This is a genomic window from Buttiauxella sp. 3AFRM03, assembly GCF_003675305.1.
GTDB lineage: Bacteria > Pseudomonadota > Gammaproteobacteria > Enterobacterales > Enterobacteriaceae > Buttiauxella > Buttiauxella ferragutiae.
Window position 1 is genome coordinate 112,258 of sequence record NZ_CP033076.1, and the last position, 57,306, is coordinate 169,563.

Sequence of the window (57,306 nt, forward strand, 5' to 3'; positions counted from 1 at the left end):
CCGCCACTGGTACACGCGTATTCAGGAATCCGGCATGTACTTTAACCATGCCATTGTTAACCCACCTATCGACCGCCATAAATCGGCTGATGAAGTCAAAGACGTTTACATCAAGCTGGAAAAAGAGACCGATGCCGGGATCATCGTTAGCGGGGCGAAAGTTGTCGCGACCAACTCAGCATTGACACACTACAACATGATTGGCTTCGGCTCGGCGCAGGTGATGGGTGAAAACCCTGATTTCGCTTTGATGTTTGTTGCACCGATGGATGCGGAAGGCGTGAAACTTATCTCACGTGCATCTTACGAATTGGTGGCAGGTGCGACTGGCTCACCGTATGACTATCCGCTCTCCAGCCGTTTCGACGAAAACGACGCAATTCTGGTGATGGATAAGGTGCTTATTCCATGGGAAAACGTACTGATTTACCGTGACTTCGATCGTTGCCGTCGCTGGACAATGGAAGGTGGCTTTGCGCGTATGTACCCGCTGCAAGCCTGTGTGCGTTTGGCGGTGAAGCTCGACTTTATTATCGCGCTGCTGAAAAAATCGCTCGAATGTACTGGCACCCTTGAATTCCGTGGTGTGCAAGCGGATCTCGGTGAAGTTGTGGCCTGGCGCAATATGTTCTGGGCATTGAGTGACTCTATGTGTTCAGAAGCGACGCCGTGGGTGAACGGGGCATATCTGCCAGACCACGCTGCACTGCAAACCTACCGTGTGATGGCGCCGATGGCCTACGCCAAAATTAAAAATATTATCGAACGTAACGTGACCAGCGGCCTGATCTACCTGCCGTCGAGCGCACGTGACCTGAATAACCCGCAGATTGACCAGTATCTGGCGAAATACGTGCGCGGCTCCAACGGTATGGACCATGTGCAGCGCATCAAGATTCTCAAATTGATGTGGGATGCTATCGGCAGCGAATTTGGCGGCCGCCACGAACTGTATGAAATCAACTACTCCGGTAGCCAGGATGAAATTCGCCTGCAGTGCCTGCGCCAGGCGCAGACCTCCGGCAACATGGACAAAATGATGGCGATGGTCGATCGCTGTCTGTCCGAATACGACCAGCACGGCTGGACGGTTCCGCATCTGCACAACAACGCGGATATTAATCTTCTGGATAAGCTGCTGAAGTAATTCACAGCAGGAGGTCACTATGCAATTAGATGAACAACGTCTGCGTTTTCGCGATGCCATGGCCAGCTTGTCGGCTGCCGTTAATGTGGTCACGACTGAAGGTGAGGCGGGTCGCTGCGGCATTACCGCCACCGCCGTGTGTTCGGTCACCGATACTCCGCCAACAGTGATGGTGTGCATCAACGCGAACAGCGCGATGAACCCAGTGTTTCAGGGTAACGGCAAATTGTGCATAAATGTGCTGAACCACGAACAGGAAGTCATGGCTCGCCACTTTGCCGGGATGACCGGTATGGCAATGGATGAGCGCTTCAGTCTGGTCGGCTGGCAGCGTGGCGCTTTGGCGCAGCCAGTGCTTAAAGGGGCGCTGGCGAATCTGGAAGGGGAAATCCGTCAGGTGCAGACCATCGGCAGCCATCTGGTTTACCTGGTTGAAGTGCAGAATATTTCACTGGGCGAAGAAGGGCATGGATTGATCTATTTCAAACGCCGTTTTCATCCGGTGCTGATGGAGGCGCTGGCGTAAAAAACGAGTCGTCATTTAATGCTAGTATCAGCAATGTTGACCCTTCTAATGATGAGTGATAGCGTATCATCATTGTTGATACTATGAGATCGAAAACATGTCGAAGGTAATAGTGAAAAAATGGGGTAACAGCCCATCCGTACGGCTTCCTGTGGCCATTATGCAAGCGGCATCATTGAATGTGGATGATACCGTTGATATTTCGGTTGAAGACGGCCGTATTGTCATTGTACCGGTGAAAACGAAGGAATATTCCCTTGATGCGCTGTTAGCCGGGATTACTCCTGACAACATCCATGAAAAAGTTGATTTTGGCGCTCCGGTCGGTAAGGAGCTGATCTGATGGTTTCACGTTTTGTACCGGATTCTGGCGATGTTATCTGGATTGATTTTGACCCTGTAGCAGGACACGAACAGGGCGGTAATCGCCCTGCCGTGGTGCTGAGCCCATTTGCATATAATAATAAAGTGGGTTTACTACTCTGCGTTCCCTGTACAACCAAAGCAAAAGACTATCCGTTTGAGGTTGAACTCTCTGGCGAACGTGAAAGCGTAGCCCTGGCCGATCAAATCACATGCGTTGATTGGCGAGCCAGAAAGGTGACAAAAAAGGGAAGCGTTAGTGTTGCCGAACTGGCTGATATAAGGGCTAAAGCAAAAACACTCATTGGATAACATAATGAGTGTTTATATGAAGCTACAACGAAATAATCAGCCTGAAATTAAAAGGCCTGAGCCCGTAGAATACCGAACCCAGGCCAATCAGTTAATCGTCTTCGTCGTCATCCAGTTCTACTGGCGTTTGGTATTCATCAGGTTTGATGACCAGCAAATCGCAACGTAAATGGTCAATGACTTGCTCGGCAGTATTACCGAGGAACGCCGCCGATAGCCCGGTGCGCCCCACAGTACCGAGCACTACAATACCGGCCTGCAAATGCTCCGCGAGATCGGGAATCACTTCTTCAGGTAACCCTTTCTCGACATGAGTCATTTTCTCATCAATAGCGAATTTTTGACGTAACGCTTTCATCGCGACTAAATGCTGGCCGCGAATCGCATCGTTATAAACACTTGGGTCAAAATCGGGGAGTTCGATGGCGATATTAATCGGGGTTATCGGGTAGGCGCCTACCAGGTGAACTTCGGTGTGGTTAACATCGTTGGCGAGGCGAATCGTCTCTTTAACCAACTTCTCATTCAGTGCGTTGTGGTACAGCTCTTCACTTGCCAGATTTACCGCCACAACCGCTCGGCCACCTTCAGGCCATGGCTTTTCATTAACCATCCACACCGGGCATGGGCATTTACGCAGCAAATGCCAGTCGGTTGGGGTGAAAATAACCGCTTCCAGTTTGTCGTGCTGGTGCGTCATTTTCAGTACCAGATCGTGTCCACCGCTAATCACTTCCTGAATAATCGCCTCGAAGGGACGATTATGCCAAACCACTTTAATTTCAATGGGTACGCCCGAATCGATGTAGTACTGCGCTTGTTCTTTAATCCAGGCCGCGCGCTGGCTGATTACGCCTTTGCGCATAGCCGTACGCTCATCAGGCGACAGAAGGGTGGTCATCTCGTAGGAAAAATCATAGATAGGCAGAAAGGCTTTGATCCTGCCCCCAATCCGTTGATGCAGATAAACAGCACGCCGCAGGGCGGGTTGATCGTCCTGATTGGGATCTATAGCGACTAGCATGTTTTGATATTTTGCCATACAGGTCTCCTTACAACTGCTTAACCACAGTCTGTTAAGTAAGATTAACCTATATGTGCTAATTGAAACAGGTGATAACCCATTGCAGGATCAATAAATCAACAAAATCCATTGATCCTGGTTAGGGAAGCAGAAATCAGGCAACGTTGCGTGACTGACCAGCGAGTTGTGCGAGAATTTCGCTGTTTTCGATGGTGATGTACTTTCCTTTCACCGCCAGCATGCCACTTTTCTGGAAGCGACCTAACAGGCGACTGATAGTTTCAACGGTCAGACCGAGGTAGTTACCGATATCGCCACGCGTCATGGTCAGACGGAATTCCCGAGGGGAGAAACCGCGCTGGGCAAAGCGACGTGAAAGGTTATAGATAAATGCCGCCAGGCGCTCTTCTGCATTCTTCTTCGAAAGCAGCAGAATCATATCCTGGTCGCCCTTAATTTCGCCGCTCATCAAACGCATCATCTGCTGGCGCAGGTTGGGCATTTTACCGGACAAATCATCAAGGGTTTCGAAGGGGATTTCGCAGACCATAGAGGTTTCGAGCGCTTGTGCGAAACTTGGGTGCATCCCAGTCCCGATAGCGTCAAAACCTACCAAATCGCCGGCTAAATGGAAGCCCGTAATTTGCTCGTCACCTTGTTCAGTGATGGTGTAGCTCTTAATGGTCCCTGAACGAATAGCGTACAGCGACTTCAGCTCATCACCTGCTTTAAACAGGGTTTGTCCCTTCTGAATAGGCTTCTTACGCTCGATGATATTATCCAGCTGATCAAGCTCATGTTCATTGAGAGTGAAGGGGATGCATAATTGGCTGATGCTGCAATCCTGGCAATGGATAGCACAACCGCCAGACTGAATGCGTCGAATAATTCGCTTTTCAGGGATCATAGATATGCTCGGGCCGTTATATTGATATTGGTCAATTTTAACATCTTTTTCTTAAGCACGTAAGTATGATGAAAGACCATTCAGAATATAACGACTAATAAGATGGGAGATTAAGACGTATCCCATTGAAATTAATGGGACTGTTTATGAAAGTGTATTATTCATGAGCGAATAAAGAATAACCTGCTGCGCACAATTAGCTAAAGCAGCAAATATCCTTCATGACGCAATAACCACTCTTTACGACCCACGCCCCCGGCATAACCTGTCATGGTGCCATTTCTGCCAATCACACGATGACACGGCACCACCACACTCACCGGGTTGGAACCATTCGCCGCACCGACTGCCCGGGCTGCACCTGGCCGCCCAAGTTGCTCCGCTAATTGCCCATAATGCATCACCTGGCCGCATGGGATAGTGCGCAGTGTTTGCCACACTTCCCGCTGAAACGCAGTACCTGCCGTGGCGGTAGGCAACGTTTCAATCACCGCTAAATCACCGTCAAAATAATCGTGCAACTTATCGCTCAACCCATCCGGATTAGCGCAAGCCACGCGCTGATAACCGCTGACACCATAATGAAGACCCAGTAATTGCACCATTCTGTCGCTATGTTCTTCCCACTCTACGGCGCGCAAATGGTATTGCTCGTCGCAGATAATCCATAGCGGGCCTAATGGCGTCACGATCTTGTCTTCTAACAGTGTCAGCATGCTGTGCTCCGGTTAACTGAGATGCGGGTAAACCCCTGGCCCAATAGGCAAGCCAACAAGATACCACGCTACCAGTAGCAGCAACCAGACAGCCAAAAAGATCAGTGGATAAGGTAAGACGAGAGAGTAATACGTCCCTAATTTGGCATCCGGTTTATAGCGTTGCAGGAAACCTAAGAATAATGGAATAAACGGCGAAACCGGAGCCAACGGGATAACCGAAGAGTCTGCGACACGGAACAGGATTTGTGCAAACGCCGGGTGAAAGCCCAACATCATGAACATCGGCACGAAAATAGGCGCCAGAATAGACCAGATAGCCGAGCCGCTGGCGATAAACATACATAAAAACGACGACAGCAGCGCCAGGCCAAGAAACGCCGGAATGCCATTCAATCCTGAGCCTTCCAGCACATCGGTCAGTCCGACCGCCATAAACTTGCCCATGTTGCTCCAGTTGAACATCGCAACAAATTGCGCCAACGGGAACACCATCACGATGAAACCGGCCATCTCCTTCATTGGTTCAATCATTAACTGCGGTAAATCCGCCTGCTTGCGTATCTTTTTGGTGGCGATGCCGTAGGCCAGCGAAATGATAAAAAAGAACAGGATAATCAGCGGCACGATCCCGCTTATAAAAGGTGAAGGAATGATGGTGCCTTTCACCGGATCGCGCAGTAGACCATTTTCCGGCACCAGCAGCAGGGCGATAACTGCCACAAACAGCAACGACACAATCCCGGTAACACGCAAACCAAAGCGTTGGACATCGTCGAGTTGCTGAAGTTTTTCTTTGTTTTCGCCTTGCCAGCTTCCCAAACGCGGCTCGACGATTTTGTCGGTAATCAGCCCACCAACAATTGACAGCACAATCACCGATGTCGCCATAAAGTACCAGTTATCAATCACGCTCACGTGCATCAGCGGGTCGATGGTGTGAGCGGCTTCGGTACTGATGCCCGAAAGCAGCACATCTGTGGTCACAATTAACAGATTGGCAGTAAAGCCACAGCCTACACCGGCAATCGCCGCCAATAAACCGGCCACGGGATGGCGACCCACGGCGAGGAAAATCAGCGCGCCCATTGGCGGCATGATGACCAACGCAGCATCGGATGAAATGTGGCTGAAGAACGCGATAAACAGCACCATGTAACTGGCATATCGAGCGCTAACATGCGAGGCCATCTTCACCATCAGGCTCGGTAACAGGCCGACGCGCTCCGCCAGCCCGGCACCTAATACCAGGGCCAGAATGGCCCCTAACGGCGCAAAGCCGCTGAAGTTTTTAATCACATTGGGCAAAAACCAATGCACACCTTCGGCGCTTAACAAATTTTTGACCTGTACCAGGCTGCCATCTGCGGGATTACGCACCCCGACATTGAATGCCGAAAGCACGGCGGTACTCGCCGATAAAATGACAATCAAATAGACGAATAGCAAAAAAGGGTGCGGGACTTTATTGCCAATTTTCTCGACAAGGCCGTACAGCTTGCCAGAGCCGGAGGGCGTGGGTAGGGACGAAAGACTCATAGACGGGCCTCTATCGGTTGCGATGTTGTGTTTTATGTCATTATTTTAAAGGTGACGGTGTCACGCCTTCCGGAATCGGACACTGATACGGGCGTTCAGCGAGTTGTGCGTGCAACTCACTTTGGCAAGCTTCCAGTGTCTGCGGCTGGGTGAACAATTGCAGCGCAGTCGCTGCCATCACTTTGCCGGCGTGTAGCATCCCTTTGTGTGCAATCGACGTGCGTCCCTGGCTCACCAGTTGCCAGGTGTGCAGCGGGGTGCCGACGGTAAAGCACGGGCTAAAACATTGCGCGACCGGCACCTTCCAGCTGACATCACCCACATCGGTGGAGCCTGGGAGGATTTTGTCATTTGCGGCATACGGCGCAATTTCGTCAATCAGCAACGTATCGCGATGGCGACCAGCAAACGCTTTTCCCTCTTCATTCGAGGTGTTAGCAATATTATTTAAGCTGTTTTGCAGGTCATTTTCGCTCAATGTGGCGCGGATTTGTCTGGCAAACGCGATTTCTTCTGCGCTCCATTCAGGTACGCCAAGAGCTTGCAGGGCCTGATACATCACGTTTTCTAACTGGCGGTTAGGCAGGTAATTCGAACAGGCTTTATCAAAACGCACATTCACTGTGGTTTCGGTCATCAGCGCGGCACCTTCAGCAATTTTATTGATGCGCTCAAAAATATGCTGCGCCTGTGCCATTTCCGGTGCACGAATCAAATACAGCACTTCGGCTTGCGCCTGCACCACGTTGGGCGAAATCCCACCGGCATTGGTGATGGCGTAATGCACGCGGGCTTTTTCAATGATGTGCTCGTTGAGGAAGTTGCTGCCGGTGGTCATCAGCGTGACGGCATCTAACGCACTGCGGCCAAGATGTGGCGAGTTTGCGGCATGGGCAGCAATACCCTGGAAGCGATATGCCACCTGAATATTCGCCAGCGAACTGGTGCTAAACATGCCCGCGTAAGCTTCAGGATGCCAGGTGACCGCAGCGTCGACATCATCAAACAGCCCCTCGCGCACCATAAAGGTTTTTCCGGAACCGCCTTCTTCGCCAGGGCAGCCATAAAAACGCACCGTTCCGCTACCGTCGTATTGTTCAAGCCACTGTTTTACAGCTACCGCTGCGGCAAACGCCGCGGTTCCCAGCAAATTGTGGCCGCAACCATGGCCGTTAGCACCTTCAGCCAATGGATTTGGCGCGGTTTCCCCTGAACACTGGCTTAAACCGGCGAGGGCATCGTATTCGCCGAGCAGCGCGATAACCGGTTTTCCGGAACCGAAACTGGCAACGAATGCGGTTTCGATATTGCCCGCGTTGCGCTCGACGCGAAAACCTTCTGCTTCCAGGGCGCAGGCCAGGCGTTCAGCAGACCAGTGCTCTTCAAAACGGGTTTCCGGATGATCCCAGATATCATCGGCAATCGCAGTAAACTCGCCGCGTTTGGCTTCAATTACGTCATCAACAAACTGGTAAATTGCGCTCATCACACACCTCGCTGCCAGGGGAAATTAAGTGCCAGGCGCGCCATGGTAGCCACGGCAATTTCCATCACTTTCTCGTCAAAATCGAACTTCTCGTTATGGTGTCCGGCGCTCAATTCGGTGCCGAATACCATATATGACGCTTTCCCGCCTTGTTCCTGCACCCGCGCCATCATTAATGTGGCATCCTCAGAACCCGCCGCACCTTTCACGGTATCGACAACTTCGCTGACGCCATTCACTTCAAGCACTTGTTGGTGGATAAACTCAACCCATTCTGGCGACGGCACACTGTTGGTCGCAGCACCCATCAAACGCACCTCGGCTTTGATGCCGTACATCGTCGCGATACCCTGAATAATCTCTTGCGAGCGTTCAAACACGTAGTCGTTAATCACGTTGGTTTCGCCACGCGTTTCCACTTTCAGCAACGCTTGCGCAGGCACCACATTGCGCCCACTGCCAGCCTGTAAAACACCGACGTTGACGCGCGAAGCTCCCGCGCTATGCGGAGCAATGCTGTGCAATGCCAACGCAGTTTGCGCGGCGGCGAGCAGGGCGTTGCGGCCTTCTTCGGGTTTACCGCCCGCATGTGCGGCGACGCCAGTAAACTCAACATCAAATTTGGTGGTCGCCATAAAGTTGTCGCTGCCACACACCACGGTGCCGAGCGGGATGCCGGTGCCGATATGAATCGCGGTAAAATAGTCGATATTATCAAGTGCACCTGCAGCAACCATCGCACGAGCGCCGCGCGTGCCTTCTTCCGCAGGCTGGAAAATAAGTTTGATAGTGCCGTTAAGCTGGTCGGCAAACTGCTGCAATACGGTGGCGAGCCCCAGCCCGATGGCTGTGTGCCCATCGTGACCACAGGCGTGCATCATTCCGGCGTTGCAAGAGGCAAAACCCTCGGCAAATGGGCGATGAACCGGTTGCAACATTTCGCCTAAATCCAGCGCGTCCATATCCACGCGGAAAGCCAACACCGGCCCTGGACGGCCGGTTTCCAGCGTCGCTACAATGCCGGTGAATCCGCCAGAAAAATGCGGTAACCATTGTTTAAGTGCGCCTTGTTCCAGCGCACGTTGTTCTTCACGCACCAGCACTTCTGCTGACGGTAGACCCATACGTGCCGCGTCATCTACCACGTCACGCCCCAGCGCTAACTGATAACCTAATTGATGCAGCACTTCGGCGACATGCGTGGCGGTGCGAAACTCAAGCCAGCCGGACTCGGCAAAGTGGTGAAAGTCACGCCGCCAGTGTTGCATGCGTGGTGCTAACTCATGAACTGCCCATTCTAATTGCGACATACCCCATCCTGTTCTGTGATCAAGTTCACGTGGTGATAGTTTTTACTTATCACTCAGCGATTTCTGTAAGTTTTCGCCGTCGTAGGATTACCCTGGCACAAGAGTTTGAATTACAGTAGATGCCAAAATCTTTCGGTTGATAGTCAATGGTTATCAGGGGGCGCTGTGACCTTCCAGGTAAAGCTTCATCAGATTCGTGCGTTTGTCGCTGTGACGCAAAATGGCAGCATTCGTGGTGCCAGCCGGGCGTTAAATATGTCGCAGCCCGCGCTGACAAAATCGATTAAAGAATTAGAGGAAGGGTTATCGGCGCGGCTGTTTATCCGGCGCAGTCAGGGGGTGGCATTGACCGAATGCGGTGAGAGTTTTTATCAGCATGCGCAGCTGATTCTCGAAGAGTTACGCGCCGCGCAAGAAGATATTTTGCAACGCCAGGGGCAACTGGCAGGGCAGATCAATATTGGTATGGGCGCGAGTATTTCGCGCACACTGATGCCGCCAGTTATCACCTCGTTTCACCAAAAACACCCGCAGGTCAAAGTACGCATCATGGAAGGGCAACTGGTTTCGATGATCAACGCGTTGCGCCAGGGCGAACTGGATTTCACCATCAATACCTATTACCAGGGGCCGTACGATCACGAATTCACCTTTGAACGGCTGCTTGAAAAACCCTTTGCGGTGTTTGCCCGTGAAGGCCATCCGGCGATCAACGCCACCTCATTAAAAGAGTTACTGCATTACAACTGGACGATGCCCACCCCACGTGGCAGTTATTACAAACAACTGGAAGAAATGTTCCAAAAACGCTCAGAAATCCCCACCGTCAGCGTGGTTTGCGAAACGTTTTCTGCCTGTATCAGCCTGGTGGCGCAAAGTGATTTTTTGAGTATCTTGCCCGCAGAGCTGGGCCAGGATCCGTTGCTGGCGCACCAGTTAAAGCAGATACATGTCACCGAAACGCTGCCACAGGCAACTTACTATTTGATTCAGCGGCGCGATGCAACACCGGCACCGCTAACGGTGGCGCTAATCAACCAGTTTCGTCGCCAGTGCCGTTAAACGGGCGTTGAGCCACGGCACATCGGCGGTTATAGTGACTCCAGAATTAAGCCTGGACCAGGAGGAATTGCCCATGAGCCTTGACGAAAAATCGCTGTTTCTTGACGCCATGGAGGATGTCAAACCACTGAAAGATTGCCAAAGCAGCCAGTGGTTGAAACCGGTGAAAGAGAAGGTGGTGCAAAAGCTCGATACCGTGCAGCTTGATAACTTCCTCACTACCGATTTTCTGGAAATTATTCCGCTCGCCATACAGCTTGAATTTAAGCGCGAAGGGTTGCAAATTGGTGTGCTGGATAAACTGCGACAGGGTAAATATAAACAGGAAGCCAGCCTCAACCTGATTCGTCAGCCGGTCGAACAATGCCGTCAGTTGCTTTTTGCTTACATTCAGCAAGCCAAAAAAGACGGGCTGCGTAATTTGCTGATCGTTCATGGCAAAGGACGCGAAGATAAATCCCACGCCAATATCGTGCGCAGTTATGTTGCCCGCTGGCTGGCAGAATTTGAAGAAGTGCAGGCTTTTTGTAGCGCGATGCCCCATCACGGCGGCAGCGGTGCATGCTATGTGGCGCTAAAAAAATCTGAGCAGGCAAAAGTCGAAAACTGGGAACGCCACGCAAAACGCAGCCGCTAAACATTCTTTGGTGGATGACGCTGCGCTTGTCCACCTTACAAAACCTTCTGAAACCGCGATTTACCCGCCACATCTATTTCAACAATAACGACAACTCCTGCGCTGCTTCCTGCAACTTAGGCAACACACGGTTGAGCAACTCTTGCGATGAAACCTGCCCGGCGTGAACGCCGACGTTAAGCGCCGCTACCACCGCGCCATCTGGGTTAACCAACGGAACGGCAATCGAACGCAGCCCCATTTCCAGCTCCTGATCGTTAAGTGCGTATCCTTGCTGGCGCACGCGTTTTAACTCTTCGCGCAGTTTGCTCACCGAATCCACCGTTTGCGGGGTGTAGCGAATCATGGTGATACGCCCAAGAAAATCATTCAGCTGTTCTTCTGGCAAATAACTCAACAACACGCGTCCCATTGACGTAGACCATGCGGGCAGGCGGCTACCAATATCTAAATCAATGGTCATGATGCGCGAGCTGGAAGCGCGGGCGATATACAGAATATCGTCACCATCCAGCGTGGCAATCGAGCAGGACTCATTGAGCATTTCACTTAGATGTTTCAGCACCGGCTGGGTGGATTTCGCCAGCGGCGTGGAGGCCAGATAAGCGTGGCCGAGCGCTAAAATCCGTGGCCGCAATTGGTAATATTTGCCATCTTCAGCATAGACAAAACCCAACTTGCCCAGGGTGTACAAACAACGGCGCACCGCCGCACGAGGGATCCCTGTTTTTTGGCTGATTTGTGAAATAGACATCTGCCGACGCTGCGGAGTAAACGCCTGAATCACTTCCAGCCCACGCGCTAGTGACGCCATAAAATTAGGATCGCCCTTAAACGGATCGCCATCACCCGCTGCCAGTTCTTCACGTTGAATTTCCATTCTGTTCTCCTGAATGTTCGTTATTGATCACGCTGTTGATCACATTCTGCAAACAAACATACATGATGTTCGATAATCGCACCATATTTCGATTATCGCCCTTGACCAGCTTCGTTAACGGGGTCACATTTTGTTCGAACAACGCAATCTTGTGCGAAATGCGCACCCCCAGGAGAAACGTGATGATCAACAAAAGTGTGGCTTCGCTTGAAGAGGCCGTCGCCGGAATTTTCGACGGGGCAACCATCATGATTGGTGGCTTCGGCACCGCAGGCCAGCCAACGTATCTTATCGATGCGCTGATTGCTCAGGGCGCAAAAAACCTGACCATTATCAACAACAACGCCGGTAACGGTGAAGTCGGGCTGGCGGCACTCCTGAAGGCCGGACGGGTGCGTAAAATGGTCTGTTCTTTCCCGCGCCAGGTGGATTCACAGATTTTTGATGACCTGTATCGCCGTGGTGAAGTTGAGCTGGAACTGGTGCCACAAGGTAACCTGGCGGCGCGTATTCAGGCCGCAGGTTCAGGTTTGGGTGCGGTATTCACGCCAACCGGTTTTGGAACGCCGCTCGCAGAAGGTAAAGAAACGCGGGAAATCGATGGCCGCCACTACGTGCTGGAATACCCATTAAAAGCCGACTTCGCGCTAATCAAAGCTTATGAAGGCGACCGTTGGGGCAACCTGGTTTATCGCAAAGCGGCACGTAATTTTGGGCCAATTATGGCCACCGCCGCGACTGTCACCATTGCTGAAGTCAGCCGCGTGGTGCCATTGGGTGAACTCGACCCGGAACATATCGTGACGCCTGGGATTTTTGTCCAGCGCCTGGTCGCCGTCGAAACCTCACTGGCACAGAGCGCATAAGGAGCTAAAACGTGAAAAAACTCACCCGCGATGAAATGGCAAAACGTGTTGCCCGCGACATTCCCGAAGGCGCTTACGTTAACCTTGGCATTGGCTTGCCCACGCGCATTGCCAACTACCTCCCGACAGATAAAGAAATCTTCCTGCACAGTGAAAATGGCTTGTTGGGCATGGGGCCAAAGCCGGCTGAAGGGGAAGAAGATCCCGAATTGATCAACGCGGGGAAAGAGTACGTCACCCTGTTAACCGGCGGCTGCTTTTTCCACCACGGCGACTCCTTCGCCATGATGCGCGGCGGGCATCTCGATATCTGCGTGTTGGGGGCTTATCAGGTGTCTGCCAGCGGTGATTTGGCGAACTGGAGCACCGGTGCTGTGGATTCCATCCCGGCTGTCGGCGGGGCGATGGACTTAGCTATCGGCGCGCGCCAGGTATTTGTGATGATGGATCACCTCACGCGTGACGGCGAATGCAAACTGGTAGAAAACTGCTCTTATCCACTCACCGGAGTTGGCTGTGTGAGCCGCATTTACACTGACCTTGCAGTGATTGATATCACTGAAAAAGGGCCAGTGGTGCGTGAAATCTTTAACGGCCTGTCATTTGAAGAATTACAACGTATTACACCGGTCACACTTGGCTTCGAACAACTGGCAGAAAGCGCGTAAGGAACTATGATGAATCAAGCATTTATCTGTGATGGAGTGCGTACTCCGTTTGGTCGATTTGGTGGCACACTGTCAGGCGTACGTAGCGATGATTTAGCCGCGCTGCCGCTGAAAGCACTGATGGAGCGCCACCCGAATGTTGACTGGTCGGCGGTCGATGACGTGATTTATGGTTGTGCCAATCAGGCGGGTGAAGATAACCGTAACGTGGCGCGCATGGCGTTACTGCTGGCGGGAATGCCGGAAACGGTTCCCGGCACCACCATCAACCGTTTGTGTGGCTCAAGCCTTGATGCGCTAGGTGTGGCGGCGCGAGCGATTAAAAGTGGTGAAACACAGTTGATGATTGCCGGTGGCGTCGAAAGCATGTCCCGTGCGCCATTTGTGATGGGCAAAGCGGAAAGTGCATTTAGCCGCAGCATGAAGATGGAAGACACCACCATTGGCTGGCGTTTTATCAACCCGCTGATGAAAGCGCAATACGGCGTTGATGCAATGCCAGAAACGGCAGAAAACGTCGCGACTGATTTCAATATCAACCGTGAAGATCAAGACGCTTTTGCGTTACGCAGCCAGCTTCGCACCGCACGCGCGCAGGAAATGGGCATCTTTGACGATGAGCTAATTCCCGTTTCCATCGCGCAACGTAAAGGCGACGCGCTGTTATTTAACCGTGACGAACATCCGCGTTCTACCTCGATTGAGTCGCTGGCAAAACTTAAAGGCGTGGTGCGTGCAGACGGCACCGTCACCGCCGGAAATGCCTCGGGGGTTAACGATGGAGCTTGTGCTTTGTTGCTCGCCAGCGAACTGGCGTTAAACACCCACGGTTTACAGCCGCTAGCACGTGTCGTGGGCGTGGCAACCGCCGGAGTCGCACCGCGTATCATGGGCTTTGGCCCGGCACCTGCGGTGCGCAAAGTGCTGGCACAAACCGGGTTAACTCTCGCGCAGATGGATGTGATTGAATTAAATGAAGCCTTTGCGGCGCAAGCACTGGCGGTAATGCGCGACCTTGGCCTGCCGGATGACGCAGAACATGTTAATCCGAACGGAGGAGCCATCGCGTTGGGGCATCCGTTGGGTGCTTCTGGTGGCCGCCTGGCGATGACCGCCGCCTGGCAACTGAAGCGTAGCGGCGGGCGTTACGCACTGTGCACCATGTGTATTGGCGTTGGTCAGGGAATTGCACTAATTATTGAACGCGTTTAAGGAGCAGGCATGACACTGTTTAACCCGATGTTGCGTGCATCACCGTTGAGCGAAATCTTCAGCGACCACAGCACGTTACAAGGAATGCTGGATTTTGAAGCGGCGCTGGCGCGGGCGACAGCGCTTTGTGGCGCGATCCCCGAATCGGCAGTGCAGCCGATTGCCGCACAGTGTCAGGTCGATAAACTGGACGTGCAGGCGTTAGCTCAGGCGGCTGCGGGCGCTGGAAACCTGGCGATTCCGCTGGTGAAACAGCTCACCGCCTGCGTCAAACAGCATGACGAACAGGCCGCGCGTTATGTTCACTGGGGCGCAACCAGCCAGGACGTGATTGATAGCGGCCTGGTTTTGCAACTGCGTGCGGTGCTCGTTGCCAGTGAAGCATTGCTTGGGCAATTAATCAGCGCGTTAATCGAACAAATCCAGCGTCATCAACATAGCGTGATGCCAGGCAGAACCTGGATGCAACACGCATTGCCGATAACGTTTGGTTTGAAACTTACGGGCACGCTCGATGCGTTACTGCGCTGGCAGCAACGTTTGCATGAAATGAAACCGCGCGTGTTAGTGCTGCAATTTGGCGGTGCCGCAGGCACGCTGGCTTCGCTAAAAGAGCAGGGCATCAACGTTTCACTGGCTCTGGCAAACGTGCTGGCGCTGAACCAGGCCGATACACCGTGGCACAGCCAGCGCGACAGATTACTGGAAGTGGGGGCGTGGTTCGCCGGTGTCAGCACCACACTCGGCAAATTTGCCAATGATTTTTCATTACTGATGCAAACCGAAGTGGCTGAAGTGGGCGAACCGATTGCCGAAGGGCGCGGTGGTTCTTCCACCATGCCCCATAAACGCAATCCAGTGAGTTGTGCGGCGATCCTGACCGCAACCACCCGTATTCCTGGGCTAATGGCAACACTTTACGCCAGCCAAAATCAACAACATGAAAGAGCGCTCGGCGGCTGGCAGGCCGAATGGGAAACCCTTCCCGAACTGATTACGCTGAGCGGTGGCGTGATGCAAACCGCGCTGGATTTAATCGTCGGGATGCAGGTCAACGCAGAAAAAATGCGTGCCAATCTGGATATCACCCACGGCCTGATTATGGCGGAATCGGTCACGCTGGCGTTGGCGACATCACTTGGCAAACAGGCGGCGCATCATCTGGTGGAACAACTTTGCCATCGCGCACTGGATGAAAACCAGCCGCTTGCGGCTTTGCTCGCACAACACCCACAAGTCGCGTCATATCTATCTTTGACACAAATCGAACATCTGCTCGACCCGCAACAAGCCCTTGGTAGCAACAACACGTTTATCAACCAGGTTTTGGCGCGGGCGGCACAACAAAACAGGGAGCTAGTATGAGCCATTATTATCAACTCGAAGGGCCGAGCGGCGCGCCGGTGGTGGTGTTATCAAACTCACTGGGCACCACATTTGATATGTGGCAACCACAAATGGCGGCGCTGCTGGAAAACTTCCGTGTGCTGCGTTATGACACGCACGGCCATGGGCGCACACGCAAAAACGAGAAAACCACGCTGCCACAATTAGCGGAAGACGTGCTGAGTGTGATGGATGATGCCGGAGTCCAGCAGGCGCATTTTTGTGGGATTTCAATGGGCGGATTAACGGGGTTGTGGCTGGCACGTTTTGCCCCCGAGCGTTTTCTTTCGGTGACGGTAGCCAATAGCGCGGCAAAAATCGGCGAACAAAACGGCTGGCTGGAACGAGCGCGTACTGTGCGCCACGAAGGGATGTCGGCGATTGCCAAAAGTGCACCATCGCGCTGGTTTACTGACGATTTTGTCAAACACCACCCTGCGCAAGTTGATGCGCTGTGCGCAACACTTGGGCAAATTAACCCTGAAGGTTATGCCTCTTGTTGCGAAGCGTTAGCCGCAGCCGATCTACGTGGTGAAATTGACGCTATTACAGTGCCGATGCAGTTTATTGCGGGTGCCAACGACCCCGTTTGCAGCGTGGCAGACAGCGAATTTATGCACCAGCAGGTTCACGGTTCTCATCTTGTGACGCTTAAAGCATCGCACCTTTCCAGCATTGAAGACGCCCACGGCTTTAACGTCGCACTACTCAACTTTATTCAACAGGACGACTGACATCATGAAGGATGAAGATCATTACCAACAAGGAATGAAAGTGCGCCGCGAAGTGCTGGGTGATAAGCACGTCGACCGTACATTGACGCAGCTCACGCCGCTTAATGAAGAGTTCCAGAACTTTATTACCCGTTATGCCTGGGGGGATATCTGGACGCGTCCGGGGCTTGAGCGTCATACCCGCAGTATGATAACCATCGCGATGTTGATTGCGTTAAACCGTGAAGCTGAGCTGAAAATGCACCTGCGCGCGGCGTTTAACAATGGTGTGACGCGTGATGAACTCAAAGAGTTGATTATGCATTCGGCGCTGTACTGCGGATTGCCCGCCGCCAATGCCACCATGCATCTGGCTCAGCAGGTGTTTGATGAGCTGGACACCGCCGATTAATTCATGTCGGATGACGCTAACGCTTATCCGACCTACGAAAACAGTGTTGTAGGGTGGATAAGCCATAGGCGTCATCCACCATTTTTCACCCCGGAATCGATTTGCGAATCGACGCCAACAAAATTTGCGCACCCGGCGACAACGGCGTATCGACACGCGTCAAGATACCAATCGGTTCGCCCGCACCCTGAGTGGTGACCGGCAACGACGTCAGCGTTCCCTGGCGTAAATCCTCTTTCACCGCGCACGACGGCACAAACCACACGTAGTTGTAATCCACCGTCAACTGGCGAGAAAGCGAAGCGGAAAGCGTTTCTACACAACTCGTAGACATCTTACAGCCCTGGCTGGCAAGCAAGGCTTCGGCATTTTGTCGCGGAATAGTGCCTTTCGGGGAAACCACCACCGGCCACTCCATCACTTTACTCAGCGTGATGTTCTCTTGCAGCAGCGGGTGACCCGGCCGCACCACCAGTTTTAATGACTCGAGGAACAACAGCTCATAATTCAGTCCGGTCATCAATTCCGGGTCGGACATTCTGCCGATACCTAAATCCAGCTCACCCGATTTCAGCCCCGATAACAGCATGGTGTTATTCATGGTCGCTACTTGCAGCGTGACATCAGTTTGTTGCTTATGAAACTGGCCGATAACTTTTGGCAAAATCCCCAGCGCCGCCGTGGGCAGCGCACCCACGCGGATAACAGACGTGCTTTTGCCATCTTTCTGAGTGAGTGATTGCCCTGCGTGATTCAACGCATCCAGCACCTTAACGGCATGTGTCAGGAACTGCTCGCCCATCAGCGTCATTTGCGCGCCCAGACGTCCGCGATCAAACAAACGCGTGCCGGTTAGCTGCTCAAGTTCATTAAGCGTCTTTGATAAAGCAGGCTGGCTTAGATTAAGAGTCTCAGCTGCGCGCCCCAGCGTTCCCTGTTGAGCGACAGCTACGAAAGTATGAAGATGGCGCAAGCGAATGCGCTGACTGAACAAACCGTTTTTTTCCATAACCTGATGTTAAAAACAGACCCGACGCGCTGACAAGATAAGTTGTTTAATTTTGATAACTTGCTAGCAAAAATTCATTAACAATTGATTTGTTTTGATAACAAAGGGTGAGGGTAATAAGGGTTAGGGTGGATAAGCGCTCGCATCATCCACCCGTTTTAATCTGAACTTACAAGTCAAAAAACACCGTCTCCCGCTCCCCCTGTAAATACACATCAAACGTATACACCACCTCGTCGCCACGCTGCTCGCGCTTGCCAATCAACGTCTTACGGCGCACTTCCCACTCAATCAAATTCAGCACCGGATCGGTCTCATTCGCCGCTTGCTCGTCGGAAAAATACATCCGCGTATTCAGGCCGATATTTATCCCGCGCGCTACAATCCACAGATTCAGATGGGGAGCCATCATACGCCCATCACGGCCAGTCACCGCACCGGGTTTGATGGTGTCAAAACGCCACACGCCGGAATCGAAATCTGAACAGGTGCGGCCCCAGCCACGAAAATCGTCATCCAGTTTTTTATCCGTTTGCTGGTCGGCGGGGTGGTTGTAACGCCCGGCAGCATTGGCTTGCCACACTTCCAGCAACACATCGCGCACCGGCGTGCCGGAACCATCAAACACCCGGCCTTCAACGATAATCCGCTCGCCCTGGGTATGCGAGTTCGTCAGCACATGGCTAAAATTTTTCTCAAAAATGTTAAATCCCGCCGCTTGCGGAGCCAGGCCGATATGGACATATGGGCCCGCGGTTTGCGAGGCGGTTTCCGCTAAATAATCTTTCATCACACGGCTCCTTGGGTGCGGTTTTCAAACAACGTAGCGCGGTGGCCGCGTAACACTAAATCAAAACGATAGGCCAGGCTGTCGAGCGGGACGGCCGCATGGGTATCCAGCTCGGCAATCAAGGTGCGGATAGCATCATCGTTATTAATCGTTTTCACAATCGGGCACTGTTTGATCAGCGGATCACCTTCAAAATACATCTGGGTAATGAGACGTTGGGCAAAGGATTCGCCGGAGAGCGAAAAGTGGATATGTGAAGGACGCCAGTCGCTGGCCTGGTTACGCCATGGATACGGGCCGGGCTTGATGGTGCGGAAAAAATAATAGCCATTTTCATCAGTCAAAACGCGCCCACAGCCGCCAAAATTAGGGTCGATTGGTGCAAGATACTTGTCTTTTTTATGGCGATAACGGCCGCCAGCATTGGCTTGCCACACTTCCACCAGCGTGTTTTTCATCGGGCGGCCAAAACCATCACGCACATAACCGTGCACGATAATACGTTCACCAATTGGCAAACCGTCTTTGGCGTAATTCATGATCAAATCGTTATCCAGCGGGTCGAGATCTTTCGCGCCAAATATCGGGCCAGTGATTTCAGATAGCGAGTTTTGCAGTGAAATCAACGCATTTCGCGGCGAGCGCAGCACGCTGGTTTTATACCCCGGCGCGAAAGCCGGAGGATGGGAATCGTAATTGCGATGGACAAGTTCTTTCGACATTGGGAACTCCAGGCAGAGGGTGATGTTTTATTTATTAAGTACCGTCCCATGCAGTCTCGGTTAATGGCTTGTTAAATTAAAGTGAATTTAAGTGCCGCCAATCATAACCTTTAGCTATGAAAGTCGTTGTTAGCATTACTTCTGATATTGGCCTGTAGAGTCGATCACAAAACGAAAATTCTTCGCCCAAAACCGCTGCGCAACATTCTACGCTTTCAGCAATATTCACTGGAGATACGACATCATGGCGAACAACATCACGGCTGATGATATTCGGGAAAAATTTTCGCACGCTATGTCGGCGATGTACCAGCAAGAGGTGCCGCAGTACGGAACCTTGTTAGAGTTAGTCGCCGACGTGAATCTGGCGGTGCTGGAAAATAATCCGGATCTGCAACAGCAGCTTGAAAATGCCGACGAACTGGCACGCCTGAATGTTGAGCGCCACGGCGCGATTCGGGTGGGAAAAGCAGAGGAACTGGCAACCTTACGCCGCGTGTTCGCGGTGATGGGCATGTATCCGGTCGGCTATTACGATCTCTCTCAGGCGGGCGTTCCGGTGCATTCCACGGCATTTCGTCCGGTTGACGATGCGGCGCTGGCGCGTAATCCGTTCCGCATTTTCACCTCGTTATTGCGTCTTGAATTAATCGAAGACCCAGAACTGCGAAAGACCGCTGCGGCGATCCTCGCAGAACGCGATATTTTCACCCCGCGTTGTCGGGCATTGCTCGATATTTACGACCAGCAGGGGGCGTTTAGCGAAGCCCAGGCCAATGAGTTCGTCGAACAGGCGCTGGAAACCTTCCGCTGGCACAGCCATGCCACGGTGGATGCGCAAACCTACCAGGCATTTCATCAACAGCACCGCCTGATTGCCGACGTGGTCTGTTTCCGGGGTTGCCATATTAACCACCTGACGCCACGCACTCTGGATATTGACCGTGTGCAGGCGTTGATGCCGGAATATGGCATTGCGCCGAAAGCGATTATTGAAGGGCCACCGCGCCGCATGTTCCCAATATTGTTGCGCCAGACCAGTTTTAAAGCGCTTGAAGAACCGATTATTTTTGCTGGCGTCCATCATGGGACGCATACCGCGCGCTTTGGGGAAATTGAGCAGCGAGGTGTTGCGTTAACCCCGAAAGGGCGCGCGTTGTATGACGAGCTACTTAATGAAGCGGGCAACGGGCAGGATAACTTTAGCCACCAGCAACATTTGCAGGAAATTTTCACCCGACTGCCAGACAGCGAGACGCTGATGCGCTGCCAGGATTTGGCTTATTTCCGCTATCGTTTAACGCCAGTAGGGGAAACGCACCGCCAGTCGATTAAACCCGGTGATGATCCGCAGCCATTAATTGAACGTGGCTGGCTGGTGGCACAACCGATTATTTATGAAGATTTTCTGCCGGTCAGTGCGGCTGGGATTTTCCAGTCGAATTTGGGTAGTGAAGGCGGCCAACGCAGCCACGGCCATTCCAGCCGTGTCGCGTTTGAAGAAGCGCTGGGCGCGCCGGTTGCCGACGAATTTGAACTGTATCAGCAGGCAACTGACCGCAGTAAAAAGCGTTGCGGATTAATGTAATCCGCGGAGTTACGCGCAGAACGGGCAGGGGTGTAAACGTATTCTTCACCTCAGCCCGCAGCGTTTTCAATTCAATACCCTCACCTAAATCATTCGCTTAGGCATTTAGTAAACTGGTGGTTAGCCCAATTTGCTGCCTGTGTGCGGTTGGTGACTGATATTTTCTTAAAGATATTATAAATATGTGTTCTGACAGTGTGTTCGCTAATAAAAAAGTTGTTAGCGATTTGCAAGTTTGATCCCCCCTTACAGAGTTCACTTAGTATTTCATATTCCCTTTCAGTGAGATCTTTAATACGTGGGGAGCCTGTGGGTATATTTTGTGATTTTTTCGATAAGTATCTTTTATTCATTCCTGGCAATGATTTTTCTGCCTTACTAATCAAATTGAGTAGCGATTCAGTGGGGCAATCGCGGGATATCATCGACTCAAAGAAAGGCCAGGAAATCTTTTCATACACTGAAAGGGATGTTGGGCAATTAATCAGATAACCACGAAAATGGCCTTCGCTACGATTAAATAATCCAGACCACCGTTTGCTGGCGCGTCGACTGGATGCCTGAACATCATACAGAACAATCGATTGCGTAATGGCGTCTGGTGTAAATGATTGGTTTATATCAAGAAAAATAACGGAGGCATCACTTTCTTGTGTCAAAAAATTCAGTAACAGTTGGCTTTGTAACGATCGATTGGTTATCAGATAGACTTTTTTTTCCATGTCGCACACAGGCAGGCTCCTTTTAAATGGGTCATAACCGAACTTGGGCGGGAATATATTGACATCGCGAGGGGAGTGTTTGGCTTTTTGTGCAGAGTGATAGGTCGATTATTTCGAGTAAACCAACAGGGTTTAGTGATGACTTTCATCTTTCATCTTCCATCCTCATTGCCTTGTCATTAGGTTCATGTTTAAAGAAATACGTTTAATATATTATATACATGGCATATTAAATTTTCATAATATCCAGTAGGCGCAAGCCTGGTGTGAAACTCGAAATATTGAGCGCCACATCAATGTTACTATTCTCAGAGATATTGAATCTCTAAATGAGGAAGGTATTATGAATAAAATTACACTTATTTCTTTAATTGCATGTGCATTGGCAGCACCATCTGTGATGGCAGAACCATCTGGGCCTGTTGGGGGGGTAATAAAATTCGACGGGCTCGTTGTTGCAAACTCATGCATCATAGACAATGGTGATGAAGATAAAACAATTAAATTGGCACATGTAATAAATACAGAAATCAATTCAGATGATGCTGTAAAAGTAAAAGATTTTTCCATCAAGGTTAAAAATTGTTACGTTGCTAATAATGCAGCACCTGAGCTTTATTGGAGCTACGCAGGAAGGGTGGATTCTAAGGGGTACATGTTACACCGGGATGAAAACTCAGGGAGTAATGCCGCTCTGGTATTAATGAATAGTTCAGGTGGAAAAATCGATATGCGTAAATCAGGGGAAGGATTTACTCCAGGTGAAATTAATCGTGGTAATTATTCGCATGGAGAGAAATTAACCTATAACTTTAAGGTGGGTTATATTAAATCTTCTGACTTGAGCAACGACCTTGTCACGCCAGGTCCTATTTTGACACAGGCAAACTATACCGTTCAGTATAAATGATTACAAAATGCCATAGTGCTTGTTGCTATGGCATTAACTCTAACAGAGGTTTAAATGAAGGTTTTAACTTCATTATTAGCACTACTATGTGCATTTAATGCCTGTGCCAATAACATTATCGTTAATGGTACGCGTTTTATCTATCCCGAGAATACCAGTGAAATTACGGTACAAATGACCAATACAGGAAGAACGCCTTCATTAGCGCAGATCTGGCTGGATGAAGGTGATGCGGAAGTCGTACCTGAAGCGATTACCACCCCCTTTATTATTTCACCACCGATTGTGCGCGTCGATGGCGGGAACGGCCAGTCAGTAAGAATTAAGAAAATTGCCGACCACGTTATTACCGTTACCGATAGAGAGTCACTGTGGTGGCTGAATATACTGGACATCCCTTCGGTTGATAAAACTAAAATAGTTGATAATGCAGGAATGTTAAATCTTGTTATTCGTTCGCGATTTAAATTTTTCTGGCGCCCAGTCGGGTTAGGGGAAAGAAGTGGGGCGGAGAACAAGTTAACACTACAGGTCAAACACAATGGCCTTACGTTAATTAACCCGACTCCATTTTTCCTGACGGTTTCAGATATTCGCACGCTGTCAGATAAGGGAATACTGGAAGATAGCGTGATGATCGATCCTAAAAGCAGTAAAGATGTATTAATAAAGCAGAAAGTCAAAGAGGGAGAGCCTCTGTTACTTAAGGCCGTAAATGATTATGGCGGTGAGGTGGAAATCAAAGTTGTGGCGAAAAAATAAAAAAAGGAACCAGTATGCTTTGGTGTAAACGGAATTTCTTGCAAAGAAAATTAACAATAACCTCGCTATTATTTTTACCGGGATCATTTGTCTCTTTTGAACTGCATGCCGAAAATAATACGCGCTACGAATTTAATAACGCCATATTAATGGGGAATGCTAAAAATAATGACCTCAGTTCGTTCAATATCGCAGGGTTAGCCCCTGGAAGTTACCTTGTTGATATCTATGTAAATGACAGCTGGCGTGGCTACCAGGAACTGGTCTTTACAAAAAATGCGCAGGGTGAATTGGTCAGTTGCTATTCCGCGCAACTTTTAAATAATCTCGGCATTAATCCACAGAAGATGAACAAACTGCTGGCGGAACAAGCCGGTTTTTGTGGCAGTATCGCTCAATGGGACACCACGGGTAACGCCAGTGAAAGGCTTAATAGTGGCCAACTCGATTTACGCCTGAACATCCCGCAGGCTTATCTTGAGCAGAGCGACAGCAATTATATTCAACCTGAATTATGGCAAGCCGGCATCCCGGCAATCAGTGTGGGTTACAACGCTGACTATTACAGCGCACAACAGCGGGGTGACGACAGAGGTAGTACCGATAGCGCTTGGCTGGGGATGGATGTTCGCGGTAGTGCCGGTGGCTGGCTGATGGAACATTTGGGCAGCCTCGACTGGGACAGTCGCTCAGGCAAGCACTATTCCAGTAACCGCACAACGCTAAAACGCCCCATCGTCGGCTGGAAATCGATGCTCAGTGCCGGGCAATTCTATACCGATAGCCAGATGTTCGATGGGATTAGCCTGCTCGGGCTTTCCCTGGAATCTGAAGACCAGATGCACCCGGATAACACCTTAAACTGGGCACCGGTTATCCGCGGTGTGGCGGAAACCAATGCCCGCATCACCGTGACTCAGGATGGGCGAACCCTGCACCAGGCGTCGGTTCCGGCGGGGCCATTTGCAATAGATTCTATCCTGCCTGCGAACACTGGTGGTGAACTGCTGGTGACGGTGCAAGAGTCTGATGGCCGTATCCGCCGTTTTTCCGTTCCTTATTCCACGGTGCCACAACTACTCAAACCCGGTGTTGCACGCTACAGCCTTTCTGCAGGGGCGGTGGATGAAAGTGGTAATGACCAGGATCCGCTTGCCGCGCAGGTCTCCTGGCAATATGGCGTGAATAACTATTTGACGTTTTACAGCGGAGCGTCTGGGTTTGAAGATTACCAATCCGCACTGCTTGGCAGTGGTTTTAATACTCCGCGGGGGGCCATTGCCGTGGATATTACCCAGTCACGGTTTAACTTTGACGAACGGTTTTATCAGGGACAGCAATACCGGGTTACCTATAATCGAACGCTTCCCATGTTGCAGACCACGTTATGGTTTGAGACGAAATTTAATTCGCAGCACTATTATGGGCAACGGGATGCTCTTGATGAATGGGATGCAAATAGTGACTACCGGGTATTACGCGAAAAAAATTCTTATAGCCTCAGTATGAATCAACCTCTGACTGAGCAACGGGGATCGTTTTATTTATCTGGATCTATCAAGACCTATTGGCAACAGCAGAATAACTATCGCCAATATGCGGTTGGTTATACTAACAACTGGCGCAATCTGACATGGAGCATTTCAGCGCAACGCTTCTGGAATGAAGATGAATTTGGCACAGCTACCAAAGACGATCAGATAGCGCTGATGTTTAGCTATTATTTGCCGCGATCTAATTCAGGCTATACGCAAATTTCTTCTGAGACTTACAGCAATAATGGCAAAGCGCACAACAGCCGTTTAGGGTTTACCACCTCAGCAGACAATGAGAATAATCTCATCTGGGGAGCCAATACCAGTTATGCTCGTGGTGGCGATATGGACTGGGGGGTCAACGGCAATTATCGCTCCCCACTGACCACGATGAACGCAACATGGAGCCAGGGGAGTTCGTGGCATCAAGCCAGTGCCGGGCTGAGCGGCTTACTGGTGGCTCACGCAGGCGGCGTGACTTTATCGCCCGAACGTTCGGACACCGTCGCGCTGGTCTATGCACCAAATGCCGAAGGGGCTCATATTGATGGTGTGCCGGGTACCCGCTTTGACAGCAATGGTTATGCCATCATGCCGTGGTTACGGCCCTGGCGCGTTAATGACATCATCATTGACCCTAAAGGTGCTGATGACGGGATCACTTTCGCGAAAACGCAAAGTAAGGTCGCCCCATATCAGGGGAATGTGGTCTCTGTTGTTTTCGAAACAAAACTGAATCGCCAACAAATTATTCGTCCACAACTGCAAGGCAAACAAACGCTACCGTTTGGCGCAACGATTCGTGATAACGCCAATAACCATGTCGGTTATGTCGGACAGGGTGGATTGCTCTATATCGACGAAACCACTTCACCAGAAGTATTTATTCCCCTGGAAAAGGGAAAGTGCACCGTTGTGCTTAAAACGCAGGAGGCAACATGTCGGTAATACGTTCGGCTTTACTTTTAGTGGGATTGCTTCCTGTGGGTTTTAATGTCAGTGCCAACTGTAATATGAGTAGCCAAAGAATCATTGCAGCACCGGAAACGATAGTCATGAAGCGAGCGGTTCAGTCAGGTGCAGTGTTACACTCACGAACCTATAGAGTACAGAATATACCCTCGCCGAACTGCTCAGGGAGTGTTGCTTTTAGCGCACAAATTGTCGGTGATAAATCGGCATTAATATTACCTGGTGTATTACGCAGCAACGTAAAAGGAGTTGGGGTTAAAGTTTCGCTGGAATTGTCAAGCGGGCGTATTATCCTGTGGCCTTCTGAATTCAGTGCCGCGTTAGATGAATTAAAGGGCAGTAAAATCACCATTGAACTGATCAAAACTGATGACAATATCAATGTGGGTGCCTTGCCTGGTAATATCAATTTGCAAATCAAAAGTGAACATCAGTCATTACCAGTTATTGATATCAATTTACCTGCCACGTATATCAATTTACTGAATCATTCTTGTTGGGTGAATAACAAACGCGCTAACAAAGTTAATTTATCTGATGCCGCATTGAAAAATTTCACACAACCGGGAAGTGTAGCAGGGATAAAGCCTTTTGATGTTAAATTTATATGTGATGGTGGGGGAGGGGCAGTCAGGAATGTGGATATTAACTGGTGGGGGATTCAGACAGCCGAAAATAGATCTTACGGTGTTTTACGCAATCAGGACGAATCAGGGGCTCAAGGCATTGGAATTCAGATGTTAGATGAAAATAAAAAACCAGTGAATTTTGATTCGCGCAAAGAGTTTGCCCTGAAGAATCTTGGGGAGGGACACTACGCCATTCCTTTATTTGCGCGGTACTATCAGTATGGACAAAAAGTGACCCCGGGAAAAATAAGCACCTTCATTTATTTTAATATCATTTACCAATAATATTAATAAGGTTTATTATGCGCCCGATTCACTTTAGTGCTAAAAACAAAATATGGGTCTCTCATTACAAAGAGTATCAGCATCATCACGCCACGGTTTTTGCAGTGTTTGAAAATGACTTCTCAGGCCTGATGACGGTGGAATTATTGAGTAAAACGAATAATGGAATCTACAGAACTCGCCATAAAACACCCGTGGATTATCAAGGAGGTTCGCAACATTCACTGACGCAGTTATTATTCAATTTAGCGCCAGGTGAATGTGCACAACTGCATATCTCTGTGGAAGACAACGTTGGCAGGCTGTTTGAGCATCACTGGTCACCAGGCCTGCAAACAGTCTGATTGCTTATCAATGATGCCGCATTTAGTGCGGCATCATAATGTGTGTGGCAAAACCTCTTCATCCAATGGTGGTTCAATGGGGATGAAATAAGTGCAATTGATGGTGTCTGAAAGCTCACTATGTGACGGGTAATGAAAGATCTCAATATCGTAACCTGGTCGTCGAGTTAATTTATACTTGGGCAATAATACCAGGTAGATATATTTAGAGTAGGAAGGGTAATCATGCAGTGTAAACTGGAATGAAAAACAGGCGAAAGTCCCGCTAGGGTAGCGGCATTGGTTATAACTTGAGCCCATAGTCTCATTTTTAGTACCAATAATAGTATTGAGTTTAAGACAGTTTGTATAATTCTCATGTGGCATGAAATCGTTTAACACGATAATGTCTTTCTTTTCTTTGTCTAGTTTTTCGAAAATAATATTCAAACGATTTACATGAGAGGTGGGAGTCGGCGGGATGGGGATGATATGGTTATAATGAGAGCCTGAAACTATTCCTTCTGGTAAGTTACAGAATTGCAGCGAATTGATAGTGACTCCTTGTACATGTGAATGGCTATATAAAGATGACAGATCCCATGAATCTTTTCTTCGGTATTGCCCTGGAGTATACCCCGTCGCTTTCTTGAACTCCCGGCAAAAAGACTGCTGAGAGTCAAACCCCAGTTTGAGTGAGATATCAATAACATTGATATTCGTTAATCTGAGTAAATAAGATGCCTGAATGATACAGCGTTTCCTGATATATAAGCCAATAGGCATGCCGATATACTGTTTTAACAATGCCTGAATATGCCTGCGGCTATAGCCAGAAAATTGAGCGATGTCGTTGATGTCAATACCGGTTGCAAAATTATCTTCAATGTAATTCAGTACATCACGAACGGTCATTGCCTTAACCATCTGTCCTACCTTCCTAGTATGCATTCATTTATCTTATTATACATTTTTGCTTAATTAATAAGTCAACGAGCTTTACCATAATATACGTATTGTAACAGTGCAGAAATGGATTCAACGGAGGGGGAAGGGTTTTAGGGTGAAACTGCACAATTAGATAATTATTTACAATCGATATATTTTATAATTCCTGATAGTTCAATAAATAATAACGTGGGATATTGTCAATGGTTAAATATTAACTCATGTGATTATTTAATGAAGCGGGTAAAGAGCGAGTTACCCGCTGGTGTGAAAATAAACTGCAGTAAAAAAAACAATTTTGCTACGCAGCATCCGCCAAAATAAACATACCGTACGGATGGATCTCGAGATAGTAATTATCCCCCACATCAGGCTGTAGGCGCGTGGCATTCACCTGCAACAACAGCGCCTGACCATGCCATTCCACCGTCACTTCATATTGCGGCCCCATATACGCCACATGGCGCACCACGCAGCGTTGGCTTTCTTCGCCATGTTCGCTCAGCGTGATGGCTTCCGGGCGCACGCCAAGCGTGCCTTCCGCTTGCGTAATAGTGAGCTGAGGCGGGCGCGGTAAACGGTAGCCGTGGATCTCGACAAAATCGCTGCCAAAGCGTGCCGGGAAGATGTTGGCATCGCCCATAAAACTTGCCATAAAGCGCGATGCTGGCTGGCGATACAGAGTTTGCGGGCTGCCAATCTGCATGATTTCGCCTTTGTTCATCACCAGTACCGTGTCCGATACCGCAAAGGCTTCGCTCTGGTCGTGGGTGACGTACAGCGAGGTGATGTTGAACTGTTTTTGCAGCTCGCGGATTTTGTCGCGCATGCTGCGGCGCAGGTTGGCATCCAGGTTACTCAGTGGTTCATCAAACAGCAGCACTTTGGGTTTGAGGATCAGCGCACGCGCCAGTGCCACACGTTGTTGCTGGCCACCGGAAATCTGGTCAACAAAGCGGTCTTCGAAACCGTCTAAATCGACCATTGCCAGCGCTTCTTTTACGCGCATTTTGATTTCTGCGCGTGGCGTGCCGAGCATTTTCAGCCCGTAACCGACGTTATCGCCCAGCGACATATGCGGGAACAGGGCATAGGACTGGAACACCATGCAAATGTCACGTTGCTGAATAGAGCGGTGCGTGACGTCTTCGCCATCAATAAAAATCTGCCCTTCAGTGGGTTTTTCAAGCCCGGCCACCAGGCGCAAAACTGTAGTTTTCCCGCAGCCGGATGGCCCGAGCAGCGTCACCATTTCCCCTTTAGGAATGGCCAGATTAATGCCCGCAATGACGGTGTTATTACCAAACCGTTTCGTGACATTGCGCAGTTCTACAAAATGAGGTTGTGTCATGTTTTACTCCGTAATCACGCGTTGGTTTTGGCTTTTGAACGTGAAATTCGCGCTTCACCAATCAACCAGTCAAAGATGAAAATAATCGTCAGCATCACGACAATAAGGATTGAGCCGTAGGCAATCGCCACGCCATATTCGCCATCTTCCACGCGGTTCAGAATGTAGGCGGTGGCGACACGGGTATCCGGTGTGACGAGGAACACAATGGCGCTGACGGTCGTAATGGCGCGCACAAAGCTGTAAATCAGCGCCGACAGAATCGCCGGGCGCAGCAGCGGCAGCAGAATGTTGATAATGGTGCGCATCGACCCGGCTCGCAGGCTCAAAGAAGCTTCGTCGAGTGACTTGTCGATTTGCCCCAGCCCGGCAATGCCCGCACGGATACCTACCGGAACGTTACGCATCACCATCGACATAATCACAATCGCCGCAGTTCCCGTCAGGTAAACTGGCGCGCTGTTAAACGCCAGAATGTAGGACACGCCTGCCACGGTGCCTGGTACCGCAAAGCACAGCATGGTGGTGAACTCGATAGTCTTTTTGCCACGGAACTGCTGGCGCACCACAATCCAGGCAATCAACAAGCCGAAGAAAGCGGTGATGGGCGCGGCAATTCCGGCGTACAGCAGGGTGTCGAGCAGTGAAGGCCATGCGCCATCGCTCATTCCCTGGCCGAACAGTTTGATGAAGTTATCGAAGGTCAGCGTGTAATCCACGCCCCAGTTGACGGTGAAACTGCCGTAGAAAATGCTGCCATAGAGCAGGGCGTTAAAGGCAATCCACACCGCTAATAACGCCACCACCGCCCATACCAGAGTGACCGGCAACGGTTGTACATCACCACGGTTGGATTTACCGGAAACCGTGACGTAGGAGCGTTTGCCAATCCACATGTACTGAATGCAGAACACCAGCAGCGAGAACAGCAACAGGAACGCGCCGAGGGTACTGGCGGCCTGGTAATCCAGCTGTGAACCGGTGATGTAGAAGTAGATTTGCGTGGCGAGCACGTCAAAGTTGCCGCCTAACACCAGCGGGTTACTGAAGTCCGCCAGCGATTGCACAATCACAATCAAAAATGCGTTTGCCAGCGCCGGTTTCAGCAGCGGTAAAAACACCCCTTTGAAGGTCTTCCAGCGTGTAGCCCGCAGGGTATAAGAGGCTTCTTCCAGCGACGGGTGAATGGTTTTAATCGCGCCATCGAGGATCATAAATGCCATTGGTGTGAAGGCCAGAACTTGCGCCAGCCAGATGCCGGTAAAACCGTACAGCCAGTTGGTGTTCGTCAACCCGAACCAGTCAACCATCAATTCGGTGATATAACCTGAACGCCCCATCATCAGCGTGACGCCAAGGCCAACCACAAACGGCGGGGTGACAATCGGCAGAATCGAGAAGATACGGCCAATAATGGCGCTACGTTTGGCGATGCGTGTCGTGTAAATCGCCAGCACCAGACCGAAGAAGGTGCAGCCAATGCCCACCGCAATCGACAGTGCGATGGAGTTGATAATCACCTGAATAATATGCGCCTGGCTGAGCACCGCCATAAACGCCAGTGGGGCAAACTCGCCGCTGTCGGTGGTAAACATCGGAATGAAAATCGCGATGCTTGGCCAGACAATAAACACGCCAATTAGCGCCACAATCGCCACCAGCGAGCCAATGACAAAACTGTCGCCGCCCAGCCATTCGAGGCGCGTCAGAGCAAGGGTGATAACCATGCCGAGCGCGATAAACAGCACCAGTGTGGCATAGCCTAGCCCGCGTTCCGTCACGGTGGCGCTGACCACCACAAAGGCCATGCACAGCAACGCCCAGCCTGCATCGAAATAGTGGCGCTGGCGCTTTTCCGGCCCTGAGGCATGGAACGGGCGCAGCAGTAATAGCGACGTTAAAACGTACCACAGCAAACTGATGTTAATTCCCGACCAGCTATAAGCCGCGAGCAGTTCGTCACCGGTTGATTCAAACAGGCCGTAATCCAGGCTCCAGCTTGGCAGCAGGGCAAAAGCCAGCCAGCACAACGCCACCCACCAGAGAATAGCGTCCCGCTTCTGCGCAGGACGCAAAAGTAAAGTTTCAGACATAAGTGCCTCATCGCCCAAAAGAAAAGGAGGGGGCAGGTGACGTGACGCCGTCACCTGCTAATGGGTTAGTTACCCATTTTCACTTCGCTAACCCACTTATTGATCAGCGCTTTGCGCATCTCGGTCGCGCCGTATTTGTCCATGTCATAGTTGATGAGTTTCAGGTCATCGAGCTTGAGCGACAGCGGGGAGCTTTCAGCGGTGGTGTTGGTCAGAATTTGGTAGGACTTGCCTTTTTTCCACGACAATTCCTGCGCTTCTTTCGACAGCACCCAGTCAACGAACAATTTGGCGTTGTCCATGTTGCGCGCGCCTTTCAGGATGCTGACGCCGCCAATTTCATAGCCGGTGCCTTCGCAGGGGGAAATCAGCTCCAGCGGTGCGCCGTTCTCTTTTTCCAGCGAGTAATCATGCAGGAAGCCAATGCCGATAGCGGTTTCGCCACGAGCGGCGTTACGTGCCGGAGCAATGCCGGATTTGGTGTACTGGGAAATATTGCCGTTGAGTTTTTTCAGGTAATCAAACGCCTGATCTTCGCCCCAAAGCTGCGCGAAGGTTGCCAGTGCGGTGTACGCCGTGCCTGAGCTTTGCGGGTCAGCCACCTGGATTTCGCCTTTATAAATTGGGTTGGTGAGATCTTTCCAGCACTTGGGCACCGGCAGGTTTTTCTCTTTCAGGCGCTGAGTGTTGACGCCAAAACCGAGAATGCCGATATACACCGCAGAGGAGTAGTTGCCTTTGCGTTTTGCCGGGTCCTGGAACTTCGGCATGATTTGCGCAAGGTTGGCGGATTTATACGGCTCCAGCAGGTCCATTTCACCCGCCTGAGACTGCGGATCCAGCGTGCCGCCGTACCACACATCGGCCTGTGGGTTTTTCTTCTCGGCATCCACCTTCGCCAGTGTGCTGCCGGAACCGTTACGGATAAACGAGGTTTTCACATCGTATTTTTCGCCAAACGCTTTGGTTTCAGTTTCACACATTTCATTGGTGGCGCTGCAATACACCACCAGACGGCCTTTGGCCTGCGCGGCACCGGACAGGGTAGCCAACGCAACACCCGCAGCAACCAGAGAAGAGAGCACGGTCAGTTTCATATTATTATCCTAAGTGTCCTGAGGTAAGGTGATTGCCGGGTCCATGGCACCAACACTCCTGTCTTGCGCGCTGATGCCCGCCATTAACAGGGGCATCAGCAAAAATCCAATCAGTGCGGCAGCCACGGTTAACAGCGCGAACATCCCGGACCAGCCATAACGCTCAATCACTTGCGACAGTGGCCATCCCGCCAGTGCCGCGCCTAAATAGGCAAACAAACCTAAGAATCCTGTGACGCTACCCGCAGCCTGCTTATGGCTGCATTCCACGGCGGCGAGGCCAATCAGCATCTGCGGGCCAAAGACAAAAAAGCCGATGGAGAAAAAGCACACTGCCAGTAGTGCGTAATGGTGTACGGGCGATAACCACAGGGCGGCGACGGAAACAAACAGCCCTAACGCAAACAGTAAAATCATCGGCCCGCGCTGGCCGCGAAACAGCAAATCTGAACCCCATCCGGCAAATAACGCCCCCAGCAAGCCGCCCATTTCGAACAACATCACCGTGGCGTTGGCGCTGAGTAAATTCACGCCGTGGCTTTCGGAAAGCCAGATATTGCCCCAGTCGTTAAGCGCGATACGAATCAGGTACACCAGCACGTAACTGACGCCGAGCAGCCAGACCATTGGGTTTTGCAACACGGTGCTGCGAAACATTTGCCACTGTGGCAGCGGCGGGCTGAGTTGCTGCTGGCGCATTTCTAGCGGGTCATGTCGCCAGACACCGACCGGTGGTAATCCCATTTCTTGTGGCGTGCCGGTTAAGCTACGGCATAGCCAAATCCCGGTGATGATGCCGATACCACCCGAGACAAAAAGCGACGCCTGCCAGCCGAACCACAGCGCCATCAGCGCGGAAATCAGCGGAACGGCGGCACCGCCGAGGTTGATGGAAGTATTCCAGCAGCCCCACCAAAAACCGCGTTCGTTGCGCGAATACCAGTGCGTTAGCAATCTGGCGCAGGGCGGCCATCCCCAACCCTGGAAGAAGCCGTTCAGCGTCCAGATAACCAGCAACATCGGTAAGTTGCTGCCGAAGGCAAAAAGAATGTTCAGTATTCCGGTTGCCAGCAGGCCCGCGCCCATAAACCAGCGTGCGCCCCGACGGTCGTGCCACAATCCGGCGGCAAATTTCGACAGGCCGTAGGAGAGATAAAACAGCGTACCCAGCAGGCCGATATCGCTTTTGCTTAACGCCAGGTCGACCTGCATCGCCGGGAGCACAAAGCTGACGCTCTTGCGTGTCAGGTAAAATGCGCCATAGCCCACGACCATCGACAGCAGCAAACGTGGACGCCAGTAACGATAATCACGACCGATAGTTTGCTCGGAAATCATCTGATTCCTCCGGATTGGAATGACTATAGAAAACGCAGATACAAAGGGGATGAGACAAGGTTTTAGCCAACCAGGAATTTTTCCTGGTTATCCCTGATTTTGTTGAAAAAGTGTGGGCAAGTTAACAATTACGCGTGTGCCGGACTGGCTTTCAATCTGCAAATCCCCACCTAACGCGCGAATGCGTTCCGCGATCCCTTGTAATCCCTGGCCGTTATGGGTGTTACCGCTAAAGCCAATGCCATCGTCTTTGACTTCCAGGCGTACGCCTGCGGGTTGTTGGGTTAAAGAGATCTCAATCAGGCTGGCGTCGGCGTGTTTACAGATATTGTTGAGTAGTTCCTGCACCAGGCGATAGAGGGTAAAAATCACCGGATCGCTGGCGGGCTGGCCGGGTAAATCGTAATGGAAGCGGCAGGTGATACCGCGTTCGGCAAAGGCGAACTCCTGAATCAAATGATGCAGCGCTTTATCGAGCGAGATTTCGTCCAGCACCGGCGGGCGAAGCTGGCGCAACAGATGGCGAGTCGAGTGGTGAATGCGTTGGGCAAGCTGGTTGATTTGCTCGGCGGCGAGCACCGTGGCATCGCCGCTGGCGGTGCGTTTTACCAGCATCGACTGGATTTGAATCGCGGTAATATTCTGGCCAATTTCGTCGTGCAGCTCACGCGCCAGATCTTTGCGCGTGTCTTCTTCGGTATGCACCAGTTGTTCCATTAGCTCGCGCCTAGCCTGTAATTCCACTTCCAGCCGTTGGCGATAACGGTGCAGATTATTGGCAAGATGCTGCTGACGGCTTATCGCAATCCCCAGCCCAATGCCCAGCAACGCCTGAGTGGAAAGAAACAGCTCCATTTCCATCAGCCCGTTAAAGCCGCTGCCTATCTGGCGGGCGATGGTAATCATCATGCTGCCCAACAGTGCGGCAAGTACGCCGCCTTGCCAGCCAAATTTGTAGGCCATCACTACGTTTGGCAAAAACACCACAATCAACAACAAGCGTTCGATTTCAGGCGACACCACCATTTGCGCACCCACGCCAATGATGAAAAACAGGCTGCACCAGATTAGCAACGAGGTGCGCAGCGGAGGATTGGGCGTTTCTTGCGCCAAAAGGCTTTCGAGGTGTTGCTGGCGCAGGTATTCATAAATCAGGTAGACAAACGGCGTGAGCACTACGCCGCCGGTAAATGCGGCCAGCAAGGTTTGCGAAGCGCTGCTGGAGAGAAAAGGGGTTAGCACCAGAGTGTGTAGCAACGCATCGCTGGTGATCGCCGCCATCAACAGTGACAAGCGTTGCCAGTAGAGGGTGAAACGGTGCCAGTAATGCTGGACAAACAGCGCGGGGATCGCACTTAGCAACGGGGAAAGTAGCATCACCGGTTCGGTCATCAACTGCTGTTGCCAAAGCCCGCCAAGCAGGCCGAACACCGGGAGAAACAACGCAGGCCAGTAGCGGCGATGTAGCAAAATCAGTAACGCGAGATGCACGCCTTGCGGTAACAGTAGCGTGGCTTGCTGGCCGTTATTGGTGAGGTAGAAACTTATCGTCCAGAGGGCAAGCCAGGTCAGCCCCCAGGCGAAAACAATAAACAGCGATAACAACAGATGACGCCACGAACGAGACATTTAGTGCCCGGTTAACAGTTGGTGGTCGAGGGCAAAGTGCACCAGTTCGATGGTGCTTTCGCATTGCAGTTTGCCGAGGATATTGGCGCGATGCACATGCACGGTTTTGTGGCTGAGATTCAGTTGCTCGGCAATATGCTTGACGCTTTCGCCTTTAATCAGCAAATCGAAAACTTCGTGCTCGCGTGGCGTGAGGGCTTCCAGAACTTTGGCTGGTTGCCCCGCGTGGCGTAACGCGCGTAGCGCATCGGCACATAAATAATGGCCGCCCATACCGACGGTGCGCACCGCCTGCACCAGTTCTTCAGGGCCACAGCGTTTGGTGAGATAACCGCTTGCTCCGGCATCCAGCGCGCTTTGCACAAACGCAGTGGTGTCGTAAATGCTCAGAATGATGGCGCGAAACCCTGGGTGATGCTGGCGCAGGCGTTTAAGCAAACTCAAACCATTTTCATCGGGCATGGCGATGTCGAGTACGGCGACATCGGGCTGGCGTTTTATCAGCGCGGGCCAGGCTTCGGCGGCAGAACTGTACTGCCCGACAATTTCAATATCGCTCTCAAGGCTCAGCAACTGCGCAAAACCGGAGCGCACTACAACGTGGTCATCAACTAAAGCAACGGCAATCATGGTTATGCTCTTCAGGAAGGATCTGGCGCCATCATGCGGACGAATCTATTCAGCGCAACGGCTGTGTTGGGAATATGTTACAGCGGTAGCAAAAAAGAGTCCTGCAAATAAACAGGGGTCATTTCAATTGACGTGGGTGATATCGATTATGTCGGATGACGCTCACGCTTATCCGACCTACGCGCTTTGGTGCGTCATCCACCATTATTCACTTAGCGTCAGTAAACTGTGTTTGAAGGCTTCAAGGTCGGCGCTGTTTTCATTTGCATGGCGTAGCACCAGTCGATAACACGCCCCCGTTTTCACCTGGCTGGCAAACGGCTGCACCAACCGGCCACGCCGCAAATCTTCGGCCACTAGTGTTGCATCGGCAATCGCGATACCAAATCCTTGAATCGCGGCGCTGATCGCTAAATCCATGGTGTCGAAGTGTTGATTTTTATTCATAACAGGAGCGATGTCGGTATTTTGCGCCAGCCACAGTGACCAGTCGGTACGATCGCGTGTGGGATGCAGGAAGGTGTAGCGGCTCAGTATCTCAGCGGTGAGCGGCTCTTCCGGGAGCAACTGTTGGCTGACTACCGGCGTGAGGCACTCCTCAAACAGCAACGTGCCGTGGTTATCTGTATGCCCGAAAATAATCGCGGCATCATATGACTCGTTTTTGAAATTCACGCCATGTTCGACGGTGGTGGTGAGCGCCACCTGGATTTCAGGGGCGGTGCTCTCCAGTTGCACAAGCTTTGGCACCAGCCAGCGCATGGCGCAGGTTGGGGCTTTCAGGCGGATGACACTGGATTTATGGCAGGCGTTGTTCGCCACACTCAACAAATGCTCAAAGGCGTGCTGCATTTCTGGCAGCAGGGTGTTGCCTTGCGGGGTTAAATGCAGCCCACGGGCATGGCGGTCAAACAGCGCATAGCCGAGCCATTCTTCGAGTGTGGAGATTTTACGGCTCACAGCGCCCTGCGTCAGACAAAGCTCTTTTGCGGCGCGAGTCAGATTCAAATGTTTGGCCGTCACCAGAAAAGCATCAACCGTATTCAGAGGGAAATTGCGCCGCATATGTGATGACTCTCCGTTGAGCTATGAATTTTTTGCATGGCTATTATGACAACAATTCGGTTGTGGTAGCAACCCGTTACAGTTTGAATAGTTATGCAAATCGCGCATATACAGGAGCGGCCATGACCATGCAAACCCCGGTGCAACTTCGTTCAAAATTACCGGATGTTGGAACCACTATTTTTACCGTTATCGGCCAACTGTCGGCGCAACATAACGCCATCAACCTTTCGCAAGGCGCACCTAATTTTTCACCTGACCCGAAGTTGGTTGCGGGTGTCAGCAAAGCGATGCAGGAAAATCATAACCAGTACGCATCGATGACCGGTTTCAGGCCGCTAAAAACGCTGATCGCTGAAAAAGTGGCGGCGCTTTATGGCTCACATTATGACGTTGACGATGAAATTTTAGTCACCGCCAGCGCCAGCGAAGGGCTTTATTCCGCCATCAGCGGGTTAGTGCATCCGGGTGACGAAGTGATTTACTTTGAACCCTCTTTTGATAGCTACGCGCCGATTGTCCGTTTGCAGGGGGCGACACCGGTCGCGCTAAAACTGGCGCTGCCGGATTTCACCGTTGACTGGGATGAAGTCCGCGCGGCAATCACGCCACGCACGCGTATGATCATTATCAACACGCCGCATAACCCGAGCGGGCAGGTGTTCAACGCCCATGACCTGGAAATGCTGGCGGCGCTGACGCGTAACACCGACATCATCATTCTGTCCGATGAAGTCTACGAACACATCGTATTTGATGGTGAACGCCATCACGGCATGGCAACGCACCCGGCACTGGCCGAACGCAGCGTTATCGTGTCGTCATTTGGTAAAACCTTCCATGTGACCGGCTGGCGCGTGGGGTATTGCCTGGCTCCAGCGGAACTGATGGCAGAAATCTGCAAAGTGCACCAGTTCCTGATGTTTTCCGCCGACACGCCGATGCAGCATGCGTTTGCTGAATATATGAAAAACCCGGACACTTATTTATCGCTGGCGGCGTTTTATCAACGTAAGCGCGATTTAATGCAGTCATTATTGGCGGAGTCGCCATTTAAGCTGCTGCCAAGTGCAGGTTCGTTCTTCCTGCTGGCGAAGTTCGATCATTTCAGCGATGAATCTGACAGTGAAATGGTGAAGCGCCTGATTACTCAATATGGCGTGGCGACGATACCGCTCTCTGCGTTTTATACCGATGGGACAGACAACAAGTTGATTCGTTTGTCATTTGCGAAAGATGAAGCTACGTTACGTGCGGGTGCTCAGGCACTTTGCCAGGTTAAGCCACGCTGATACGAGGTCATAATGAAAAAAGTTTATGCATTAAGTTTATTGGTTGGGATGTGCGCTTCATTCTCTGCTTTTGCAGCAAGCGAAATGCGTTACGGCGTGGAAGCCGAGTATCCACCGTTTGAAAGCCGTAACACGGCGGGCGAGCTGGAAGGGTTTGATATCGATTTGGGTAACGCGATTTGTCAAGCGGCAAGCCTGAAATGTTCATGGGTGGAAACCTCATTTGACGCCTTGATTCCGGGGCTGATGGCGAAGAAATTCGATGCGATTAACTCGGCGATGAACATCACCGAACAGCGCCGTAAAAGTATCGATTTTACCCAGCCAATCTACCGTATTCCGTCACAACTGGTGGGCAAAGCCGATAGCGGTATGGAAGCCACGCCAGAAGGGCTGAAGGGTAAAACTATCGGTGTTCTGCAAGGTTCCATTCAGGAAACTTATGCCAAAGAACACTGGGAAAAACACGGTGTCACGGTTGTGTCCTATAAAGATCAAAATATGGCGTGGGGTGATTTGCTCAATGGCCGTATTGATGCGTCGCTGGTGATGTCAGCCGCAGGGCAGGCCGGTTTCCTGAGTAAACCGCAGGGCAAAGGTTTTGGCTTTATCGGCAAGCCGGTGAGCGACGATACCATTTTGGGCAGCGGTATCGGCTACGGTTTGCGTAAAGGCGACGAAGCAACCAAGAAGCAGCTTGATGCGGCAATCGACAAAGTGCGTGCTGATGGCACCATCACTACGCTTGCGAAGAAGTATTTCCCGGGTATTGATGTCAGTGTGAAGTAAGTTTTTCTTTGTAGGGTGGGTAAGCGAAAGCGTCATCCACCGTTTACGCTTATCCACCCTACAAATCACGAAATAATTAGTGATTCGTTGCGTAAAGGTCTGTGTCTCTGATTGGTTTTTCAGTGATTTTTGTCTAGAGTGTGCGGTCTAGATTTTGCCGCTGTTCTGCCCCTGGTGGGACCAAACACATCGACAATGAAGGACTATTTTTCAGGCATGAACCGTAGACGTTTTATCAAAGCCTCAATGGCTCTCGCCGCAGTCAGCGGCACAACTTCACTTGCCACGCTCTTCTCACGCGCCGCTTACGCGTCAGAGTCTGAAATTGCCGATGGTCGCACCACCGAGTTCGATTTCTCTGTGCTCCAGTCAATGGCTCACGACCTGTCGAAGAAACCGTGGGTTGGCAAACCGCGCCCGTTGCCGGACACCCTGGCAAACTTAACGCCTCAGGCTTACAACGCCATTCAGTATGATGCCGACCATTCATTATGGAATAACGTTGAAAACCGCCAGCTTGATGTGCAGTTTTTCCACGTGGGGATGGGCTTCCGCCGCCGGGTACGCATGTTCTCTGTTGACGCCACATCTCATCAGGCGCGTGAAATTCACTTCCGCCCTGAGCTGTTCAAATACAACGATGCAGGCGTAGATACCAAACAGCTTGAAGGCCAGATTGATCTTGGCTTTGCCGGGTTTAAAGCCTTTAAATCGCCAGAACTGGCGCGTCGTGACGTGGTTTCCTTCCTTGGCGCGAGCTACTTCCGTGCGGTAGATAAAACTTACCAGTACGGCTTGTCTGCACGTGGGCTGGCGGTCAACACCTATACCGACCAACTGGAAGAGTTCCCGGACTTTACCGCGTTCTGGTTTGAAACCGCGAAAGCAGGTGACAGCAAATTTGTGGTCTACGCTCTGTTGGATAGCGCAAGCGTCACCGGAGCCTACAAATTCAATATTAGCTGCGAAGCCGAACGTGTGGTGATGGATGTCGAAAACCATCTGTATGCGCGTGAAGATATTAAGCAACTGGGTATCGCGCCGATGACCAGTATGTTCGCATGTGGCACTAACGAACGCCGGATGTGCGACACCATCCACCCGCAAATTCACGACTCTGACCGCCTGGCGATGTGGCGTGGAAATGGCGAGTGGGTGACGCGTCCATTGAATAACCCGCAGAAATTGCAGTTCAATGCTTACACCGACAACAACCCGAAAGGGTTTGGTTTGCTGCAACTAGACCATGAGTTTGCCAACTACCAGGACATTATGGGCTGGTATAACAAACGCCCAAGTCTGTGGGTTGAACCGCTGAACAAGTGGGGCAAAGGCACCATCGGCCTGATGGAAATCCCAACTACCGGTGAAACGCTGGATAATATCGTTTGCTTCTGGCAGCCGGAAAAACCGGTGAAAGCGGGTGATGAACTGTCGTTCAAATATCGCTTGTACTGGAGTGGTTTGCCGCCAATCCAGTCGCCGCTGGCGCGCGTTTACGCAACACGCACCGGAATGGGGAGTTTCCCGGAAGGTTGGGCACCAGGCGAGCATTTCCCGGAGAAATGGTCACGCCGTTTCGCGATTGATTTTATCGGTGGTGATTTGAAAAACGCAGCACCGAAAGGGATCGAGCCGGTTATCACACTGTCTAACGGTGAAGCCAGGCAGATTGAAATTTTGTACGTCGAGCCGTTCAACGGTTACCGCATTCTGTTTGACTGGTACCCAACTGACGACTCAACCGATCCGGTCGATATGCGCATGTTCCTGCGTTGCCAGGGCGATGCCATCAGTGAAACCTGGTTGTATCACTACTTCCCGCCAGCACCGGATAAACGTAAATACGTTGATGACCGCATCATGAAGTAAAAAATGGTGGATGACGTTTGCACTTACCCCCTACAGGGCACGGTTTTCGTAGGTTGGATAAGCGCAGCGTCATCCGGCAAACGAGTGTAAAACCATAGCATTTGTAGGTTGGATAAGCGCAACGTCATCCGGCAAACGAGTGTAAAACCATAGCATTTGTAGGTCGGATAAGCGCAGCGTCATCCGACAAAAGGGTGCCACCCACTCTCTACTCCAGCGGCCCGCCAAGAATAGTTTCACGCATCCCAGAAAGTACCCGTTCACCGGTTTCGCTTTTCAGTTCCTCATACCAGTTGTGGGTGATGTTCATATCCTTTCCGTGGGTCACATCGCAGCGTTTACGCGCTTTGAGTACCAGATCTTTGACGCGCCAGGCGCGCTTTTCCTGGTAGCGCAGCAAGGCATCTTCCACGCCTAACGAGTTGGTTTGCAGCGCCACGGCCAGCACTACTGCGTCTTCCATGGCAGCACAACCACCCTGGCCAATATCCGGCGTGGTGCTGTGGCCGGAGTCACCCAGTAGCGCCACGCGCCCACGCACCAGTTGCATAAATGGCTCGATATCATGAATTTCTATGCGGTTGGTGGTGTCGGGTTTAATCGCGGAAATCAATTTTTGTACCGGTTCAGCCCAACCGGCAAAGTAGCGCGTTAAATCAGCTTTAACGGTGGTGCGGTCTTCTGGTAGCCCTTTCTCAAGGGGAACATCAAAGAAGAAGTAAAAACGATTACCGGCAACTGGCATTAAAGAAACCCGTTTTCCTTCGCCAACAAATGTTGTCCATTGATTGGCCGGGGCAATAGATTCGTCAATTTCCACCAGACCGTTCCAGTTAACGTAACCGGCGTAGCGGCGTTCTGTCTGGTGACCAAGAACATACGGGCGGATCACGGAGTGGGTGCCATCAGCGGCAATTAGCACATCGCCCACCGCGATATGCCCATCTTCAAAATACGCTCGTACGCCGCCATCAAATTCTTCGACTTTAGCCACGCGTTTGCCAAACTGAATATCTGTGCGGCCATAGGTATCGATCAGCATGTCTTGCAGTTCAGCCCGCGCCACAGGATAGGGGCGTTCGCCGACGCTTTTGATTAAAGGATCGAGACTAAAACGCGTCAGGGTTTGGCCGTGGACAAACTCTTTGTAGGCCATAAATTCCATCGGCCCACCGAGTTGCTGAAGCTGCTCTTTCATGCCGAGCCAGTTCAGGCATTTTACGCCATTGGGCCAAATTGAAATCGCCGCACCGACGGGTTTGATCTTTTTCACCGCTTCATAGACTTCCGTTGCAATGCCACATCTTTTCAGGGCAATTGCCGCTGAAAGTCCACCAATGCCGCCGCCAATTATGATCGCTTTCATCCGAGTCTCCTTTGGGTTACAAAGATGTTAAGCAATATCTATACCAGCGTGGTAAACCGTTCAGTTCTGCGGTGGCAGGCGGTGCGCGGCAAATCTATTGTGCAAAAGTGGGGAAACCTGGTGGTGCAAAGATTTATTCTGCACCATTATTTCCCACAGAAACCAAAGAAGGAGAGGTAGCGTGCGGGATTCCGATAACTGGCAAGACGACCTGATTAACATTGACGACAGCATTACGTTGCACTCTATCCACGAACGTTACGTGGATGAAATCTTTGCGCTGGTGCAGAAGAATAAAGCCTGGCTGCGAATGGCGATGGATTGGCCGCAATATGTTTTGTCGGTTGAGGATTCGCGCAAAATGGCGCAGGGCAACTACCTGTTGCATCATCGCGGTTACGCGAAAATGTTCCTGATATTTCAGCAGCAGAAAATGGTTGGGGTCATTTCGTTTAACCAGATTGAACCCACTAATAAAGTGGCTTACATCGGTTATTGGCTGGCTAAAGACGCTCAGGGGCAAGGGATTATTTCCCGCGCACTACAGGCCGTGGTTGAGAAATATTCCCGCGAAGGAATGGTGCGCCGTTTTGTCATTAAGTGCATCGTCAGTAATACCGCCAGCAACCAAGTGGCGTTGCGCAATGGCTTCACGCTTGAAGGCTGTCTGAAACAGGCCGAGTTTTTAAACGGCGTATTTTATGACCAGAATATTTACGGACGAATCGTGGAACAGGGCGATAGCCTTTCCCGCTCGGCTCAATACACGCCATAAAATGGCGAGCGCGTGACGCGTTGTTCGCCGTTAATATCCTTAATCCCACGAATATGAATCAGTTCGCCTCCCAGACCATCGACCGCCGCCTTATCGTAAATGTTCACGCTATTCTCGATTAACACATTACCGGTAATGCGCGCCTGGCCGTAGATTTTCACCTTGTTGTCGAGCTGAATCGGCCCGCCAATAAGCGTGGCATCATCGAAAATATGCACCTGATGTTTTAATACACAATCGCCTTTAATCAGCGCGTTACCATAAACTTGCGAAGAGTAACGAATAGTTGGGATTTGGTCATCGCCGCGCCCGGCAATAATCCGCGCATTGTCAAACACGCGCGCACAGTCGCAAACCCAAATATTGTTCTCGTCGTTGCCTTCAAGAATGGCGTGGCCGAAGACTTCGGCGCGGTGTTCAATAAAAGCATTGTTGACCAGGGCATTGCCAAAAACTTGCGCCTGATGTACCACGCGGGATGCGTTTATGGTGGCGTTGCCGTAAATTTGCAGCAACTTATTGTCGTCGGCAGTCAACCCACGAACGGCAATCACCTGGCTGCCGTTCAGGATGCGAGCTGCATCGAAAATCCGGCATTCACCGCTGATCAGTGATTGTTCAACGAAGCTTTTACCGCTGACATGGGCCTGGTGGCAAAGGGTAGAGCTGCCATGAATTTGCGCATCCTCAGTCACGCATGAGCCACCGTAAACCACGCTTTCGTGGCCATAAATCCAGCAGTGGCCTTGCTGGCTGAGATTGTCTTCGTTTTCAATCCAGCCCCCAAGTTGCCCGGCTTTAACATCGCTGAAATCGCAAAGTGCGACCACCTGCCAAAGTTTCACCTGTTGTTTTGTGCCATCAACCAGATAATCATGCAGACGTGCGTCACCCGTTAGCTGATACTTGTTCATCCGATGTGCCTCAGTGTTTGTTTCAATCGCTGTTTAAAACGTAGCAGGTAAATCCCCTGGTGGTGTTCTGCTGCGCCATCGCATAAAATGCACCCAAACTAAATTTTAAGATTTAAAATAAATGGATAAATCAGTAACCCGTCCCATGCTCAATCTCCCGGCTGGGTATTTTGGCATTGTGCTTGGTGTCATCGGCATGGGCTTTGCGTGGCGTTATGCCGCCAAAATTTGGTCAGTTTCACCTGCCATTGGCGATGCACTGGAAAGCCTGGCGATGGCTATCTGGCTGGCGTTAGCAGTGGCTTTTATCGTGCGTCTGGTTAAATATCCGCACAGCGTGGTAGAAGAAATCAATCACCCGCTAAAGGGGAGCTTTGTCAGCTTATTCCCCGCAACCACGATGCTGGTTTCTATCGCGCTGGAACCTTACTTTCGCTTTTTGGCTGCTGGGCTGTTTGCCTTCGGCGCGCTGGTGCAACTGGCTTACGCGGCATGGCAAAGTGCGGGGATGTGGCGGGGCAAGCTTCCGGCGGCTGACACCACTCCAGGGCTTTATTTGCCGACGGTGGCAAATAATTTTATCAGCGCCATGGCTTGCGGAGCGCTGGGATATCACGATCTGGGGATTTTATTCTTCGGGGCGGGGGTATTTTCCTGGTTAAGTCTTGAGCCCGCTATTTTGCAACGTTTGCGTAGCGGCGGTGAGTTACCAACCCCTGTGCGTACCTCGCTTGGTGTCCAGCTTGCTCCGGCGTTGGTGGCGTGCAATGCGTACCTGAGTGTCAACGGTGGGCAAGCGGATTTCTTCGCCAAAATGCTGTTTGGTTACGGGCTGCTGCAATTGCTGTTCATGTTGCGCCTGATGCCCTGGTATCTGAAGCAACCCTTTAACGCGTCGTTCTGGAGCTTCTCGTTCGGTCTTTCTGCCCTGGCGACGACGGCGCTGCATTTAAGCCACAGCAGTAATGACGGGCTTTTTAGCGCCATCGCACTGCCGCTGTTTATTTTCACTAATGTTATTATCGGTCTGTTACTGGTGCGCACGGTTGCCTTGCTTTACCAGGGTAAATTACTGTTACGTAGCGAACGGCCTACGAAAAGGACAAATTAAGATGGCTTCTGAAAACTATTACACCGAGAAATATGGTTTAACCCGCACTCACTCTGAAGTGCTGAATGCGGTCACCATCGTCCCACCGGGTAAAACGCTGGATCTCGGTTGTGGCAGCGGGCGCAACAGTTTGTATCTGAATCAAAAAGGGTTTGATGTGACCGCCTGGGACAAAAACCAGATGAGTATCAGCAACCTGAATAAAATTATTGCAGCAGAAGGGCTGAAAAACATCATCACCGATGTGGTTGATTTGAACACATTGGCGTTCGACGGTGAGTACGACTTTATCCTGTCGACTGTAGTGATGATGTTTTTAGAACGCGATACCATTCCTCGATTAATTGCGAATATGCAGCGTTGCACCAAACCAGGGGGCTATAACTTAATCGTTGCCGCCATGGACACCGAAGATTTCCCTTGTACTGTCGGTTTTCCATTTGCTTTTGCTGAAGGTGAATTACGCAATTATTACGCGGGCTGGGAATTACTTAAATATAACGAAGATGTCGGTGAATTACATAAGACCGACGAGCAAGGTAATCGTATTAAATTACGTTTCGCCACTATGTTGGCACGCAAAAATTAACCTATTGGCCACGCGCGGTTTTGTAACACAGTGCGATAGCCATCGTTATCAATAAAGGTACGACCGGCGACATCCCAATAAGGATTAAAACTATTAATGGTTAAAAAACCTGCATTCAGCATTTGCTGGCAGGTTTTTTGCCATAGGATGTTATCTGGATAATAAAGTACCAACAGGTCGTCCACGGTAGCCGCAGGTTCTACCGGGTGGCGGTGGCACACAGTAAACTCAAGGTGCCAGCTTAAATCGCTACGCCCTAGCATGATGCCGCTAAAACCATCATGTTCATCAAAATTCCCCAGTTCTTGCAAACCTAAGCCGAGGCAATACAACTTTTTACTTTCTGCAAGATCGGTAACTGGTCGGGCAATGCGCAGATGAGGGATCATGTTTATTCCTTATTATTTGTCGTAATTATGTATTTTAGATTATACATACAAAAATAATTATTATTTATCTGTGAGTAGCAATAAAATTCACTCTGAAAAGTTTGGTTTTAAACTCATTAGCATTTTTCACCGCTTATTATTCTCCTTTTTATTGCTATAACGCGCTCGCTTACATGCAATCTAAACGGAGGATTAATGAAAACTTCAATGTTTTTAAAAGTAGTCTGTCTTACAGGAATATTAGCGTTAGCGGGTTGTGCTTCTTCTACACCGGAACCTGAAAAATATTCAGGATTCTTAAAAGACTATTCTGGGCTGGAAAAAACTGAAACGACCACGGGCAGAACTATCGTGCGTTGGGTTGACCCTGACTATAAAGGGAGCAATTACGACAGCCTGGTGTATAACCCGATCACCTATTACCCGGAGCCACAACCGAACACACAAATTGGCAGGAAAGTGTTGGACGGTTTGTTGAACTACACCAATACCAAACTTAAGAGTGCTGCCCAAGCGCGCATCCCACTGGTGGCGACATCAGGCCCTCGCAGCCTGATCTTCCGTGGTGCCATCACCGCAGTAGACAGTTCTAAAGAAGGTCTGCAATTCTACGAAGTGGTGCCTATTGCGCTGGTTGTCGCAGGTACGCAAGCGGCGACGGGCCACCGTACTATGAACACCAACCTCTATTTCGAGGCGGAACTCATTGATGCGGCAACGCAGAAAACGGTGATGCGTGTGGTGCGTAAAGGCGAAGGCGAAGATTTAAGCAATGAAAATACGGAGATGACGCTGGATACGCTTAAACAGGTTATTGATGATCTGGCGACAGATGCCTCAACATTTGATACTCAACAGAAATCGTGAATCTAAAGGGAGCCTGGCTCCCTTTTTAATCGCTTTACACCGTGCGTTTGCGCCACGTCAGCAAGTTAAACATCCCCGGTTTCGAGAACATCACCAGATTCCCCAGCAGGATCATCACCAGCCCGATAATCGCATTGCTGTGCCAGATGTAACCTTCATAGAGCGTTGACAGACTAAGCGCGACTAACGGGAACAGCAGCGTGCTGTAAGCCGCCTGGCTGGCACCAATACGCCCGACCAGCGTGAAATAGGCACCAAAGGCAATCACCGAACCGAAAATCGCCAGATAGAACAGCGAACCCAGATAGCGTAGCGTGAACTCCGGCATAAACGAATCCCCACGCAATAGAGCCAGTACACCCATGATCACGGTGCCATAAAACATCGCGTAGGTATTGGTGGACAGAGTCTCCAGCCCGCGGCGCTGATGGCGCGTACTGATCATATTGCCCAGCGAGAAACCAAAAGTACCGAGCGCGCTTAAGCCGATCCCCAGCAGCAACGACGGTGCCAGTTGCGTGGCGACCAGGTCATGCCAGAATAGGGCGACCACCCCAGAAATGCCGAGCACCGCCGCTGGCAGCAAGTTTTTGTGCGGGCGCTGGCGGAAGAAAATCATGCTATTCACGGCGTTAAACAGTACCGCCATGGAGAAAATTACCGATTCCAGGCCGGAGCTGATATACGCGGCGGCATGATAAAAGCAGACGAAGTTAAAGCCGAAAACGCAGCCGCCTTGCAGCATACAGAACAGATGGTCGCGCAGACTGATACGACGCAAGCGCCCCAATGCCTTCAGCACCACCAGCATCACTATCGCCGCCACGGCAAAACGCCAGAAAATAGAAACGGGTACGGATACCACGCCTTGCTGCATATAAATGGCTAGCCACGTTGTACCCCAAATCACTACCACCAAAATATAAAGTAACGCATTCATGTTGTTATCTCCCGAAACGGATGGCGGGAGTATCAGAGAAAGCGCGGGCAGATGCTTTCATGCAGTTGCGGCGCTTGCATATTCTTGCGGTTTTTTTTACCGGAGGGATTGTTAATGGCTGGTAACAGGCTCGCGCACTACTTAAACTGTGACTCCTGAACTTTGATGGCCGCCCGTTATGACCCAGCCGTATCACGCATTTGAAAATCTTCGCCAGCACAACGCGGTGCTGGAAGATAACGTGCAGCTAGGCTCCGGGATTCAACTCTCGGCGTGGTCAAACAGCCTCGATCGTGTGACACAATGCAGCGATCACCATACCTTGAGCATGTATGTGAATGAGGGCTACGAAACCTATCAGAAAACCTCGGCGGGCTGGAAGAATGGCGGCGGGCCGGACCGTTTTTGCCTGATGCCAAAAGAGAGCGAAACGACCTGGGATATCCGCAATCACTTTTCGTTTGTGCATCTGTATTGTACTGATGAGCATCTGCGCAATATTGCCGAGCAAATCTGGGATCGCAGCCCGGCGGCTATCCAGCTCGATGAGAAAATCTTCAGTGATGACCCGCGCATTACGCAGTTATATCGCCACTTTTTATTGAGCAGCGACTGGCAACAACAGGCAAATCATTTGATGTTAAGCACCGCATCGACATTGTTGCTCACCCACCTGGTGCAGACTTACAGCAATGTGCAGTGGCGCTTGCCGAATGTGCGTGGCGGGCTGGCTCCCGTGGTGTTACGCAATATCCAGGCGTACATTGAACAACATCTTAGCGAACCTTTAACCCTGACTGAACTGGCTGTAGAAGCGGGTTTGAGCGAGTTTCATTTTGCGCGCATGTTCAAGCAGTCGACACAACTTGCCCCGCATCAGTATGTGATGCAGCGGCGCATGTTACGCGCCGAAGCGCTGGTGAAAAACAGCCCGTTAACGTTGACCGATATTGCGATGGCTTGCGGATTTAGCTCGGCAAGCCATTTCAGCAATCGCTTTAAAGCCACAATCGGTGTGACACCTTCGCAACTACGCGCGGCGGGAAAGTGAGAACAGCGCGTAACAGATTCCACCCGCTACCAGTCCCCAAAAAGCAGAACCCACGCCCAACAAACTGACGCCTGACGCGGTGACCAAAAATGTCACTATCGCGGCATCGCGCTCCCGTTCGTGGTTTAACGCCTGAAACAAGCTTCCGGCGATGGTGCTCAGCAATGCCAAACCTGCCAGGGTATGAATATAAGCCACCGGGAGTGCGGTGAGTAATGTGGTTATCGAGCCGCCAAAAATACCGGCCAGTAAATAAAATACCCCAGCGGCTGCGGCGGCAAGCCAGCGTTTTGCCGGATCAGGATGAGCTTCGGAACCCTGGCAAATTGCGGCAGTGATTGCAGCAATACAGATTGAAAACACACCGAACGGTGCCAGCAGCAGAGCAATAGCGGCAGTCACGACAATCAAAGGTGAGACGGGAACGTCATAACCCGAAGCTTTTAGCGTAGCGACACCGGGCGCATTTTGTGACGCCATCGTGACGAGGAAGAACGGAATACCGATACCCAGCAAGCTGCTGAGTGAAAAATGCGGAGCCGTAAACTCAGGCATCACCATCGCCACAGGCACGCTGCCGCTTTGCAGATTTCCACTCATCACACAGACCAACAGACCGATAACCATGGCGACCACAACGGCATAACGCGGTGCCCATGCTTTTGCCAACAACCAGCCAAGCAACATGCTCGCGCAAAGCAAAAAATTGCCCTGCAATGAAGTAAAGGCATCGAGGCCAAAGCGCAGCAAAATTCCCGCCAGCATGGCGGCGGAGAGTGTTGAAGGGATGAGGCGCATTAAGCGGGCGAACAGGCCGGTCGCACCACACAGCAGAATCAACAACGAGGAGAAAAGAAAGACGCCAACGGCTTCGTTTAGCGAATGCCCAGGCAGGCTGGTGGCGAGCAGCGCAGCACCTGGCGTTGACCAGGCGGTGAGAATCGGCGTGCGGTACCAAATTGTCAGTACCAGGGTGCTGATACCCATGCCAATCCCCAGCATTGTCAGCCAACCGGCGATCTGCATGGTGTTAGCACCCGCGGCCTCAGCGGCCTGCCAGATGATCGCTGCGGAACTTGCGTAGCCGACTAATACGGCAACAAAACCGGTCAGCACCGTCGGTAACGGAATCGAAATCGAGCGCATCATATCTTCCTTATTGTTGACGGCAAACTATAGCATTACAAACCGTTAACAACAGACCGGATGATATTGAAAAATCTGCAAGATCGTATTCTCGAATGTTGCTGCGTTATTCCGACTTATGCGAAGCATCTCCGAGATAAGCCAGCGCATCCTGGCGTTCCATTGGGCGCGAGAAGAAGTAACCCTGCATATATGGGATGCCACACTGTTCCAGCATATGGCGCTGTGTCTCGGTTTCGACACCTTCAGCAATCACCCGGAAGTTGAGGGTTTTAGACATATCCATCACCGCCTGCACAATAGACAAGCCTTTGTTTTCGATGTGTTGAATAAATGAACGGTCGATTTTAATGTAATCGATATTCATATTCTGGATAACAGAAAGGCTTGAATAACCGGTCCCGAAATCATCGACGGAAAATTTCACACCACACTTCTGCAACTGACTCACTTTATGGTTAACCTGCATTTGTTCAGACTGGAAGATCGATTCCGTCACTTCCAGGTGCAGCAAATGCCCGGGAATAGCCTGCTGTTCGATAACCTGCTTAACGTTATTCACAAAATCTTTATCGTAAAACTGAATCAGAGAAATATTCACGCACATGCAGATTTCGGCGTGGCCCTGGCGCAGCGTCACCAACATTTTGCAGGCTTCTTCCAGAACCCAACTGCCGATTTCGACAATGCGACCGCTTTGTTCCAGCAAGGGAATGAATTCAACAGGCGAGATTTCCTGGTCTTGATAATGCCAGCGTAGTAAGGCTTCAAAGCTGACAATCTGGCCAGCGGAATCAACAATGGGTTGATACACCAGACGCAGTTCCTGGCGCTCAAGTGCGCATTTTAACGCCTCGTTGAGCATGATTTTACGATGCAGATTGTGTTCCAGATTGAGATTATAAAAAGCCATGCGCTCCGGATATTTGCCCTTTTGCGAATACATGGCGATATCAGCCAGTTGGATAAGGCGCGTGACTGAGGTGTCATGTTCCGGGCACACTGAAATCCCAATGGTGGCGTTGAGGGTGATGGTTTGGTCGCCTAAATCTATGGGCTGAGAAAGGGTGGCGGTAATTTTTTGCGCCAGCGCGCGGATCGTCTGATGTCGGTTTTCTTTTACCAGCAAGATAAACTCATCTCCGCCCCAGCGGCACATTAGCGTGTCAGCGGCATTACAGCTTTTTAGCCGCTCACTGATATTCACTAATACGTTGTCGCCAGCATTATGACCGAGCGTGTCATTAATATTTTTAAAACCATCCAGATCGATAAAAAAGATGGCAAAGCCTGTTATATGGTGTTGGTTGAAATCTTGCTCTACACGTTCGACGGCAGATAAGAACGCTGTGCGATTGTATAAACGGGTTAACGAATCTTTATTCGAGATCTCATAAACTTCCTGAGTCCTGATGCGGATAGTTTCTTCCATGCGTGAGACCAGTTTTTTGTTTCTGTAACGTAACAAAATGGCTTCTTTAATATAATTTGCGGAACGTGCTGACGAGATGATCATTATTATCGTGAAGCAAATCCCCAGACCGCCAAGATTAATTTTATATTGTTCGGGCTGCATCATGAGCAAAACTGACATTGGTATCAGGATAATAATGTTGTATATCGAAGCAAGCATGAAATTAGCGGAAAGAATGCTGGTTGCGCCTCCGGCCATGGCGGCCAGAATCACATTGGTAGAGCTGAGTTCTTCGATAGAAAATTGTTGGTAGAAAATGACCGCATACAAGCTCCACATCAACGCGGTGAGCAAACATCCGCAAGAAAACCGCATGGTCCAACTCTTTCTGCTTTTGCCTTCTGGGGTGCTTTTTAACCACATGCGTGTATCAACAACTCGAACGGCGAGAATAGCTGTCATCACCAGCCACCAGATGACTTTTGCATGCAGATTATTATTGGTGAAAGTGAAGGCAAGGGTAGTGGCCGCAATAAAGGTAATCAGAATGCCGGGTAATGAGTTGCTGTAGAGCAACCGGACACCTTCTGATTGATAGAGCTTTGAGTGTTCGAGGTTTTTTGTCATTTTCAATTATCTTAACTCTGTCATTCATTTAGCTCCCACATAAACAGACCTAATATGATAACTCATGGTAATTATTTCCATTGTGAGTATAAATTATATCAATATCTAGTACAGCATCTTTAGCTAATTCAGTGTTATTACTGCGTGTGTTAAGCCCTGGAGGAAAAAAATCGCAGCGGAGGAGGCGGATGCACCATTTTCTATGGGTTGCGCAGCTCTTTGCATACGTGCCCAATCTGACTACAATGGCCGCCTTTCGCCCATAACACAGAAAACAAATTCACTATGCGCCTGCACGCCAATCATCTCGAATTACTCAGTCCTGCCCGTGATACCGCCATTGCCCGTGAAGCCATTTTGCATGGTGCGGATGCGGTTTACATCGGTGGGCCTGGCTTTGGCGCTCGCCATAATGCCGGTAACAGCCTGCAAGACCTTGCAGAACTGGTGCCGTTTGCCCATCGTTATGGGGCGAAAATTTTCGTTACGCTCAACACCATTCTGCATGACAACGAACTCGAACCCGCTCGTCATATGATCCACGACCTGTATCAGGCCGGTGTCGATGCGCTGATTGTGCAGGACATGGGCGTGATGGAAATGGATCTGCCGCCGATTGAAATTCATGCCAGCACCCAGTGCGACATTCGTAGTGTAGAAAAAGCGAAATTCCTTTCTGATGTGGGTTTCTCGCAAATCGTGCTGGCGCGTGAATTGAACCTCAAACAAATTCGCGCTATCCACGAAAACGTTGATGCCACCATTGAATTCTTTATTCATGGTGCGTTGTGTGTGGCGTATTCCGGGCAGTGTAATATCTCCCACGCCCAGACAGGGCGCAGTGCAAACCGTGGTGATTGCTCCCAGGCTTGCCGTTTGCCGTACACACTTAAAGACGATCAGGGCCGCGTGGTGGCCTATGAAAAACATCTGCTGTCGATGAAAGACAATGACCAGAGCGCCAACCTGGCGGCGTTGGTCGATGCTGGTGTGCGTTCCTTCAAGATAGAAGGGCGCTACAAAGATATGAGCTATGTGAAAAACATCACCTCGTATTACCGTCAGTTGCTGGATGAATTAATGGAGCAGCGCACCGATCTGGTTCGTGCTTCTTCGGGCGTGACCTCGCATTTCTTTATTCCTTCGCCGGACAAAACTTTCCACCGTGGTAGCACCGACTATTTCGTTAACGAGCGCAAAATCGATATCGGCGCGTTTGATTCACCGAAATACATCGGCCTGCCAGTGGGCGAAGTGCTGAAAGTCGGCAAAGATTTCCTTGATGTGAATGTCAGCGATTCATTGACCAACGGCGATGGCCTGAACGTGCTGATTAAACGTGAAATCGTTGGTTTCCGTGCTAATACCGTAGAGAAAACCGGTAAAAATCAGTACCGCGTCTGGCCAAACGAAATGCCGGAAACCCTGAAAAATGTGCGTCCGAACCATCCTCTGAACCGTAACCTTGACCATAACTGGCAGCAGGCGTTGACGAAAACGTCCAGCGAACGCCGGATTGCGGTAGATATGGAGTTAAGCGGTTGGCAGGAACAATTGGTTCTGACGATTACCAGTGAAGAAGGTGTGAGCGTCAGTAAAACGCTGGAAGGGCAGTTCGAAGTGGCGAACAACCCAGAAAAGGCTTACGGCAGCCTGCGTGACAGCCTGGCGAAACTGGGGCAAACCATGTACCAGGCACGCAAAGTTGACCTGAATTTGCCTGCCGCGTTGTTTATTCCCAATAGCCAGCTTAACCAGTTGCGCCGTGAAGCTATTGACGAACTGAGCGAAGCGCGTTTGCAGCAGTACCAACGCGGCAGCCGTAAAGCGGTGAGTGAGCCTGCGCCAGTTTACCCTGATGAACACCTCACTTTCCTGGCCAACGTTTACAACCACAAAGCGCGTGAGTTCTATCAGCGTTACGGCGTGAAATTGATTGATGCGGCGTATGAAGCGCACGAAGAAAAGGGCGAAGTGCCGGTGATGGTAACCAAACACTGTCTGCGTTTTGCCTTCAACTTATGCCCGAAACAGGCAAAAGGTTCGGTGAAAAGCTGGAAAGCCACCCCCATGCAACTGGTGCATCAGGATGAAGTGCTGACGCTTAAATTTGACTGCAAGCCGTGCGAAATGCACGTGATTGGCAAAATGAAGAATCACATTCTCAAAATGCCTTTGCCGGGCAGCGAGATTGTGGCGTCCATTAGCCCAGACGACTTATTGAAGACGATGCCGAAACGCAAATAAACATTGTTGGATGACGCTGCGTTTATCCGACCTGGGTGACTGATTCTACAATGGTTTTGTAGGTCGGATAAGCCTAAGCGTCATCCGACATTGGCTGCTTAACTCTGCGCCCGCAACTGGTCAATCATCCAGCGCCCTGCGGGCCCAGGTGGCGTTTTATTCGACCACAACACATCCACGTCAATACGCTGCGGCCAGCCTGCAACCGGCAACTCTTGCAAAACATCGTGACCAAACTGCTCGACCAGCCAGCGCGGCAAAATCCCCCAACCAAAACCTTGCTCCGCCATCTCCAGCAGCATCAGTAATGACGGTGACGACCACGTCGGGCCGCCGCTTTTGTTGCGCGTCGGGTCGGTAAAAGTACTCAAACTGAGCTGACGCACGGTTTGCAGGGTGTCCATCTCGACGGCAGGCAAGCGGGCTAACTCATGCTGGCGGTGAATAAAAATCGCCATCTCAGCACCGACCTGCAAACGAGCCACCGTGACATCCACCGGATAACGTGGCTGCACACGCAATACGCCAACGTGGGCGCGGCCAATCTGAATCAGGTCGATAACGTCTTCATCCTCGGCAATCAAACATTCAAACTCGATATCCGGAAAGCGTTGCGAAAAACGTTGCAGGATTGACTCGTGGTGTGCGGTTTGCCACACATCAGACAGCACGAAACTCAGACGCGGTTCGACATCGCCCGCCAGGCGTACCGAGACTTCATTCAGCCGCTCGCTGGCCACCATAATTGACTGGATGTACGGCAAAACATGTTGCCCTTGCGCAGTTAACGTGGGCTGGCGACTTTGGCGGTCAAACAAAATCACCCCTAAATCGGCTTCCAGATTGGCAATCGCAGCACTCACCGTCGACTGGCTTTTCTTGAGCTTACGTGCCGCTGCAGAAAACGATCCGGTTTCGACTGCCTGCAAAAAGGCTTCTAGGGATTCGGGAGAATATTTCATTATCTATCGCTTTTATCGATGGTTACTAACTTCAGTCTATCAGTAATAGCGATGATAATACGCCGCATAGCCATATTGCTTGATTTTTCTGGAGTGAGTTTTATGCAGTCTCAAAAAAGAACATTTGCCGAGCGCGTCGTGCATGCGGTGGGTTTTGAAGTGATCGCCATTGCGATTTGTGCGCCGCTGGCGGCGTGGATCCTGAACAAGCCCTTATTCCAGATGGGGGCGCTGGCCATCATGCTGTCTACCGTCGCTATGGTCTGGAACATGATTTATAACGCCGGGTTCGATAAGTTTTTCCCGGTAGGGGAAAAGCGTCGGCTGCCGCTGCGCATCGCCCACTCGCTGGGCTTTGAAGGAGGCTTTATTTTGATTGGCCTGCCGCTCGCCGCCTGGATGCTCAACATTTCATTGCTGCAGGCGTTTATGGTCGAGATTGGTTTCTTCCTGTTCTTCCTGCCGTATAGCGTAATTTATAACTGGGGCTATGACACATTGCGTGGCCGCTGGTTTCAGCCGCAGGCGGCTTCCACAAAATAGTGCAAATGGCGGGAGGCGCTAGCGTCATCCACCATTTACGCCAGTTTCGTCGGAAGACGCTGCGCTTTTCCGACCTACGAAAGCGCGATACCGCCTGTTTTGCGCGCCACAATAAACAGCCGTGGGAACAACATCAGCACATTGCCATCGTGTTGTGGCGGATAGGCTTGCTGTAAAAGCGCGTGGTAACGCTCGAGAAATGCCTGCTGCTGAATGTTATCGAGTTTGGCGAGGTACGGACGCAAACCGGTCGAACTGAGCCAGGCAATAATTGCTTGCGCAGACGGCATGACGTGGAAATAGGTGGTGCGCCAGATATCCACGCTGCAACCTGATTGCGCCAGCAAATCGTAATATTGTTGGGAGGATAACAACGCCTCACGTCCGGAATCTCCGTACCCTAGTTCAGCCGCCACCTGGCGCATCAAGGTGTGTGTCGGCTCTTGCCAGTTATCCGGCATCTGTACCGCTAAAACCCCGTTATCCGCCAGTTGTGCCGCCAGGTGCGGGAACAACTGAGCATGGTCACTTAACCACTGCAAAGACGCATTCGCATAAATCACATCTTGTTTTATTGTGGGCTGCCAGTGCGCCACATCAGTATTTTCAAACTGGCAATCAGGCAGTGCCGCGCGGGCTTTTTCCAGCATTGCCGGAGAGTTATCGACCCCCGTCACGCTTGCACGTGGAAAGGCTTTGCGCAGTAACGCGGTGCTGTTCCCTGGGCCACAGCCTAAATCAGCTATGTGTTGCGCGGCAGGGTGTTGGATGCGGGCGGCTAACTCGGCTGCCGGGCGGGTGCGCTCTGCTTCAAACTGCAAATAAAGGGCGGGATTCCAGTCTCGCAT

At 51.0% G+C, this 57,306-nt stretch carries 55 protein-coding genes (1 of these 55 only partly in view); 28 read left to right on the plus strand and 27 right to left on the minus strand.

Going from position 1 to position 57,306, the window contains the following annotated elements; all coding sequences use genetic code 11:
- The 4 genes from hpaB to mazF form a co-directional block, all read left to right on the plus strand.
- Positions 1-1,147, plus strand: the 3' portion of a protein-coding gene (gene hpaB, locus D8682_RS01795; RefSeq protein ID WP_121813345.1) for a 4-hydroxyphenylacetate 3-monooxygenase, oxygenase component. The gene continues 416 nt to the left of window position 1, outside the view; only the last 1,147 of its 1,563 coding nucleotides appear in the window; the start codon falls outside the window, past its left edge; the stop codon is at positions 1,145-1,147.
- Between the two features lie 19 nt (positions 1,148-1,166).
- On the plus strand, positions 1,167-1,673 hold the full coding sequence (locus D8682_RS01800; RefSeq protein ID WP_064547185.1) for a 4-hydroxyphenylacetate 3-monooxygenase reductase subunit: 507 nt from the start codon (positions 1,167-1,169) through the stop codon (positions 1,671-1,673).
- Between the two features lie 97 nt (positions 1,674-1,770).
- Positions 1,771-2,016, plus strand: a complete 246-nt coding sequence (locus D8682_RS01805) for an AbrB/MazE/SpoVT family DNA-binding domain-containing protein (RefSeq protein WP_064547184.1) — start codon at positions 1,771-1,773, stop codon at positions 2,014-2,016.
- Positions 2,016-2,348: an endoribonuclease MazF gene (gene mazF / locus D8682_RS01810; RefSeq protein WP_121813346.1), complete on the plus strand. Its 333-nt coding sequence runs from the start codon at positions 2,016-2,018 to the stop codon at positions 2,346-2,348. The genes D8682_RS01805 and mazF overlap by 1 nt, the downstream gene beginning before the upstream one ends.
- Positions 2,349-2,439: 91 nt before the next feature.
- Here mazF and uspE read toward each other — a convergent pair whose 3' ends face one another.
- The 6 genes from uspE to D8682_RS01840 form a co-directional block, all read right to left on the minus strand.
- Complete coding sequence (uspE, locus tag D8682_RS01815; protein ID WP_064547181.1) at positions 2,440-3,390, minus strand: universal stress protein UspE; 951 nt, start codon at positions 3,388-3,390, stop codon at positions 2,440-2,442.
- A gap of 136 nt (positions 3,391-3,526) precedes the next feature.
- Complete coding sequence (fnr, locus tag D8682_RS01820) at positions 3,527-4,279, minus strand: fumarate/nitrate reduction transcriptional regulator Fnr (protein WP_064547179.1); 753 nt, start codon at positions 4,277-4,279, stop codon at positions 3,527-3,529.
- Between the two features lie 200 nt (positions 4,280-4,479).
- Positions 4,480-4,995: a methylated-DNA--[protein]-cysteine S-methyltransferase gene (gene ogt / locus D8682_RS01825; protein ID WP_064547177.1), complete on the minus strand. Its 516-nt coding sequence runs from the start codon at positions 4,993-4,995 to the stop codon at positions 4,480-4,482.
- Between the two features lie 12 nt (positions 4,996-5,007).
- On the minus strand, positions 5,008-6,534 hold the full coding sequence (gene abgT / locus D8682_RS01830) for a p-aminobenzoyl-glutamate transporter (protein WP_121813347.1): 1,527 nt from the start codon (positions 6,532-6,534) through the stop codon (positions 5,008-5,010).
- 40 nt (positions 6,535-6,574) lie between these two features.
- Positions 6,575-8,020: a M20 family metallopeptidase gene (locus D8682_RS01835; protein WP_121813348.1), complete on the minus strand. Its 1,446-nt coding sequence runs from the start codon at positions 8,018-8,020 to the stop codon at positions 6,575-6,577.
- On the minus strand, positions 8,020-9,330 hold the full coding sequence (locus D8682_RS01840; protein WP_064547170.1) for a M20 family metallo-hydrolase: 1,311 nt from the start codon (positions 9,328-9,330) through the stop codon (positions 8,020-8,022). Before D8682_RS01840 ends, D8682_RS01835 begins: the two co-directional genes overlap by 1 nt.
- Positions 9,331-9,495: 165 nt before the next feature.
- On the opposite strand from D8682_RS01840, the gene D8682_RS01845 reads away from it, so the two are divergent.
- Entirely contained in the window at positions 9,496-10,392 is an 897-nt protein-coding gene (locus tag D8682_RS01845; protein WP_064547168.1) for a LysR family transcriptional regulator, read from the plus strand.
- Positions 10,393-10,465: 73 nt separating this feature from the next.
- Positions 10,466-11,029, plus strand: a complete 564-nt coding sequence (gene smrA / locus D8682_RS01850; RefSeq protein ID WP_064547165.1) for a DNA endonuclease SmrA — start codon at positions 10,466-10,468, stop codon at positions 11,027-11,029.
- A 73-nt stretch (positions 11,030-11,102) separates the two neighbouring features.
- Here the strand turns inward: smrA and D8682_RS01855 are convergent, their stop codons facing one another.
- Positions 11,103-11,909, minus strand: a complete 807-nt coding sequence (locus D8682_RS01855; RefSeq protein ID WP_121813349.1) for an IclR family transcriptional regulator C-terminal domain-containing protein — start codon at positions 11,907-11,909, stop codon at positions 11,103-11,105.
- A gap of 182 nt (positions 11,910-12,091) precedes the next feature.
- Between D8682_RS01855 and D8682_RS01860 the strand changes: the two genes are divergently transcribed.
- From D8682_RS01860 to pcaC, 6 genes are read left to right on the plus strand one after another with little or no spacing between them, the layout of a single operon-like run.
- Positions 12,092-12,775 (plus strand): 3-oxoacid CoA-transferase subunit A, encoded by a 684-nt coding sequence (locus D8682_RS01860; RefSeq protein ID WP_064547162.1) that lies wholly within the window; start codon positions 12,092-12,094, stop codon positions 12,773-12,775.
- A gap of 11 nt (positions 12,776-12,786) precedes the next feature.
- A complete protein-coding gene (locus D8682_RS01865; protein ID WP_121813350.1) occupies positions 12,787-13,443 on the plus strand; it encodes a 3-oxoacid CoA-transferase subunit B in 657 nt (218 codons plus the stop codon).
- Between the two features lie 9 nt (positions 13,444-13,452).
- A complete protein-coding gene (gene pcaF / locus D8682_RS01870) occupies positions 13,453-14,655 on the plus strand; it encodes a 3-oxoadipyl-CoA thiolase (RefSeq protein ID WP_121813351.1) in 1,203 nt (400 codons plus the stop codon).
- Positions 14,656-14,664: 9 nt separating this feature from the next.
- On the plus strand, positions 14,665-16,020 hold the full coding sequence (locus D8682_RS01875; RefSeq protein WP_064547156.1) for a 3-carboxy-cis,cis-muconate cycloisomerase: 1,356 nt from the start codon (positions 14,665-14,667) through the stop codon (positions 16,018-16,020).
- Complete coding sequence (gene pcaD / locus D8682_RS01880; protein WP_064547153.1) at positions 16,017-16,775, plus strand: 3-oxoadipate enol-lactonase; 759 nt, start codon at positions 16,017-16,019, stop codon at positions 16,773-16,775. Before D8682_RS01875 ends, pcaD begins: the two co-directional genes overlap by 4 nt.
- Positions 16,776-16,779: 4 nt before the next feature.
- Positions 16,780-17,166: a 4-carboxymuconolactone decarboxylase gene (gene pcaC, locus D8682_RS01885; protein WP_064547151.1), complete on the plus strand. Its 387-nt coding sequence runs from the start codon at positions 16,780-16,782 to the stop codon at positions 17,164-17,166.
- Between the two features lie 85 nt (positions 17,167-17,251).
- Here the strand turns inward: pcaC and pcaQ are convergent, their stop codons facing one another.
- The 3 genes from pcaQ to pcaH form a co-directional block, all read right to left on the minus strand.
- On the minus strand, positions 17,252-18,175 hold the full coding sequence (gene pcaQ, locus D8682_RS01890; protein WP_064547149.1) for a pca operon transcription factor PcaQ: 924 nt from the start codon (positions 18,173-18,175) through the stop codon (positions 17,252-17,254).
- A 169-nt stretch (positions 18,176-18,344) separates the two neighbouring features.
- Positions 18,345-18,965 (minus strand): protocatechuate 3,4-dioxygenase subunit alpha, encoded by a 621-nt coding sequence (pcaG, locus tag D8682_RS01895; protein ID WP_064547147.1) that lies wholly within the window; start codon positions 18,963-18,965, stop codon positions 18,345-18,347.
- Positions 18,965-19,687 carry a protocatechuate 3,4-dioxygenase subunit beta gene (gene pcaH / locus D8682_RS01900; protein ID WP_064547145.1) on the minus strand — a complete coding sequence of 241 codons (723 nt, stop codon included), beginning with the start codon at positions 19,685-19,687 and terminating at the stop codon, positions 18,965-18,967. The genes pcaG and pcaH overlap by 1 nt, the downstream gene beginning before the upstream one ends.
- Before the next feature lie 244 nt (positions 19,688-19,931).
- Here pcaH and D8682_RS01905 point away from each other — a divergent pair, with 244 nt between their 5' ends.
- Positions 19,932-21,275, plus strand: a complete 1,344-nt coding sequence (locus D8682_RS01905; protein WP_121813352.1) for a VOC family protein — start codon at positions 19,932-19,934, stop codon at positions 21,273-21,275.
- A gap of 89 nt (positions 21,276-21,364) precedes the next feature.
- Here D8682_RS01905 and D8682_RS27400 read toward each other — a convergent pair whose 3' ends face one another.
- Positions 21,365-21,997, minus strand: a complete 633-nt coding sequence (locus D8682_RS27400; protein ID WP_121815612.1) for a LuxR C-terminal-related transcriptional regulator — start codon at positions 21,995-21,997, stop codon at positions 21,365-21,367.
- Between the two features lie 343 nt (positions 21,998-22,340).
- Here D8682_RS27400 and D8682_RS01915 point away from each other — a divergent pair, with 343 nt between their 5' ends.
- Genes D8682_RS01915 through D8682_RS01935 form a run of 5 tightly spaced genes read left to right on the plus strand, consistent with a single transcriptional unit; the run spans position 22,341 to position 27,434 of the window.
- Positions 22,341-22,907, plus strand: coding sequence for a fimbrial protein (locus D8682_RS01915; protein ID WP_064547141.1), 567 nt, complete (start codon positions 22,341-22,343; stop codon positions 22,905-22,907).
- A 54-nt stretch (positions 22,908-22,961) separates the two neighbouring features.
- Entirely contained in the window at positions 22,962-23,669 is a 708-nt protein-coding gene (locus D8682_RS01920; RefSeq protein WP_064547139.1) for a molecular chaperone, read from the plus strand.
- Positions 23,670-23,707: 38 nt separating this feature from the next.
- A complete protein-coding gene (locus D8682_RS01925; protein WP_237932745.1) occupies positions 23,708-26,152 on the plus strand; it encodes a fimbria/pilus outer membrane usher protein in 2,445 nt (814 codons plus the stop codon).
- Positions 26,143-27,090 (plus strand): fimbrial protein, encoded by a 948-nt coding sequence (locus D8682_RS01930; RefSeq protein ID WP_121813354.1) that lies wholly within the window; start codon positions 26,143-26,145, stop codon positions 27,088-27,090. The genes D8682_RS01925 and D8682_RS01930 overlap by 10 nt, the downstream gene beginning before the upstream one ends.
- A gap of 17 nt (positions 27,091-27,107) precedes the next feature.
- Positions 27,108-27,434 (plus strand): hypothetical protein, encoded by a 327-nt coding sequence (locus D8682_RS01935; protein WP_064547133.1) that lies wholly within the window; start codon positions 27,108-27,110, stop codon positions 27,432-27,434.
- 33 nt (positions 27,435-27,467) lie between these two features.
- Here D8682_RS01935 and D8682_RS01940 read toward each other — a convergent pair whose 3' ends face one another.
- From D8682_RS01940 to D8682_RS01975, 8 genes are all read right to left on the minus strand, one after another.
- Complete coding sequence (locus tag D8682_RS01940) at positions 27,468-28,340, minus strand: AraC family transcriptional regulator (RefSeq protein WP_162302970.1); 873 nt, start codon at positions 28,338-28,340, stop codon at positions 27,468-27,470.
- Positions 28,341-28,662: 322 nt separating this feature from the next.
- Positions 28,663-29,712, minus strand: coding sequence for a ferric ABC transporter ATP-binding protein (gene fbpC, locus D8682_RS01945; RefSeq protein WP_121813356.1), 1,050 nt, complete (start codon positions 29,710-29,712; stop codon positions 28,663-28,665).
- Positions 29,713-29,726: 14 nt separating this feature from the next.
- Entirely contained in the window at positions 29,727-31,805 is a 2,079-nt protein-coding gene (locus D8682_RS01950) for an iron ABC transporter permease (RefSeq protein WP_121813357.1), read from the minus strand.
- Between the two features lie 65 nt (positions 31,806-31,870).
- On the minus strand, positions 31,871-32,902 hold the full coding sequence (locus tag D8682_RS01955) for an ABC transporter substrate-binding protein (protein WP_064547117.1): 1,032 nt from the start codon (positions 32,900-32,902) through the stop codon (positions 31,871-31,873).
- Positions 32,903-32,911: 9 nt separating this feature from the next.
- Complete coding sequence (uhpC, locus tag D8682_RS01960) at positions 32,912-34,240, minus strand: MFS transporter family glucose-6-phosphate receptor UhpC (protein ID WP_064547115.1); 1,329 nt, start codon at positions 34,238-34,240, stop codon at positions 32,912-32,914.
- A gap of 87 nt (positions 34,241-34,327) precedes the next feature.
- The gene (locus tag D8682_RS01965; protein WP_121813358.1) at positions 34,328-35,869 is read right to left on the minus strand and encodes an MASE1 domain-containing protein; all 1,542 of its coding nucleotides are present in this window, start codon (positions 35,867-35,869) and stop codon (positions 34,328-34,330) included.
- On the minus strand, positions 35,870-36,499 hold the full coding sequence (locus D8682_RS01970) for a response regulator transcription factor (protein ID WP_121813359.1): 630 nt from the start codon (positions 36,497-36,499) through the stop codon (positions 35,870-35,872).
- A 204-nt stretch (positions 36,500-36,703) separates the two neighbouring features.
- Positions 36,704-37,564: a LysR substrate-binding domain-containing protein gene (locus tag D8682_RS01975; RefSeq protein WP_121813360.1), complete on the minus strand. Its 861-nt coding sequence runs from the start codon at positions 37,562-37,564 to the stop codon at positions 36,704-36,706.
- Positions 37,565-37,686: 122 nt separating this feature from the next.
- On the opposite strand from D8682_RS01975, the gene D8682_RS01980 reads away from it, so the two are divergent.
- From D8682_RS01980 to D8682_RS01990, 3 genes are all read left to right on the plus strand, one after another.
- Positions 37,687-38,856, plus strand: coding sequence for a pyridoxal phosphate-dependent aminotransferase (locus D8682_RS01980; RefSeq protein ID WP_064547106.1), 1,170 nt, complete (start codon positions 37,687-37,689; stop codon positions 38,854-38,856).
- Positions 38,857-38,868: 12 nt separating this feature from the next.
- The gene (locus tag D8682_RS01985) at positions 38,869-39,645 is read left to right on the plus strand and encodes an ABC transporter substrate-binding protein (RefSeq protein ID WP_121813361.1); all 777 of its coding nucleotides are present in this window, start codon (positions 38,869-38,871) and stop codon (positions 39,643-39,645) included.
- A 216-nt stretch (positions 39,646-39,861) separates the two neighbouring features.
- Entirely contained in the window at positions 39,862-41,517 is a 1,656-nt protein-coding gene (locus D8682_RS01990; protein WP_121813362.1) for a glucan biosynthesis protein D, read from the plus strand.
- A 208-nt stretch (positions 41,518-41,725) separates the two neighbouring features.
- Here D8682_RS01990 and hpxO read toward each other — a convergent pair whose 3' ends face one another.
- A complete protein-coding gene (gene hpxO, locus D8682_RS01995) occupies positions 41,726-42,883 on the minus strand; it encodes an FAD-dependent urate hydroxylase HpxO (RefSeq protein ID WP_121813363.1) in 1,158 nt (385 codons plus the stop codon).
- Between the two features lie 181 nt (positions 42,884-43,064).
- On the opposite strand from hpxO, the gene rimL reads away from it, so the two are divergent.
- Positions 43,065-43,658, plus strand: a complete 594-nt coding sequence (gene rimL / locus D8682_RS02000) for a 50S ribosomal protein L7/L12-serine acetyltransferase (RefSeq protein ID WP_121813364.1) — start codon at positions 43,065-43,067, stop codon at positions 43,656-43,658.
- Here the strand turns inward: rimL and ydcK are convergent.
- Entirely contained in the window at positions 43,643-44,572 is a 930-nt protein-coding gene (gene ydcK / locus D8682_RS02005) for a YdcK family protein (RefSeq protein WP_121813365.1), read from the minus strand. The genes rimL and ydcK overlap by 16 nt on opposite strands.
- Before the next feature lie 121 nt (positions 44,573-44,693).
- Between ydcK and tehA the strand changes: the two genes are divergently transcribed.
- Together tehA and tehB are read left to right on the plus strand one after the other, a co-directional pair.
- Positions 44,694-45,683: a dicarboxylate transporter/tellurite-resistance protein TehA gene (gene tehA / locus D8682_RS02010; RefSeq protein WP_121813366.1), complete on the plus strand. Its 990-nt coding sequence runs from the start codon at positions 44,694-44,696 to the stop codon at positions 45,681-45,683.
- Between the two features lies 1 nt (position 45,684).
- Positions 45,685-46,272, plus strand: coding sequence for a tellurite resistance methyltransferase TehB (tehB, locus tag D8682_RS02015; protein ID WP_273694545.1), 588 nt, complete (start codon positions 45,685-45,687; stop codon positions 46,270-46,272).
- Here tehB and D8682_RS02020 read toward each other — a convergent pair.
- A complete protein-coding gene (locus D8682_RS02020) occupies positions 46,269-46,661 on the minus strand; it encodes a VOC family protein (RefSeq protein WP_121813367.1) in 393 nt (130 codons plus the stop codon). The genes tehB and D8682_RS02020 overlap by 4 nt on opposite strands.
- 195 nt (positions 46,662-46,856) lie before the next feature.
- Here D8682_RS02020 and D8682_RS02025 point away from each other — a divergent pair, with 195 nt between their 5' ends.
- Positions 46,857-47,528: a DUF3313 domain-containing protein gene (locus tag D8682_RS02025; RefSeq protein ID WP_121813368.1), complete on the plus strand. Its 672-nt coding sequence runs from the start codon at positions 46,857-46,859 to the stop codon at positions 47,526-47,528.
- 34 nt (positions 47,529-47,562) lie between these two features.
- Here D8682_RS02025 and D8682_RS02030 read toward each other — a convergent pair whose 3' ends face one another.
- Positions 47,563-48,468 carry a DMT family transporter gene (locus tag D8682_RS02030; RefSeq protein WP_064547086.1) on the minus strand — a complete coding sequence of 302 codons (906 nt, stop codon included), beginning with the start codon at positions 48,466-48,468 and terminating at the stop codon, positions 47,563-47,565.
- 178 nt (positions 48,469-48,646) lie between these two features.
- Between D8682_RS02030 and D8682_RS02035 the strand changes: the two genes are divergently transcribed.
- Positions 48,647-49,519 (plus strand): helix-turn-helix domain-containing protein, encoded by an 873-nt coding sequence (locus D8682_RS02035; RefSeq protein WP_064547084.1) that lies wholly within the window; start codon positions 48,647-48,649, stop codon positions 49,517-49,519.
- Here D8682_RS02035 and D8682_RS02040 read toward each other — a convergent pair.
- Positions 49,499-50,665, minus strand: a complete 1,167-nt coding sequence (locus D8682_RS02040; protein WP_064547082.1) for a benzoate/H(+) symporter BenE family transporter — start codon at positions 50,663-50,665, stop codon at positions 49,499-49,501. The genes D8682_RS02035 and D8682_RS02040 overlap by 21 nt on opposite strands.
- Positions 50,666-50,771: 106 nt before the next feature.
- Positions 50,772-52,706, minus strand: a complete 1,935-nt coding sequence (locus D8682_RS02045) for a bifunctional diguanylate cyclase/phosphodiesterase (RefSeq protein ID WP_121813369.1) — start codon at positions 52,704-52,706, stop codon at positions 50,772-50,774.
- Positions 52,707-52,991: 285 nt separating this feature from the next.
- Here D8682_RS02045 and D8682_RS02050 point away from each other — a divergent pair, with 285 nt between their 5' ends.
- Positions 52,992-54,953, plus strand: coding sequence for a U32 family peptidase (locus D8682_RS02050; RefSeq protein ID WP_121813370.1), 1,962 nt, complete (start codon positions 52,992-52,994; stop codon positions 54,951-54,953).
- Between the two features lie 98 nt (positions 54,954-55,051).
- Here D8682_RS02050 and D8682_RS02055 read toward each other — a convergent pair whose 3' ends face one another.
- On the minus strand, positions 55,052-55,915 hold the full coding sequence (locus D8682_RS02055; RefSeq protein WP_121813371.1) for a LysR family transcriptional regulator: 864 nt from the start codon (positions 55,913-55,915) through the stop codon (positions 55,052-55,054).
- A 102-nt stretch (positions 55,916-56,017) separates the two neighbouring features.
- On the opposite strand from D8682_RS02055, the gene D8682_RS02060 reads away from it, so the two are divergent.
- Positions 56,018-56,458: a multidrug/biocide efflux PACE transporter gene (locus tag D8682_RS02060; RefSeq protein WP_064547074.1), complete on the plus strand. Its 441-nt coding sequence runs from the start codon at positions 56,018-56,020 to the stop codon at positions 56,456-56,458.
- A 74-nt stretch (positions 56,459-56,532) separates the two neighbouring features.
- On the opposite strand, the gene tam is transcribed toward D8682_RS02060, so the two are convergent.
- Entirely contained in the window at positions 56,533-57,306 is a 774-nt protein-coding gene (gene tam / locus D8682_RS02065; protein ID WP_121813372.1) for a trans-aconitate 2-methyltransferase, read from the minus strand.

What these genes read in the sequence shown, in the direction of transcription:
- D8682_RS01800 (WP_064547185.1), top strand. Translation starts at nt 1,167, where the DNA reads ATGCAATTAGATGAACAACGTCTGCGTTTTCGCGATGCCATGGCCAGC.
- D8682_RS01805 (WP_064547184.1), top strand. Translation starts at nt 1,771, where the DNA reads ATGTCGAAGGTAATAGTGAAAAAATGGGGTAACAGCCCATCCGTACGG.
- mazF (WP_121813346.1), top strand. Translation starts at nt 2,016, where the DNA reads ATGGTTTCACGTTTTGTACCGGATTCTGGCGATGTTATCTGGATTGAT.
- uspE (WP_064547181.1), bottom strand. Translation starts at nt 3,390, where the DNA reads ATGGCAAAATATCAAAACATGCTAGTCGCTATAGATCCCAATCAGGAC.
- fnr (WP_064547179.1), bottom strand. Translation starts at nt 4,279, where the DNA reads ATGATCCCTGAAAAGCGAATTATTCGACGCATTCAGTCTGGCGGTTGT.
- ogt (WP_064547177.1), bottom strand. Translation starts at nt 4,995, where the DNA reads ATGCTGACACTGTTAGAAGACAAGATCGTGACGCCATTAGGCCCGCTA.
- abgT (WP_121813347.1), bottom strand. Translation starts at nt 6,534, where the DNA reads ATGAGTCTTTCGTCCCTACCCACGCCCTCCGGCTCTGGCAAGCTGTAC.
- D8682_RS01835 (WP_121813348.1), bottom strand. Translation starts at nt 8,020, where the DNA reads ATGAGCGCAATTTACCAGTTTGTTGATGACGTAATTGAAGCCAAACGC.
- D8682_RS01840 (WP_064547170.1), bottom strand. Translation starts at nt 9,330, where the DNA reads ATGTCGCAATTAGAATGGGCAGTTCATGAGTTAGCACCACGCATGCAA.
- smrA (WP_064547165.1), top strand. Translation starts at nt 10,466, where the DNA reads ATGAGCCTTGACGAAAAATCGCTGTTTCTTGACGCCATGGAGGATGTC.
- D8682_RS01855 (WP_121813349.1), bottom strand. Translation starts at nt 11,909, where the DNA reads ATGGAAATTCAACGTGAAGAACTGGCAGCGGGTGATGGCGATCCGTTT.
- D8682_RS01860 (WP_064547162.1), top strand. Translation starts at nt 12,092, where the DNA reads ATGATCAACAAAAGTGTGGCTTCGCTTGAAGAGGCCGTCGCCGGAATT.
- pcaF (WP_121813351.1), top strand. Translation starts at nt 13,453, where the DNA reads ATGAATCAAGCATTTATCTGTGATGGAGTGCGTACTCCGTTTGGTCGA.
- D8682_RS01875 (WP_064547156.1), top strand. Translation starts at nt 14,665, where the DNA reads ATGACACTGTTTAACCCGATGTTGCGTGCATCACCGTTGAGCGAAATC.
- pcaD (WP_064547153.1), top strand. Translation starts at nt 16,017, where the DNA reads ATGAGCCATTATTATCAACTCGAAGGGCCGAGCGGCGCGCCGGTGGTG.
- pcaC (WP_064547151.1), top strand. Translation starts at nt 16,780, where the DNA reads ATGAAGGATGAAGATCATTACCAACAAGGAATGAAAGTGCGCCGCGAA.
- pcaQ (WP_064547149.1), bottom strand. Translation starts at nt 18,175, where the DNA reads ATGGAAAAAAACGGTTTGTTCAGTCAGCGCATTCGCTTGCGCCATCTT.
- pcaG (WP_064547147.1), bottom strand. Translation starts at nt 18,965, where the DNA reads ATGAAAGATTATTTAGCGGAAACCGCCTCGCAAACCGCGGGCCCATAT.
- pcaH (WP_064547145.1), bottom strand. Translation starts at nt 19,687, where the DNA reads ATGTCGAAAGAACTTGTCCATCGCAATTACGATTCCCATCCTCCGGCT.
- D8682_RS01905 (WP_121813352.1), top strand. Translation starts at nt 19,932, where the DNA reads ATGGCGAACAACATCACGGCTGATGATATTCGGGAAAAATTTTCGCAC.
- D8682_RS27400 (WP_121815612.1), bottom strand. Translation starts at nt 21,997, where the DNA reads ATGGAAAAAAAAGTCTATCTGATAACCAATCGATCGTTACAAAGCCAA.
- D8682_RS01915 (WP_064547141.1), top strand. Translation starts at nt 22,341, where the DNA reads ATGAATAAAATTACACTTATTTCTTTAATTGCATGTGCATTGGCAGCA.
- D8682_RS01920 (WP_064547139.1), top strand. Translation starts at nt 22,962, where the DNA reads ATGAAGGTTTTAACTTCATTATTAGCACTACTATGTGCATTTAATGCC.
- D8682_RS01930 (WP_121813354.1), top strand. Translation starts at nt 26,143, where the DNA reads ATGTCGGTAATACGTTCGGCTTTACTTTTAGTGGGATTGCTTCCTGTG.
- D8682_RS01935 (WP_064547133.1), top strand. Translation starts at nt 27,108, where the DNA reads ATGCGCCCGATTCACTTTAGTGCTAAAAACAAAATATGGGTCTCTCAT.
- D8682_RS01940 (WP_162302970.1), bottom strand. Translation starts at nt 28,340, where the DNA reads ATGGTTAAGGCAATGACCGTTCGTGATGTACTGAATTACATTGAAGAT.
- fbpC (WP_121813356.1), bottom strand. Translation starts at nt 29,712, where the DNA reads ATGACACAACCTCATTTTGTAGAACTGCGCAATGTCACGAAACGGTTT.
- D8682_RS01950 (WP_121813357.1), bottom strand. Translation starts at nt 31,805, where the DNA reads ATGTCTGAAACTTTACTTTTGCGTCCTGCGCAGAAGCGGGACGCTATT.
- D8682_RS01955 (WP_064547117.1), bottom strand. Translation starts at nt 32,902, where the DNA reads ATGAAACTGACCGTGCTCTCTTCTCTGGTTGCTGCGGGTGTTGCGTTG.
- uhpC (WP_064547115.1), bottom strand. Translation starts at nt 34,240, where the DNA reads ATGATTTCCGAGCAAACTATCGGTCGTGATTATCGTTACTGGCGTCCA.
- D8682_RS01965 (WP_121813358.1), bottom strand. Translation starts at nt 35,869, where the DNA reads ATGTCTCGTTCGTGGCGTCATCTGTTGTTATCGCTGTTTATTGTTTTC.
- D8682_RS01970 (WP_121813359.1), bottom strand. Translation starts at nt 36,499, where the DNA reads ATGATTGCCGTTGCTTTAGTTGATGACCACGTTGTAGTGCGCTCCGGT.
- D8682_RS01975 (WP_121813360.1), bottom strand. Translation starts at nt 37,564, where the DNA reads ATGCGGCGCAATTTCCCTCTGAATACGGTTGATGCTTTTCTGGTGACG.
- D8682_RS01980 (WP_064547106.1), top strand. Translation starts at nt 37,687, where the DNA reads ATGACCATGCAAACCCCGGTGCAACTTCGTTCAAAATTACCGGATGTT.
- D8682_RS01985 (WP_121813361.1), top strand. Translation starts at nt 38,869, where the DNA reads ATGAAAAAAGTTTATGCATTAAGTTTATTGGTTGGGATGTGCGCTTCA.
- D8682_RS01990 (WP_121813362.1), top strand. Translation starts at nt 39,862, where the DNA reads ATGAACCGTAGACGTTTTATCAAAGCCTCAATGGCTCTCGCCGCAGTC.
- hpxO (WP_121813363.1), bottom strand. Translation starts at nt 42,883, where the DNA reads ATGAAAGCGATCATAATTGGCGGCGGCATTGGTGGACTTTCAGCGGCA.
- ydcK (WP_121813365.1), bottom strand. Translation starts at nt 44,572, where the DNA reads ATGAACAAGTATCAGCTAACGGGTGACGCACGTCTGCATGATTATCTG.
- tehA (WP_121813366.1), top strand. Translation starts at nt 44,694, where the DNA reads ATGGATAAATCAGTAACCCGTCCCATGCTCAATCTCCCGGCTGGGTAT.
- tehB (WP_273694545.1), top strand. Translation starts at nt 45,685, where the DNA reads ATGGCTTCTGAAAACTATTACACCGAGAAATATGGTTTAACCCGCACT.
- D8682_RS02020 (WP_121813367.1), bottom strand. Translation starts at nt 46,661, where the DNA reads ATGATCCCTCATCTGCGCATTGCCCGACCAGTTACCGATCTTGCAGAA.
- D8682_RS02025 (WP_121813368.1), top strand. Translation starts at nt 46,857, where the DNA reads ATGAAAACTTCAATGTTTTTAAAAGTAGTCTGTCTTACAGGAATATTA.
- D8682_RS02030 (WP_064547086.1), bottom strand. Translation starts at nt 48,468, where the DNA reads ATGAATGCGTTACTTTATATTTTGGTGGTAGTGATTTGGGGTACAACG.
- D8682_RS02035 (WP_064547084.1), top strand. Translation starts at nt 48,647, where the DNA reads ATGACCCAGCCGTATCACGCATTTGAAAATCTTCGCCAGCACAACGCG.
- D8682_RS02040 (WP_064547082.1), bottom strand. Translation starts at nt 50,665, where the DNA reads ATGCGCTCGATTTCGATTCCGTTACCGACGGTGCTGACCGGTTTTGTT.
- D8682_RS02045 (WP_121813369.1), bottom strand. Translation starts at nt 52,706, where the DNA reads ATGACAAAAAACCTCGAACACTCAAAGCTCTATCAATCAGAAGGTGTC.
- D8682_RS02050 (WP_121813370.1), top strand. Translation starts at nt 52,992, where the DNA reads ATGCGCCTGCACGCCAATCATCTCGAATTACTCAGTCCTGCCCGTGAT.
- D8682_RS02055 (WP_121813371.1), bottom strand. Translation starts at nt 55,915, where the DNA reads ATGAAATATTCTCCCGAATCCCTAGAAGCCTTTTTGCAGGCAGTCGAA.
- D8682_RS02060 (WP_064547074.1), top strand. Translation starts at nt 56,018, where the DNA reads ATGCAGTCTCAAAAAAGAACATTTGCCGAGCGCGTCGTGCATGCGGTG.
- tam (WP_121813372.1), bottom strand. Translation starts at nt 57,306, where the DNA reads ATGCGAGACTGGAATCCCGCCCTTTATTTGCAGTTTGAAGCAGAGCGC.